The following is a 57,671-nucleotide window of genomic DNA, read 5'->3' as shown; positions in this document are numbered from 1 at the left end:
TAATCATATTCTTCATACTACTCCACCAATTCACAACAATCCCATTCACAGAAATCACAGGAATCACAAAATAAAAAAAAGAAAGTTAATAATAATCAGCAACATGTTAAAACTATGAATATATTCAAGATAATAACAATCAAATAAGAATAATTATAATAACTCATTAAAAATTTGGATAAATTTATATAATTTTATTTGAAATTAATATATGTAGTATTTTAATTTTTATTAATATTACTAAGTACTTTTATTAAAATAAAATGATGTGAAATTAATGAATAAAAATATATTAATTTTAAGTTTTATTCTGTTTTTTATTTTCATTTCTGGTGTTTCAGGCAGTGAAATTAATGAAACCCTTCAAAACACAGAAAACGAAAATATAAATTATAATTATAAAACTGAAATCAAAATTAATAATACAGATTACAATTTAAACCAAGACTTTCAAAAAGTTACAAATAATTTTATAAAGTCAACAAATAACACAAATTTAGTTTTTAAAGATATTTCAAATCAAAAGAATTTTATCATCAAAGATGAATGTTTTGATATAATTTTAAACAAAGATTTAAAAAATAATAGTAAATATGAATTATATTATGGGATAGATAAACTCACAAACAAATCATATTTAATTATTAATGAAGTTCAAAGTAACAACAATCAAGAAAATAGTGTTCTAAGTGGACACAATACTGCTTTTTTCTATAAAAATGGAAAATATTCAGTTCATTTAAAAGACACATATGGAAATCCATTAAATAACGAAAGAGTTATATTTAATATAAATGGAGTAGGTTATAGTCGTGTGACAGACAATAATGGATATGCTTACTTGAATATTAATTTACGGCCTGGAAATTATACTATCACAACATTATTTGCAGGAAACAGCCAATATAAATCATCTACAGCAACCAATAAAATATACATTATTTCCACTATTCAAAGCAACAATCTCATCAAATCATACAAAAATAATTCACAATTTAATGCTATGGTATTTGATGGAAATGGCAATCGTTTGAAAAACTCTGTTGTTACATTTAATATAAATGGAGTGCTTTACAACAGAACTAGTGATAAAACTGGTGTTGCACAAATAAATATTAATCTTGATCCTGGAAAATATATAATTACAGTTACAAATAATAATGACAAACTCTCAGAATCATATAATATCACAGTATTAAAACAGAATACTCTAATAAAATATGATAAATTTATTATCAATCGAAAAGGAGAATATTTCATAACAAAAGTAACTGACTCATCAGGAAAACCATTAACTAATTTTAATATAAATATTATTGCAAATGGCGTTTCATACAGCAGAACAACTGATACTCAAGGCATAGCAAAATTAAAAATTAATTTTAAAACTGGAAATTACAATATTTACTGTACATTCTCTGGAACATACCAATACAACAATTTTAATGGACCCACAAAAATTATAACCATGCTTCTATCATCCACAAAATTAAATGTAAACTTAAATACAAATAACATCATTTTCAGAGACAAAGGATACTCATTTAATGCCTTGCTAAAAGATAACAATGGTTTTCCAATGTCTGGAAAAACAGTCATATTCAAAATAAATGGCATTTCATATTCTAAAACAACTGATGAAAATGGAATTGCAAAACAAAACATAAATTTAAATCCTGGACAATACTCAATATCAACAACCTACTCAGGTTCAACATATTACAATTCAATTACAAAAAATAACATTATCAAAATGAACTTAACACCCAATATGGTTTATTCAGTAGATATTCCAATGTATTTTAATGTAAGTGGACTTGATTTTGTTTATCCCAATTATTCATTTAATTATGTTTCTAAAGCTGGAACAAATGGAATAATAAAAGTATATGAAACCCGTTTATTTGCAATTAAAACAACTGAAGAAGTATTTTATTTTAAATATGGGGCAAATAGTGATGTTTTATACAATAACAGTTATACTCAATTATCAAATGGAGATAATTATTTTATTTCAAAAGAAGGTCAAAAAACTAAAGTTAATAACAATTACATCCCCTCTAGCCAAGGAATATTGCTAAAAACTGAAAAAGATTTCGTTAGATTTTATTACTATGATACAATTAATGAAAACAATATAAACGAATTTAGTGCTATTTATTCAACAATTATTAATTCCAATTTTGATATCCAAAAAATAGATTTTGTTAAAAATTTTAATTCATGGGGAAATATTTTATACTCTAACTCTATTTTCAATGATGATGTTGGTCTTAGACTACAACTCAGCCAAGGAAAAACCATATGGAATGGAGCAAATATAGCACATATCACATATAAACAATTTTTAAATAATGACTTATCAAAATTAAAATATACCAATACAAATACAACATTAAAATATACTTATGACTATTCCTTAATTAATAAAAATCCCGATTTTGAATATATGAACACCATTTTCAAAATTAATAATGAGTTAATTGAAAAAACTGAAAAAATAAATACTGGAGTTTTAATTGATGCTCAAGCAGGATTCAACACAATACAAACATACACCATAACAGATAGAAAAACATCAAATGATGATATAAAATACTGGTTAAATAAAAATTACTCTCACGGACCTGAAAAAGCAATATATGGAACATTTTTAAATGGATTAATGACAATATATATGAGTGATAATCTAGCAAACGAAAAAGATAACTTTTACAACTTAACTTGGACACGAAACAAAAACACAGTGGTAATGTCTGGCATAATGAACGGAGGAATGAGTTATATCCATATCCCTAATCCAAGTATGAATATGATATTATCAAGTAACAATAATAAAAATATGAAAAATTTCAGATTCGAATGTTCAATAATGTTAAGTGACATAGAAAGCATGATTCTAAAACTAGCAGACAACATAACTATTCTTGGATCACTATCTTCCATAATCAACCATATTTGTAATGAAGAATGGTTCAGGGCTGAAAAAATAAATGATTCATTGCATTTAAAGTTTTTAAATTTTTCAGAAAAATTAATAATTAATCAAACAACAGGAATTGTTTCTACAACTATTGAAAATGAAGGGTTTTTATATAAAGGCGCATTATCAACAACATATTCTTATTGTTTCTGTGATGAATTAACAGACAACTTACTTAATAATATACATTCATTATTGTCATACATAACTGAACATACAATAACTGAAGTTACAAATCGATACAATGACTTTAAATCATTTTTTGGATTATCTGACAAACAATGTGGGAAACTTGCAGAAATAGGTGGTGGACTTTGTATTTCCATTTCAAAAATTGCTGCAGGTATAGCCATACCTTGCATACTTGCCCCACCTTTATGGCCTCTGGCAACTGTTCCAACAGTTATCGCAGTGAGTTTTGGTCTAATGGGTCTTGGTTTAAATTGTCTATCAACAGATACTCTCCGACATCCAACATGGGGTAATTTTAATAAAGCAGTGAAAAAAACTACCGCCAATTATTTATTTGAAATTGCAGAAGTTCCAGTTTATTAAGAAGGGTATTATATGAATAGATTTAATAAAATATTAGATGAGAATATGTTTTTTAGAAAATCATTTCTTAAAAAAGCAACATTTTGGATGTATATGTTATTTTTCATGGCAATATTCTTAATTTTTAAATGGCATTGGTTAACAGCATACTTTATGACAACCTATATTTCCTTAACAATTGGTCCATTGTTATTTTTCTATTATCAACGAGAAATTTATAAAAAACATGACTGGAGACAATATATAACCTTCTATCCAATAGAACGATTTATGACTTTATGTTTTACTCCATCAACATTAGGAGTATTTTTAATTGCATATTTATGTTGTTTCAATAAAATAAATGCTATTATTCTAGCAATTATTTTTGTTTTACCAATGCTGGGAATTGGCTTAAGACCAAATTGTTTCAATGACAAAAGCAGAAATAACAACTCATTAGGTTATAGGCCATTTATCTATCTTGGATTAAGTATGTTGCTATGTTATATTGGTTTTCCACAAGTAATTTTCGAACACAATATTATTAATAAAATCATATTATGTACAATAACTTGTTTAGGATTTTTAGCTTTAATTTTCCCAGATAAAGGAAGTAATTTATTAAGATTTAATAATAAAACAGAAAAAGGATTCATATTATATATTATATTAATATTTATTGTATTTTTCATCGTGTTCCATTTTACAAATTCAGGATTTTACTTAAAAATTTATTTAAACACATGGTGAATTAATATGAACAAAAATTTTAAAAATTACATTGCAATAGGAGCGCCATTTGTAATTTTTGTAGTACACAGCTTTTTAAACACTTATATATGGATTATTTTTTCAATAATTGGATTAATAATAACTTACAATTATTACAAACAATCAAAAGAAAACAAATACTTAAGATATGCTATGAAATTATATATTCTAAATTTTATTTTTATAATCATCAGATTACTAATTATATATTTAATGACTTAAAATAATAATAAAGAGGCAAATAATGACAAACCTATTTAATTTATTCAAATTAGATCCTAATAGAAAGTATTTTCCAAAAAAAGAAGATATTAAAAAAAGAGCAATTAAAAGTTATGGAATAATTCTATTCTTAGCAATAGCTACATCTAGTATCACATGGTTAGGATTTTTCTGTTTTCTTTTTTTTGTATTTGGAACATGCGGAGTATGGATTGTAGAGTATTACGGTGATGAATTAGATGAAAAATATGGATTATACAACTTCACTAATTTCAGAGGATTTTCTCTCCAAATTTATTCATTCATGCTCCTAGGAGCATCAACCACATCTTTATCTGTACTTATGATGTGTTTGTGTGCTGGAGCAAATATTATAAAATCCATTTTAATAGCAATAATATTTGCACTACCATTTTTAGGAATAGGACTTAAATTTAAAACATTTAACGATTCCAGTTTAGAAGAAAATGGAGAAATTGTCTATGAAGCTGGTTACGAACCAAATTACTATTTCCCAGTACTAGCTATCTGCTGCTATTTAGGATACACACAAGGACTCTACGAAACATCCCCAATAAACATAATAGGACTACTAATATCCACAACAGCCTGCTTCATATGGCTAATATACCCAAACAAAATCAACAAATACTTACCATTTGAAAATAGAAATAAAAAAGGAGAAATATTATACTTAGCAATAGCATTAATCATATTCTTCATACTACTCCACCAATTCACAACAATCCCATTCACAGAAATCACAGGAATCACAAAATAAAAAAGGAGAATTAAAAAATGAATACAAAACAAACAATAGCTATTATTATTCCAATAGCTATTTTTATTATTAAAAAATATATCAGTCTTTATATAACTATTCCAATTTTAATAGTTGGTTGTATTATAACATATTATTTATACACAAAATCTGATGAAGATAAGTACTTAAGAGGTGCTCTTTCACTGTACGGGTTAAATTTCTTCTTTATCCTACTTGGTATTGTGTTATATTATATGCTATAAAAAACTAATTTACTAAAAAAATTTTTATATATAAAATTAGATATTTTAAAATCATGTTTAAATTTACAAGTAATGAAGTGAGAGACTTAATAATTTCATTTTTTGTCATTTCACTTTCTTTTTCAATATTGTATACAGGTAGAGATTTCTCTGCAATGTACTTTATATTACCTATTGTGATGGTAGGTGTGGGTTTAGGGTTTATTTTGCATGAACTTGGACATAAATTCAGTGCTATGCATTTTGGTTACTGGTCTGAATATCAACTTTGGCCTATGGGTTTAATTATTGCTTTAGCTAGTTCTTTTTGTGGAATTGTATTTGCTGCTCCTGGAGCTGTTTATACTTATGCAAATTTTTTAGATGATAGAACTAATGGTATAATATCCATAGCTGGACCTATAGTCAATATTGTACTTGCTATAATATTCTTATTAATAGCTACTATAATTTACCCTCAAGCATTTTTCAATGAAACAATGAGAATTATATTCCTTGTTTGTTCACTTGGATTTACTATTAACAGTTATTTAGCTACATTTAACTTGATTCCTATTTGGAATTTAGATGGTAGTAAAGTACTTAGATGGAATGGATTAATTTGGGTTGTTACAATCGCTATTGCTGGAATTATGACTTATCTCGCTATGACTGTAGGTGTTGAAGGTATAATAAATATTTTAATAGGATAATAAACAATGGAAAATCAAGAAATAACATTTTTTAAAGGGACGCATAGAGTAATTCCCCCTTCAAAAACTATCAAAAAGAATGAACATAAAACTAAAATAGCTGGAATAACACGTATAACTGAAATAACTCATTTAGATAGAATTGGAATTCCTGTTTTTTCAGCTATTCGACCTACTGCTCAAGATGGTGGAATTAGTATATATGGAGGTAAAGGAATTACTTCTAATCATGCTAAAGCTTCAGCTATGATGGAAGGTTTTGAGAGATATTCTGCTGAAAAACAAGAATCAGACAAAACAATTATTGCAACATTAAATGAAATTAATGGTAATTATATTAATCCAAAATCTCTAAATTTACCAAGAGATTTTAGTGAAGATTTACTTGAGACAATGAATTTAGAATGGAGCATGTCAAAAGATTTAATCTCTGGAGAAGATTATTATATTCCATCTAATGCAATTTATCATCCTTATGTTCCTGAAAATAATGTTCAAGGTTTATTTAAAGGAAATACAAATGGTTTGGCTTCAGGAAATATTTTAGAAGAAGCTATATTACATGGAATCTTTGAAGTTATTGAAAGAGATGCATGGAGTATTTTTGAGCTTACTCATAAAAATTCAAAACAGATAGATCTTGAAAGTATTGATAATGACAATATAATCCAACTTCTCAATAAATACCATGAAAATGGTATTAATATTAAGTTAATGAACTTAACTGCAGATATTAATGTTCCAACAATTGCTGCATCTGCAGATGATACTGTCTTAAAAGATGCTGGATTATTATCTTTAGGTATTGGAACTCATCTTAATCCAGGAATAGCTATTTTACGTGCACTTACTGAAGTAGCTCAAAGTAGAGCAACACAAATCCAAGGTGCTCGTGAAGATACTGTAAGAGCTGATTTTGCACGTAAAGCAGGTTATGAGCGTATGAAACGTATCAATAACCATTATTTTGAAGATGAAACTGATAAACTATCATTTAGTGATATTGAAGATAAAAGTACCAATTCTATAAACCAAGATATTGAAATAGTAAAAGATGAATTAATAAAAAATGGATTGGATAAAATACTATATACTGATTTAACACGTCCAGAACTTGGAGTAAATGTAGTACGTGTTGTAATTCCAACAATGGAACTTTATTCATTAGATAATACTCGTGCTGGAGACCGTTGTTTAAAATTTTAGATTTTTATGGTTAAAATAATAATTTACACAGGATTATCTCTTTCCTTTGATGAAGCAAAAGAAATATTAGACTCTCATGGAGATGTTGAAGTTATTTATAAACGACCAATCAAACGTGGCGATATTGGTTTAGCTATTAAAGAACATCCCGACATTATTGGAATAATTGATGGCGTATTTCATCAAAATTCAGCTGTGGGACATAGAGAAATTCTAAAAGCAATTGATGAAGGAATAACCGTGATTGGAGCATCTAGTATGGGTGCTTTAAGAGCTTCTGAATTAGATACATTAGGTATGAAAGGAATTGGATATGTTTATGAACAATATGCTACAGGGAAAGTAACTTCTGATGATGATGTGGCAGTTATGTTAGATAGTGAAACTTTAGAACAGTTATCTGAGCCTTTAATTAATATGGAGTATACTTTTACAAAAGCTGTTGAAGAAAATATTATTACTTCAAAACAAAAAGAGGAATTACTTTCTATTGCTAAATCTACATTCTATCCAAAAAGAAATTATGCACAAACATTAAATAGTTCAAAATTAGATGATGATACAATAGATCAATTAATTACATTTATTCGTTTTTGCAAGGATATTAAAAAAGAAGATGCAAAATCTTTAATAAAATATATAACACATGTGATAGAATGAATTTAGATGAAAAAGTTAAAAAAGTAAAAAACATTCTTAAAAATCGTAAAGTTGCAATAGCGTTTTCTGGAGGTGCAGATAGTACATTACTTGCATATCTTGCATCTAAAGTTAGTGATAACCCAATAGCTATAACTATAGACAACCACATATTTCCTACAGGCTTTATCGAACACTGTACTAATGCAACTACTAAATTTGGAATTAAACACAAAGTTATTGACTTAGACTTCTATAAAAATGAAGAGTTACTCTCTAATAAATCCAACAGATGTTTTGTATGTAGAGATTTAATGTATGGAAATATTAAAAAATATGCTCTTGAAAATGATTATGAATCTGTTTTAGATGGAAATAACATAAGTGATTTAGTTTTAGATAGGCCAGGAATATTAATTACCTACAAAAATAATATTGAAAGTCCATTTATTAGTGCTAAATTAACATCAAAAGAAATTCACGAATATTTAAATAAACATAACATCCCATTTTCAAGATCAACAACATGTCTTGGAACTAGATTACCTACCAACACCAAAATGACTAAAGAAAATATTAATCAAATTCGAGTTAGTGAAGACTTAATTTATGAAAAAACAAAATGTGAAATTGTTAAAGTGAGAAACAATAATGGACTTGCCCTATGTGAAGTTGATGATTTAACCAAACTATTAAATCAAGATATGTTAAATCAGATAAACTATGAATTAAAAGAAATAGGATTTAAAAAAGTGGCTTTAAATTTATCACAAATCGATGATGATGAAACCATTACCTTGAACTACAAAGATGGTGGTTTTGAATATCAACTTCCATATACAATAAATATTGAAAATACTAAAAAACAACTAAAAGATAAAATAATTTCAAGTGATTATGAAAAAATAATTATTAAAAACCAAATAATCTATGAAAACGGATTAATAAAAGGTAACAATTTCAAATCAAAAGAAGAATGTCTAAATAAATTTATGGAATTATTACCCAATATAAGAAGAAATATATGAAAAAGTTATTTATTTTTCATTTCTTCATATTTTTTTAAAACTATATCCGGAGTTTCTATAGTTTTATCAAAGCTTTCACTAAATGTAAATGTTTTATCTTCAATATTTTCAGTGTTTTTAAAACCTTGAAGAATTAATTGCTTTCCATCAATTTTAAAATTCACATCATCAGCTTTAACTTCAATTAAATTAACTTCAATTTCAGATGCCTCTTCCAGTTTTGCATCAGCTTTAACTTCATATTTTAAAGTTAAATTTTTGTGAGGCATAAGCTCATTAATAGTTCTTTTTATAACAGATTCAAAAAGATCCAAAAATTTTACAACAGGAGGAAAATCATTAGCCCAATAATATGCAAGTACAGAATTTAAAACAATTTCATGTTCAACAAAATCATCTTTAAGTCTTGCTCTAACACCAATTGAACTCCCATCCATTATTTTTATCACTAAAATTGGATTAAGACCCATATCCACCACAATTATTCAATTAAAGCTTTGATTAAATCACTAGCCCTTACAAGACCAATCAATTCTCCTTCCACTCCAATGACTGGAATTTGTTCAATATTTAATGTTTTCATTTTTTTAGCACAATCCGCAGCTTTAGTTTTAGAATTAACTACTTCTACTTTATGAGTACCAACATCTTTAACCAGTTTGTCTGTGAACTTTAAACAATTTTTTTCAATATATAAAACAGAAGTACTATCCCAAGACCATTTATCTCCTTCAGTTCCTACTGTAGAACTATGTTCGCTACGTTCTGAGATAATTTCAGATTCCTCGATAAAATCTGTTTCAGTCAATATACCAACTAATTTAGCAGAATCATTTAAAGCTAAAACAGATTTAAGACCAAATTGTTTCATAGTCTCAAAAGCAACATTTAAAGGAGTTTTATACCAAGTTGTTGGAACATTAGTAATCATGAAATTTTCAACTGGATCATCACGTTCAAGTTTAATTAATGCATTAGCTACCAAATCAAAAGAAGTAATAATACCAACTAAATCACCATTATCATCAACAACAGGAACTCTCCTAACATTATTATCAATCATCTTTTTAGCTACTTCTACAACATCCTCATCAGGACTTGCTGTAACTAAATCAGTACTCATCAAAATAGCTATTTGTTCTTCATCAGGATTAACAATTAAATCTGAACGAGTTATTAATCCAACTAATTGTTTAGTATCACCTTTAACAACTGGAAGTACCGCTTTATCTTCTTTCCTCATTAAATCTAAAACTTTTTCACGGTTTCCAGGAACTGAAACACTAACAACATTTTTAGACATAGCTCTTTTTACTAACATGTTAAAACACCTTAAAATTGTTTATTAAAAATTAAAAAATAGGAAATGTTGAAAAATTAGTGAATAACTAATACTGCACATTTTGCAGCATTAACTACTTTTTCAGCAACACTACCCATTATAAATCTGTCAAATCCGGATTTACCAGAACTACCTATAACAATTAAATCAATATCTTCTTCTTTAGCTACTTCCAAAATAGTTTTAGCTGGTGAACCTTCTTTGATAATACTATGGAATGTAATATCTGATGTTTCCTCCATTTTTTCAAATTCTTTAACATTATCTTCAGAACGTTGTCTGAGTAATTGATTTAATTGGTACACTTCATCATCTAATGGAAGTCCATTAACAAAATTATTTTCAGTAACGCTTAGCGCATAAATATCAGCACCAGTGGTTTTAGCTAAAAATAATGCATGTTTTTCAGCTTTTTGAGCAAATTCTGACCCATCTGTTGGGACTAATATTTTTTTGTACATGTTTTCCATCTCCAATAATTTGACATATTGTTTATATCAAACATTATTAATGTGAGTATCTATATCCATAGTATATAATATATTTTTCGTTTCACAACGATTTATTATATTTAAGTAAGGATTCTTTGAATATCTTTTAGCTATAAACAATTTTGCATCTTGATTAACATCAATTACTGGCTTTTTAATGAATTTATTAATCTCAAAATTACAAATATTGGTAGTAGCCATTTTTAATAAATCTTTAGGGTTCAAATAATTCTTATAACAAACAGACATGATTTTTAAAGTGAACTCCAACTCCCTAAGTAAATTCGGCGAATTCAACATTAGATTATCACTACCTAACACTGGCTTAATTCCCATAGTAAGCATTTTATTTAAAGGAGCTACTCCCACATTCAAAGTTGCATTAGCTCTTGGACAAACAACAACATTAGAATCTTTAATTAATTTCAAATCATCATTTCTAGGATTAGTACAATGAACCAACTGATTAAAATTAGCGTCAACTCCTCTTTGAATTTCAGTTTTATTGAAATCATTTAAGGAATCATCTTGAAGATGCATTGATTCAGCTACATGAATTGAAGATATTTTTCCTGCTTTTTTACATTTTGAAGTTATTAATCTGGCAACTTCATCATTAATTTCTCCAAATCCACTTAAAGCTATACCATCAGCTAATTTTAAAAGTTTACGAATAGCTATTTTAACTTTTCTTAAATCTGGATCCTCCCCATAAAAACTATCATCACGACCAAGAATTATTGGAGTTACAGGTAAATTTTTAGAAGCTTTTTTTAAAAGTTCAACACCTTTAATTCCACCTTCCCTATAATCAATAAAATGTGTTGTTCCTGAATTATACATATACCACATGGATTTTTTCATAGCACTAATAATTTCTTCATCTTCAACATTAGATAATGCTTTATGTTTAACACCATTAGGAGGTTTAACCATTTCACCCAAAGATAAACCATAACCCTCATCTTTAATTATAGAATCACCAATATGAGTATGGCCATTTAAAAAAGTTGGGCAAACAATAGCCTTTGAAGCATCTATAATTCTACCTTCACAGACATCTTTAGCTATTTCTATAATTTTACCATCATCAATAACAATGTTTTCACGAACTGGAGTTAAATCTTGTCCTTTTAGTATGATACCATCTTTAATTGTTAACATTGACAAAAAATTTCTAATTTGTTTTATATATACATTATCATTAAAAGTAATGGAAAATTTTATAAAAACACAACTAAATATATTATTTAGGCGAGGACCATATTTCAATTAATATAAATACAACCTCAATTAACTTCAAAAAGAAATTAGAACACTTTTTTATACCTCCCGAATATGGTTCCTACGCCTTTTTCAAATTATAATGGATGGATTCATATCAATTCACAGGAAATCAGATATTTTTATAGAAATATTGTAAAATCTGGAGATATTTACAGAATAAAATATAACAATAAAGATTATGGTGAGTTTAAAAAATTATCTGATGCATTATATGAAAGAGACGCTCTTTTTTACTGTAATTTTGATTATGATTTACTTGTTGAATCTGATTTAGAAAATAAATATGAAAATATGAAACTGCCCCCATTTCCTGAAAAAAGACCTAAAGGAAGAATAAAAGGCAGTAAAATAAATAAAGACAAAAGAGAAGGAAAAATTCTCTTCGACCATAAAAAACATAAATTTTATGTTCAAAAAGAAGAGACTATTTTTGGATACTATCAAAGTATGACTGAAGCCTATTATTATAAAAAAAGATTAATAGACAATAACTGGGACATAAATACTTTAAAAACAAAACACACTTTAAAAATAAACATGAATAAAAAATTAGACTTGAATAAAGAATATCCTGTTAAATTAAATTATTGTCCTAAATGTAGGCGTAAATTAAAAAATAAAGAAAAAGAATGTCCATATTGTGGAATAGACATTAAAAATTATTTATATAATAAATAATCTTATTCTCCATCAATATGATCATTTAAAGATTTTACATTAATCTCATTATTTTGAACTGCTTCAATAGCATTTAAAGCAGCTCTAGCTCCAGATAATGTTGTAACATAAGGTATACCAAGTTCAATAGCTAAACGTCTAATAATATATCCGTCTTTAGCAGATTGTTTACCTTCAGATGTATTGATAATTAAATCAATTTCCTTATTTAAAATTGCATCCCTAATGTTTGGAGATCCTTGAGATACTTTTTTGATTTTATCAATGTCAACACCTTGTGCTGCATCAGCAGTTCCACTTGTTGCAACAAGATCAAATCCTAAATTAGCTGCTTTTTCAGCAATTGGACGGATTTTCTTTTTATCTTGTTCTTTTACACTAATAAATATTTTACCTGCTTTTGGTAAATCCATACCTGCAGCAAGTTGTGATTTATAAAATGCCATTCCAAAGCTATCATCAATACCAATACTTTCACCAGTAGATTTCATTTCAGGTCCAAGTACAGTATCAGACTCTGGGAGTTTTAAGAATGGGAAAACAGATTCTTTTACAGCAACATGATCAATTTTTATTTCTTTTGTTAAATTAAAGTCTTTTAATTTAGCTCCAGTCATAATCCAAGTAGCTACTTTAGCTAATGGCACTCCAATAGCTTTACTTACAAATGGAACAGTTCTACTTGCACGAGGATTAGCTTCAATAATATAAACCATTTCTTCATCAAGTTTAACAGCATATTGAATATTCATTAAACCTTTAACATTTAACTCTAAAGCCAATTTAGTACTGTATTCCCTTATAGTGTTAAGAATATGTTCTGGAATAGTTTGTGGTGGAATTACACAAGCTGAATCACCTGAATGAACACCTGCTTCTTCAATATGTTCCATGATTCCTGCAATAAATACTTCTTCACCATCACATAACACATCCACATCTAATTCAATAGCATCTTCTAAGAATTTATCTACTAAAATTGGATGCTCAGGTGAAACTTTCACAGCCTCTTTCATATACTCTTCAAGTTCTGTGTTATCATAAACAATTTCCATTGCTCTTCCACCAATAACATAAGATGGACGAACTAAAACTGGGAAAGTAATCCTTTCTGCAATTTCTTTAGCTTCTTCAAATGAATTAGCAGTTCCATATGGTGCTTGATGAATATGTAACTTATTTAATAATTGTGCAAATAATTCCCTGTCTTCAACACCATCAATACTTTCATATGGAGTTCCTAAAATTTTAACACCTGCATTAGCTAAAGGTACAGCTAAATTAATAGAAGTTTGACCACCAAATTGGACAATAACACCATCCGGTTTTTCCTGATTAATAATACCCATTACATCTTCAAAAGTAATTGGTTCAAAGAATAACTTATCAGAAATATCATAATCAGTACTTACAGTTTCAGGATTGTTGTTAATTAAAATAGTTTCAACACCTTCCTCTTTTAAAGCAAGTGAAGAATGAACACAACAATAATCAAATTCTATACCTTGACCTATCCTAATAGGACCTGCACCTAAAATAATAATCTTTTTCTTATTAAATGATTTGAGTTCATTACCTGAATCATAGGTACTGTAATAATATGGTGTTTTAGCTTCAAATTCTGCAGCACAAGTATCTACCATTTTATAGGATTGTTTTATATTAAATCTATTAAGTAAATTCCTAATATATTCTTCAGTTTGATTAGATAAATCTGCTAATCTTTTATTAGAACATCCAATTTGTTTAGCTTTCCTTAAAAAGTCCGCACCATTTAATTTTTCTTCAGTAACTTCATTTTCAAAGTTAACAATGTTTCTAATTTTATATAAGAAAAATTTATCAATGTTAGTTAATTTTTGAAGTTTATCTAAATCAATTCCATCTTTAATAGCTGAATATAATTGGAATAATCTCTCATCAGTTGGATTAGCTAAATCATCTTCAGTGTATTCAACATATTCAAATCCATCATGTCCCATGTCAAGTGATCTGATAGCTTTTTGAATTGCTTCTTCAAAAGTCCTACCAATAGCCATTACTTCACCAGTAGCTTTCATTTGAACTCCTATATGGCGATCAATTCCCCTAAACTTATCAAATGGCCATCTTGGTATTTTTACAACCACATAATCAATAGCTGGTTCAAAAGAAGCAGGTGTTTCTTTAGTAATATCATTTTTAATTTCATCTAAAGTCATTCCTAAAGCTATTTTAGAAGAAATTTTAGCTATAGGATAACCAGTTGCTTTAGATGCAAGTGCACTACTCCTACTTACTCTAGGATTTACTTCAATTACCTTATATTCTCCAGTTTCAGGATTAACTGCAAACTGAATATTACATCCTCCCTGAATACCTAATGCCCTAATAATTTTAATAGATGCATCTCTTAAAGCTTGAGAATCTTTATCATTTAAATTTTGAGCAGGAGCTACAACAACACTTTCACCTGTATGAATTCCCATAGGATCAATATTTTCCATATTACATACAATAATACAAGTGTCTTCTTTATCCCTCATTACTTCATATTCAAATTCTTTCCAACCTAAAACAGATTCATCTATAAGAACTTGATTGATAAAACTCATATCTAAACCATGAGTAGCTATTTCAATTAACTCTTCTTCATTATAAGCTACTCCACCACCAGTTCCACCTAAAGTAAAAGCAGGCCTTACAATTACTGGATAACCAATATCTTTCACTGCTTCCAAAGCTTCTTCAACACTTTCTACAGCATGACATTTTGGAATAGGTTCATTAAGTTTATCCATAAAATGGCCAAATAAATCACGATCTTCAACATCTTTAATTGTTTGAATATCAGAACCAAGAACTTTAATTCCATCAAGTAAACCTAAATCTCCAAGTCCAGTAGCTATATTTAATCCAGTTTGTCCACCCATAGTTGGTAAAATCGCATCTACATTTTCTTTTTTAATAATCTCATATACAATTTCTGGAGTTAATGGTTCAGTATAAACAGTATCTGCCATATCCATATCAGTTTGAATAGTAGCAGGATTACTGTTAACCAAGACAGTTTCAATTCCTTCTTCTCTTAATGATTTACATGCTTGTGAACCAGAATAATCAAATTCTGCAGCCTGACCAATTTGAATAGGTCCAGAACCAATTATTAATACTTTTTTAATATCCTTATCAATAGGCATTTTGTAATCCTCATTAATTTTATTTATAAAATGGTAATCTTAATATTCATCCATCATTTGACTAAATTTATCAAAAATATATCTTGTGTCGTTTGGACCAGGTCCTGCTTCAGGATGGTATTGAATACAGCGAACTGGCAATTCTTTATGTGCAAATCCTTCAGGAGTTCCATCATTAAGATTTATTTGAGTTAAAACTAAATCTGTATCATTAATAGATTCTTTATCAATAGTAAATCCATGATTTTGAGAAGTGATATAAACTTTACCAGTTTGTAAGTCTTTTACTGGTTGATTTGCTCCTCTGTGTCCAAATTTCATTTTATAAGACTTAGCTCCAAAAGACTTAGCTACTAACTGTTGACCCATACATATTCCAAAAATAGGCAACCTATTAGATAATTTTTGAACTGTACTAATAGTTTCATATACTCTGTCAGGATTTCCAGGACCTGAAGTAATCATTAACCCATCTGGAGAATAATCCAATATTGATTTATAATCTGTATCATATGGGAATAAAACAACTCCAATTCCACGTTTTAAGAAATTATTTATAATATTTTTCTTAACACCACAATCAATTAAAGCTACTTTTTTATTAGCATCTTCATTAAAAACTTTAATTTCCTTAGTAGATACCATTGGTACTACATCAATATCAATAATACTAGGTTGAGAACGTGCAAGCTCCACCAATTCATTATCAGAAATATCTTCAGTTGATATAGCTGCTTTCATTGATCCTTCTTCACGAATTTTTAGAGTTAAATCACGAGTGTCAATTCCACTAATCCCCGGTGTTTCAAATTCATTTAAAAAATCATCTAATGTTTTTTGTGATGAAAAATTAGAAACTTCTCTACAAACTTCCCTTACAACAAAACCCTCCGCCTGGATTCTGTCAGATTGATACCAGTCTTCACTCACCCCATAGTTTCCTTCTAAAGGATAAGTAGACATTAATATTTCTCCTTTAAAAGATGGATCAGTTAAAGATTCAGTGTAACCAACCATACCAGTTGAAAAAACAAGTTCTCCCACATTAGTAGTTTCATAACCGAAACCATCACCTTTTAAAACTGTACCATCTTCCAAAGCCAATTTAGCCATTTTTACCATTAAACCACCATTATAAAAAAATAATAATCATCTATCTTTAATAATTATGAATTTCATATATTATTAAATTTATCATTTCTTAGCCCAAAAAACTGCAAACATATAATACTTATAAGGAATTCCAATATATTGACATCCTGCATTTTTTAAACAATCTACTTGAAAATCGACAGAACTCGGTTTATCATAAGTCCTTCTAAGTTTAGCTTCCTCATAAGCTTCATCACTAATATCTCCCTTGTGTTCATCTAATTTAACTTTAAAATATTCCTCAACTTCAGGAAAAGGATTTAAAACTTGATCAGCATTAACAAAATTCCCACCATCATTTAATAAATCAACATATTTTTCAATTAATAATTTTTTATCATCACCAGTTAAATGATGAATAGAAAGTGATGAAATAACAATGTCAAATTTTGTATCAAATTCATGATTTAAATAATCATCACAAACAAAATAAACATTATCATTACCTTCAAAACGTTTTTTGGCTTCATTTAACATTTTATCTGCTAAATCTATAAGAGTAATTTCTGCATTTGGATATTTATTAAGTAAAAATTGAGATAAAATTCCAGTTCCAGCACCTAAATCTAAAACTTTTGGATTATCACCTTCAAAATCTATACAATCAATAGCAATCCCATAAAAATCATCAAAACATGGGATTAATGCTCTTCTTTCATCATCATATTCGCCAGCTTTTTGATTAAATTCATTTACAACAGACACGTTTTAATCCCCAATTAGTTTTAAAGAAAAATTTAAACTTCTACTTGAATGTGTTAATGCTCCTAAAGAAATTATATCAACACCTAATTTAGCATAATCTACAATGTTTTCATCAGTTATTCCTCCAGAAACTTCAATTAATGAATTATCACGAATATCTAATTTAATTAATTCATTTAACACTTTTTGAACATCTTCCGGACCCATGTTATCCAACATCACAATATCTGCTTTATTTTTGACACACTCTACAGCATCTTCCAAAGATTCTACTTCAATTTCAATTTTTTTAGAAAAACTAACATTTTTCTTAGCTTTTAAAAGTGCTTCAACAGGAGTTCCAACACTAGCAATATGATTATCCTTAATTAGAACCATATCATCAAGAGAAAATCTATGAGTATCAGCACCACCAATTCTTAATGCCTGTTTATCATATTTTCCAATAGCCGGCAATGTTTTACGAGTTCCTGCAATTATCACATCATAATCCTTTACTAAATTAACATGATAATTAGCACTAGTAGCTACACCACTCATTCTCATAAGTAAATTTAATACTGATCTCTCAAGCAACAATATTGTTCTTGCATCACCTTTTAAGCTTAATAATAAATCCTTTTTAACTATTTTATTCCCATCTTTTAAGTTAAAAAGTACTTGAATTCCCCTGGACTCAAATATTTCTTTAGCAATATTAATACCTGCTAAAATACCCTCATCTTTAGAAATAATATGAGCAGTTACAATTTTATTTTCATCAACGACTGCTTCAGAAGTAATATCTCCAAAACTTTCATCTTCACTAATCATGTACTCAATTATTTTATCCAAAAAATCACCAAAATTTTAAATTATATGTTGATATATATTTTTATTATAATATATAATAAGTGATTAAATGGAAATTACATTTTTAGGAACTTCTTCAGCAGTCCATACATATACTAGGAATCATCCAGGGATAATTTTAAAAGCTTTTGGTGAAGTTATGTTGTTTGACTGTGGAGAATCAATACAAAAACAATTAATTTATGCTAAAATAAGTCCCATGAAAATATCTAAAATTTTTATTAGTCATTACCATGGAGACCATATATTAGGTCTTCCTGGATTATTACAATCTTTAAATTTTAGAGGAAGAGAAAAACCTTTAAAGATATATGGTCCTAAAGGTCTTGAAAATGTTAAAAATGCAATTTATTCCTTAGGATTTTGTAAAATTGACTTTCCCATAGAGTTTATAGAAATTGAAAATGGAACAATTGTTGAAACTGAAGAATATATTATTAAATCTCAAAAAGTCAAACATAATGTAACTAATCTTGCATATTCCATAGAAGAAAAGAAAAAACCAAGATTTTTAAGAGAAAAAGCTATTGAACTTGGTGTTCCAGAAGGACCTCTTTTCGGAAAATTACATAACAATCAAGAAATTGAAGTGAATGGTCGAATTATACAACCAAACCAAGTTCTTGGAAAGCCTAGAAAAGGTGTTAAAATTACTTATTCCGGAGATTCTCGTCCTTGTGAAGAAATGATTGAATTTGCAAAAGATAGTGATTTATTGATTCATGAATCAACCTACATGTCTGAAGACCAGGATAAAGCTGTAGAAAATTTCCATTCAACATCACAAGAAGCAGCTACAATAGCTAAATACTCAAATAGTAAAAAATTAATATTAACCCACATTAGCCCAAGATATACTGATAGTGATCAGTTATTAAAAGAAGCTAAAGAAGTTTTTAAAAATGTTGAAATTGCAACTGATTTAATGACAATAGAAATTTTAAGTGCATAATATGAATATTTTAAGTATATTTGAAGACCCAATTTCAAAAATAATCTTTATTTTGGTAGTTATATTTCTAACAAGCATTATAGTAAGGCTTGTAGCGTATTTAATGAACAAAATAAAAAGATTCAAAAAAGATATTACTTTAATTTATCTAGTTAGAGATATTATAAATTACATCATCTATTTCATAGCATTAATGGAAATATTACAAATATTTGATATAAATCTAGCTGGAACATTATTAAGTTTAGGAATTGTAGGTATTGCCGTGAGTTTTGCTGCTAAAGACCTCATTTCTAATTTCTTTTCTGGAATATTATTAATAATGGGTAGAAGTGTTAAAGTTGGAGATACACTTGAAATCAAAGAAATGAAAGGAACAGTAGAAATAATACGTCTTCGATCAACAACTATAAAAGATGATAATGGAGTATTAAGCAATATTCCAAATTCTACATTAACTAATAACACATATCTACAATACAATCAAAAAGAAAGATATAGAATAGATTTAATTGTTGGAATCGGACTTGATATAGATATAGAAGATTTTAAAAACCATATTTTAAATTTTATAAACAAACAAGAAGGAGTACTTAAAAATCCCAAAGCTAAAATATTTTCAAAAGGCATAACTTTTGAAGAAACAACATTGAAAATATCTTTTTGGATAAAAGACTTTAATAAAAAAGAAGAATATAAATTAATTATTACTAATGAAGTTAGAAAATATGTTAATAGGTGAGAATGATGAATGAGTCTTTACAAGATGAAATTAAACAATTAAAAGAAGAAAAAAATGCAATAATTCTTGCACATAATTATCAACCAAAAGAAATTCAAGAAATAGCTGATTTCCTTGGAGATTCATTAGAATTATGTATGAAAGCTACTGAAATAGAAGATAAAGATTTAGTTATCTTTTGTGGAGTAGACTTCATGGCTGAAACTGCATATATTTTAAATCCAGATAAAAAAATCATAATCCCTGATTTAGAAGCAGAATGTCCTATGGCACATATGTTACCCGAAGAAGAATTATTGAAAGCAAAAGAAGAACATCCTGATGCTGGAGTAATTCTTTATGTGAATAGTATTGCGGAAGCTAAACAACATGCAGATACATTATGTACTTCAGCTAATGCATTGAAAGTTGCTCAAAGTTTACCTCAAGATAAAATACTCTTTGGACCAGATAATAATTTAGGAAACCATGTGGCTAAACAAATTTCCAAAGAAATCATTCCTGTTCCAAAAGGCGGACACTGTTATGTTCATAAATTATTCCACGTAGAAGATATTGAATTAAAAAGAAAAGAATATCCTAATGCTGAGATTCTTTGTCACCCTGAATGTAATATGGATGTTCAAGAAGCATGTGATAAAGTTCTTTCAACTGGCGGAATGTTAAAATATATTGCACAAAGTGATAAAGAAGAATTTGTAATTGGTACTGAAGTTGACATGATTACAAGGCTCGAAAGTGAAATTCCTGGTAAAAAATTATATCCATTACTTGAAGGAGCTATTTGTAACACTATGAAATTACATACATTAGAAAAAGTAAGAGATGCGCTTAAAAATGAAGCACCTCAAGTAACAGTACCACAAGAAGTAGCTGAAAAATCATTAAAAGCTACACAACACATGTTAAAAGTATCAAAATAGCTAGATAAAAACTAGCTACTTAAAATCTTTTTTTTACACCATATCTTCAAGAAAACTAGATAAAAATAAATTCATTTCTAATTCTTCTCTTAAAATAAAATCATCATTTTTAATCTTAGATTCATTGCTTTTAAATGGGAAAAATTCTTTTTCAAAAAGTGTTTTTAATATTAATTCTCCATCTTCAACATGTGTTTCATCTTCAAGATTATTATCAATGAAATTTAATTGCTTTTGAGACAATCCAGATATTTTATAAATAATAAAACCTTGTTTATCATTTAGACCATAATCTAAAATATTAACGTCCATAGCTAATCACCTGAACTGATTCATAAATTCAATTAATTCATTTTCAATTTTATCAAGTTCCCTAAATCCAATATGACCTAAATCAGAATCATAAATAATTAATTCAGAATCTTTAATTAAACTATGCATAGGAATTGCATCTAAATTTGGAGGAAAATATTGATCCTGATTTATACCAACTATCAAAACCTTAGATTTAATTTTATCCAATTTATCTTCAATATCATAATCTAAAGTTGCATCATTACAATATTTAACATCAAAAATATTATCAAACAAACCTTCATCACCAAATTCATCAAATTCTACATCTAACTGATTGTTTGGAATTTTATGAAGTGCTTCTTTTGAAATACCAAAACTATAAACTGCTTGAGTAGCTAATCTTAATGTTCTCAATAAAGATTTAGTATTTTTTCCAGAATTATAATCTTCATCAGTTACAATAATTTCATCAACAAGTTTAGATAAAATATAATTGCGTCCTGCTACTTTACATCCACTTACACCAGAAATAATAAAGTCAGCATACTCCGGATAGAGTGTCGCACACATTAATGCTACAAATCCACCCATTGAATTTCCAATAATCCCTTTAACATGAAATATGTCAAATTTATCTTTTAAAAATTTATTTTGAAAATTAACCATATCTTCAACAGTATATCTTGGAAACGAATTATTTAATTTAGTTGTAGATGGGCTACAAGACCCTGGAGCACCTAATTCAGAAAGCGAAATAATAAAGAATTCATTCTTATCAAAAGGTCCTCCAGCATATGTTAAAGGACATAATTTATTAACTGAAGCATAATTTCCTAAAGAACCATGACAATATATGATTGCATTATTAATAATGCCATTTTCATCATATTTAGGAGTTCCAAACGTCATATATTCCACTACAACATCATTTAAAACTTCACCATTTTGAAATTCAAATGAATCCATGATATATTCTTCACGTTTTGAAATAAAATAATCATCCAAATCCATGATAAATATTTTCCACAATAAAATATTTAAACTAAACTACAGTAATCTTATTTTAATGAAATATAAAATATTAGAAACCCCAACTAGTGAAGATGCATATGATTTAATAAATGAGGCATTACGAAAAAAAGCTACAATTACAATATATGCATGTTGTAAAGTCAATTATGAAGGAAGGGCATTGAGTGAACTAAATTGGGGAGAGCGTATAATCTTAATAAAACCTGACGGATCCTTTTTAATACATCAAGAAAAAAAAGTAGAACCTGTAAACTGGCAACCTCCAAAATCAAGAACTAGAAGTTATCTTCAAGACAATAACTTGATTTTAGAAAGTCACAGAAGAACACCTAAAGAATTATTAACCGTGAAAATTAAAAAAATACAATACATAACCTATGCCAATATAGAGGACTTTGAAGAGCTTGAACAAGCAGGTTATGAAAAAGACATGGGCGACATGATTATGGAAAAACCTCATATGATTGAAGAAGGATTTAAACCAACAGCAAGAGAATATAGTGTCGAACATGGATTTATAGATATTTTAGGAAAAGATAAAGATAATAATTTAATGATTTTGGAATTGAAAGCACGAAAAGCTGGAGTAAGTGCAGTTAAACAATTAAAAAGATATTTGGATGATTTTGAAGATAATGACAATGATTATCTAAAAGAATGTCTTGTTCAAAAAAAGAAAATTCGCGGTTTACTTGTAGCACCATCACTTAAAGAAGATGCTAAAGAATTAATAGAACAAGAAAACATTGAATTTATAGCAGTAGACCCTCCAAAAGAATTAAAAAGAGATAAAAAAGTAACTCTCGATGCTTTTTAACTTAAAGATTTTTCAATTCTTTTTAATTCATCAACATAATATTTTTTAGTATGTAAATTAGCAGGAATTGAATTTGTTACATGACATTCTTTTTCTAATTTAAAAATAAGATAATCTTCATTATCCAAACTAATAGAACCATCATCACTTAATAATTCTAAATTATCCAATTCTTCAAGAATGTTTTCATATTCTTTTTGTTCTAATGCAACAACGTCTTCCAAATCCATTTCCTGAACTTTAGGATTTAACTGTAAAGCAATAGCTACAAAACCATTTACAGTTTTATTACCAATATCAAATTCAGATTTTCTAATTTCATCCATACTTAACTTAATATGATGAACAGTAGCATTAGTAACTGGAACTTCTCTAGACAAACCAATTTGGTTTATTTCATAATGATTTTTCCATGTGCCAACTTTATAAATTGCATAATTTATATTATCAAATTTTATAATTTCAGGTTCTGCCATACTATCACACCATTTAATATTTATCCATCATCATTTAAAAAACATTTAGTTTTAAATATTATAATAAATAAAAATTAAATTTAATGGAGGTCAAGCTGTGAAAAAATGTCCCGAATGTGGAAATCCTAGTTACGATGGTGCACCTGCATGTGGGAACTGTGGATATAAATTTCCAAAAATAAAACCCTCAGCTCCTAAAAAAGAAATATTTGATAAAGCTCCTGAAAAAAAGAAAAAACAGTTTAGCGACGAAGAAAGTACAATTGAAATCATAAAAGAAAATAGAATCCTTATCGGAGCAATTATACTTATTACAATAATCGTTATCTGTGGAATTATCATTACAGGACCAAATAATAACAACCAAAATACGCAAAATGGTGAAATGGTCAAATTTTCTGAAGCAGGATTTTCATTTAGTCACCCAAGTAATTGGAAGGAAGTAAATGGAACTGACAGCGATCATGAAGGGTCAGTTTTCTTTAAAAATGAAAATAATACAACCATACAATATTATAATGTTTCTAATGATTCCACATCATTAAAAGATATAACTCAAGACAGAATTAGTCATGCTCAAGAAACAGGCGATTATATAGATACCGTTCAAACAATAACATTAGATGGCAGAAATGCTTCAGATGTGATTTTAGAACAATCAAATGGAAATTACACCCGATATGTATCTATGTTTAGTAATGGAGAATTATATGTATTTAAAATAACCGCAGGGTCATTAAATGCTGTTAATTCCAGTGACATCAATGCTGTTCTTGAAACTGCAGATATTGCATAAGTATGAATTTTTCTCATACTTTTTTCTATTTTTTAAGTGTTTATTATGAAAATTAAAATTGCACTATGCCAGACCAATGTAGTTGACAATAAACAGAAAAATATTGAAAATGCTACAACAATGATTTTAAAAGCAGCACAACAAGGTGCTGATTTTATTGTACTTCCAGAAATGTTTAATTGCCCTTATTCCAATGAAAAATTCATAGAATACTGTGAAGAAGAAACAAATAGTTTTACACTATCCAAAATAGCTAAATTAGCTAATGAAAACAATATTTACATTTTAGCAGGATCAATTCCTGAAAAAGAAGACTTGAAAATATTCAATACTAGTTATTTATTTGATAAAACTGGAAATATAATTGCAAAACATAGAAAAATGCATTTATTTGATATTGATGTAAAAGGAAAAATCTATTTTAAAGAATCAGACACCTTAAGTTCAGGTAATAAAGTTACAATAGCTAAAACAGACTTTGGAAAAATAGGTATTGGAATTTGTTATGATATTCGTTTTCCAGAATTAGCTAGGATAATGGCAGAACAAGGAGCGCAAATATTATTTTATCCAGGAGCATTCAATATGACTACAGGTCCTGCCCATTGGGAACTTACATTTAAATCTAGAGCTTTAGATAACCAAGTTTATTGTGTTGGAGTTGCACCGGCATTAAATAAAGATGCCAACTATCACAGTTATGCTCATTCAATTATTACAAACCCATGGGGAGAAATAATTACTCAATTAGATGAAAAAGAAAATATGAAAATAGTTGAAATAGATTTAAATGAAATAAAAAAAATAAGAGAAGAACTTCCTCTTTTAAAAAATAAAAGAAATGATTTATATAAAATTAATTTAATTTAGCTAATCTTTTCTCAAACCAATCTTCTTTTCCTGGTTTTTTCTTAGATAAAACCTCAATAGCTTTATTTAAAATTCTAATTTCATTTTCTAAATCATTGTTTTTTCTATAAAGAATACACAATCTTTTATAAGGAGCATCTTTTGGTTGTTCCTCAGTTACATATTGCTCATATTCCTTAATAGCTTTTTGAACATTGGTTTTTTCCATTTCCTTAATTGTACTCATTGGTTTTACTTTTGATAATGTTTGACCTGATGCTTTTGCTTTTTTAGCTTTTTCAGCTTTCTTAAGAGCTTTATTACATGATTTTTTAAAATTTTTATCTTTTTCTTTACGTCTTGCATCCTTAATTAAATCAATAGATTCATCAGAAGCCAAATCACCTAAAGCATAAATAGTAGCTAAACGAACACCCCAATCTTCATCTTCAAGACCTTTAGCAATTGTATACAATTCATCATGAGCTTGAAGTTCTCCTAAAGCTCTAATAGCTGTTTTTCTTACTCCAAAATCATCATCCTCAACAGCACTTGCAAAATAAGGAATGACTTTTTCATCTTTAGTTTCTTTAAGAGCAAATGTTAAAAAACGTTTATTTTTGCCTGTTTCACTCTCAAATCTTTCAATCAATTTATCCCTAGCAACTTCACCCATATTTCCCAAAATTTCAGCTGCTTTAAATCTTATTTGTGCATTTTCATCAGTAGTTGCTTCAATCAATGGATCAATAGCTTCAGTATCACTTACCCCAATTAAAGCAGTTATAGCATCTTTTCTTATATTTACATCATCACTTGAGAGATTATTAATAGCTTCTTTCAAAATTAAATCAGACATTTTACATCTCCTAAAAGTTTAAAAATCATATTAATAATAAATTAGTCTTAGTAAATATATAATCTTTAAGATAAAAAGTTGGGTAAACATGATAACTGAGCAAACAAAAAGTTATTCAAAAAAACAAATATATAAAACATTACATCCCTGGGTTAGACAATGGTTTGATGAAACATTCGAAGATTTCACACCAGCTCAAAAAAAATCAATTGTTGAAATTCATAAAATGAATAATATTTTAGTTTCATCACCAACAGGATCTGGAAAAACATTAACTGCTTTTTTATCAATCCTTAGTGAGTTAACTACACTTTCTCAAAAAGATAAACTGGAAGATAAAGTTTATTGTATCTACATTTCACCATTAAAAGCTTTAGATAATGATATTGAAAAAAATCTAGAAGAACCTCTTAAAGGTATTGAAAAAATAGCTGGTAAAGATTTAGGAATTAAAAAAGCTGTTAGAACTGGAGATACAACACAATATCAAAGACAAAAAATGCTTAAAAAACCACCCCACATTTTAATTACAACTCCCGAGACATTATCTATCTTACTTGTAGCTCCAAAGTTTAGAGAAAAATTAAGTAATGTAAAATATGTTATAATTGATGAAATACATTCATTAGCAGAAAATAAACGTGGTGTTCATTTAAGCTTATCTCTTGAACGTTTACAACATTTAATTGGACAATATACAAGAATTGGTCTTTCAGCTACTGTTAGTCCGCTTAATGAAGTAGCTAAATTTCTTGTAGGCTATGAGTACGGAGTTGAAAGAAATTGTAAAATTGTCGCTATAAATTATCTTAAAGACTTGGATATGAAGGTACTTTGTCCAGTGAGTGACATAATGATCGCTGATAGCGAAGACACACGTCTTGGAACCTATAACTTATTAGATGATTTAATACAGGAACATAAAACAACATTAGTTTTTACAAATACTAGAAGTGGAACTGAACGTTTCGTTTACAATCTTAAAAAAATGTTTCCAAAAAATTACAATGATTCTAATATAATGGCCCATCACTCTTCACTTTCAAAAGAAGTTCGTTTAGAAACTGAAAATAAACTAAAAGAAGGTAAACTTAAAGTTGTAATTTCATCAACATCTTTAGAATTAGGAATAGATATTGGATATGTTGATTTAGTAGTTCTTATTAATTCTCCAAAATCTGTTTCAAGAGCTCTTCAAAGAATTGGAAGAAGTGGGCACAAATTAAATGAAAAATCCAAAGGAAGACTTATTGTAACAAATCGTGACGACTTAGTAGAATGTTCTGTTCTATTAAAAGATGCTAAAGAAGGCAAAATTGATAAAATTAAAATTCCTAAAAATTGTTTAGATGTTTTAGCCCAACATATTTATGGAATGAGTATTGAAAACCCCTGGGATATTGATTATGCATATGACGTGATTAAAAAAAGTTATTGTTATAAAGACCTAACTAGAGACGATTATGAAGATGTTTTAAGTTATATGGCTGGAGAATACAGTGAACTTGAAGAAAGATATGTTTATGCTAAAATTTGGATTGATTATAAAGAGAATACTTTTGGTAAAAGAGGAAAATTAGCTAGAGTTTTATATTCAACAAATATTGGAACAATTCCAGATAGTTCAGGAGTTTTAGTTAAATGTGATGGAGAAACCGTTGGGAAAATAGAAGAAAACTTTATGGAAAGATTAAAAAAAGGAGACACATTTGTTTTAGGTGGAAGAACATACCGTTTTAATTACGGGAAAGGAATGACAATAAATGTTTCACCAGCTAACGGACCTCCAACAATACCTTCCTGGTTTTCACAACAATTACCATTATCTTTTGATTTGGCTATGGATATTCAAAGATTTAGAGCACACATAGATACTAAATTTAGATATGGTAAAAATAAAAAAGAAATCATGGAGTTTATCTATGATTATTTATATGTAGATGATTTTGCAGCTAATTCAATTTATGAATATTTTGTAGAACAATATACATATGCTAAAATACCAAGTAATCAAAGATTATTAATTGAATATTATAAAGGATTTGGTGATAGGCGCTTTGTAATATTCCATAGTTTATTTGGAAGAAAAGTAAATGATGCACTTTCCAGAGCAGTAGCATATATTGTTGCAAAACAGTACAATACAAATGTAACAATATCCATCTCAGATAATGGATTTTATTTAAGTTCAGATGGGAAACTTGGAGGTTTAGAAGCATTTAAACAGTTAACACCCCAAAACTTTAAAAATATATTAATCCAATCATTAAACAAAACTGAAACATTAGCCAGTAGATTTAGACACTGTGCAGGCAGATCTCTAATGACTCTTAGACGTTACAAAGGAGAATCAAAATCAGTTGGCAGGCAACAAGTAAGAGGAAAAATATTGCTTAAATTTGTTCAAGAAATGGATAATGATTTTTCCATTCTTAAAGAAGCTAGACGAGAAGCATTAGAAGATTATATGGATGTTAACAATGCACTTAAAGTTATTGAATGGATAGCTAATGATGAAATGGAAATTAAAACCATAAACACAGTTATCCCAACACCATTTGCATTTAATCTAGTTTCACAAGGATATTTGGATGTATTAAATCAAAACGATAAAGCAGAATTTACAAAAAGAATGCATAAAGCCATTTTAGAACAAATAAAAGATAAATTAAAAGAAAGCAATTTATAGAAGTGTGGTAAAATGAAAACATTAATCATATACTATTCAAGAACACAAATTACTGAAAAAATAGCTAAAACTATTCAAAAAGATTTAAACTGTGATATTGAAGAAATAACCTCAGGAGAAAAATATCATGGAGTAATTGGATATATAAAAGGAGGATTTGATGCAAGTGCAAATAGAGTTTGTGAAATAAATAAACCAACAAAAAACCCTGAAGATTATGATTTAGTCATAATTGGAACTCCAGTTTGGGCCTCCACTATGGCAACACCAATATACAGTTACTTAAAAAAATACAACGACAAAATTAAAAATTTAGCTAGTTTTTGTACCTGTGGCGGTAGTGGATATACTAAAACATTAAACAAGATATCCAAAATTACCAATAAAAATCCAATAGCCACTATGTACTTAACAAAAGAAGACATAGAAAACCCTAAAGAAAAAATAAATAACTTTGAAAACAAAATTAAAAATAGGTGATAAAAATGACTAAATGGGGACCAGTATTTCTTGGTTTTATTTTAGCAGTAATAGTAAAATCCTTTTTTGCACATTATGAATTCATAGGATTACTTATTGTTGGATTTATAGTAGGTTATCTATGTAATGATGGGCCAATGAGTGGAATATGGAATGCTGCAGTAGCAGGTGCATTCGGAACCATAGTTACTGCAATATTATTTATCATAGCAACTACTTTTGGTGGAGCATTATTCGGAATTTTTGGAGGCATAGTCGGATTTACATTATCTGGAATTACAACCGTATTCATAGTTTTAGGATACTTAATCTATTATGCAATAGTCATGGGCATTGCAGGTGGTATCGGAGGAATAATTGCATCTAAAAAATAAGGAGAAAAAAATATGGATTTTAAAAATTTAATTGACTGGAAATCATTTATAATTGGGACTGCATTTACTGCATTTATCTGCATTATCTCAGCACAATACCAATTAGATTGGTTATATGCTTTTGCAGCTATTGGTTTGCTTTATGTAGGATATAAATCTAAAAATATGATTTATGGAGCTATTTTAGGCGCCATATCTTCAACACCATTATTTGTACTTGCAGAATATGGTGTTTTCGGACCTCTTTCAGAAAGTTCCATTAGCCCAGAAATAACTATGATTATTACACTTATTGTAGTTCTCATTGTTGGTGCATTAGTTGGATTTGTTGGAGCATATACTTATAAAAATAGACAAAAAGCTATTGCTTTAAAAGAACAACAAGCAAAAATAGGTAAAAATAAAACTAAAGCTAAAAAAAATAAAGGAAAAAAATAACTTTAAGTTATTACTTTTTCCAATTCTTCTTTTTCAATTGCATGTTTAATTTCAAGTGCAATTCTTCTACCCATACTCATAGGTTCTCCATAAGTCAAATAACTGTAAGGTGAACCTCCCATGAAAGCATTAGTTCCACCATCAACTCTAGCACTTATTTCAAAACAGATTACTTCTAAATTATCGTTCACTAATGTTTGCATACAAAATGGACCATTTAATCCAGGAGCAACAAGTTTTTTAGCACTATCCACTAATTTATCAGCCATTTCGAATACTTGAGGAAGTAAAGACTCCCTAATAACTGCAGGATGATTACCAGTAACAACATAAGACGGACTTAAATCAATGTCTAATTGATCTTTTGCAGGCATTCTTACAAAACCATCAATACTTGATTCATATCTAGTATCCATCCCTAATAATTCAACTTTATCTTCTAAAGCAGAGTAAAAATAATGTATACAATAATTACAACCTGAAACATATTCTTCAATGTGTGCATTAGCTACATCTTCATCTTCCAACCATCCACGTGCTTTCATGGCATCTATTTTTTTATTGAATTCCTCAGGGGATGATGCTACAAAATAGCCTCTCCCACCTCTCGCACCTGGAAATTTAACCATTACTGGACGGTCAATTTCTGAAGGATCATCATATTTATAAGGTATTCTTACTCCACCTTCAACAAGAAGGGTTCTTTCCTTATCTCTTTCTGCTTCCCATCTTAAAATATCCCTATTTCCAAACATAGGCACATTAAATTTATCTTCAACATTTTCAAGACCTGCATAAGCAACAAAGGAACCATGAGGAACAACTATTGCATTCATATCTCTAAGTTTTTGTTGAACATCATCATTTACAATATCCTTAAATTTATCAACGATAATATATTCATCTGCAACCCCAAAACGTTTATATGGTACTTCTCTTCCTTTTTCACAAACAATAGCTGTTCTAAAACCTTCTTCTTTTGCACCTTGTAAAATATGCAATGAAGTATGGCTTCCAAGAGTAGCTATTGTTATATTATTTTTATCATATTTATCCAATATTTTAAAAATATATTCAGACTTAACTTCGCCCATTTTTCATATCTCCTCAAAAGTGATGTATAATAATATGTAATTAGTAGATTATAACTCTTTTTGTTTTTTTAAAAAAAAATGAACAAAATAAATTATATTAAAACAAATAATTAACAAAAAATCAATTAAAAGTTAAAAACAAAGATTAAAAAGGATAAGCAATAAAATAATAAAATAATAATTTTTAAATTATGGGATGAACTTTATGCTAATAGGATTAATATCAGACACACATATTCCAGATAGAGCTAAACAAATTCCAAAAAAGGTAATAGATACTTTTAAGGATGTTGATTTAATATTGCATGCTGGAGATTTAACATCACTAGAAGTTATTGATGAATTAGAAAAAATAGCTCCAACTATAGCCATTCAAGGAAATATGGATAGAGTTGCTGGAATAAAATTACCTAATGCAAAAGTTATCGAAATTGAAGGATTGAAAATTGGAATTGCACATGGAGAAGTATATCCTAGAGCAGACACTCAACAATTACTTTATCTAGCAAAACAATTAGATGTTGACATTTTAATTACAGGTCATTCTCATCAACCACAAATCGAACAAATCGAAGATGTTCTATTATTAAATCCTGGAAGCCCAGTTGTTCCAAGACTTGCAGACAGAACTGTGATGTTACTTGAAATTAATAATAAGGATGTTGATGTAGAAGTTGTTAAAATTGGAAATCCTATATGTAGTGCACTAGATTTAAATAAATTTAAAGGAGAATGAAAAATGGGTAGTCGTTGGCAAATGGAAAAAAAACATGATCCATATTATAAAAAAGCTAAAAAAGAAGAATATCGTTCACGAGCATCTTACAAAATCAAACAATTAGATAAAAAATTTAAACTTATCAAAGAAGGAGATACTGTTGTTGACCTTGGAGCTGCTCCTGGTGGCTGGTCACAAGTTGCTTTAGAAAAAGTTGGAGAAGAAGGTCTTGTAATTGGAGTGGATTTAAACAGAATAAAACCATTTCCTGAAGAAAATTTCTATGGAATTAGAGGAGATTTTACAACAACCGAAATCCAAGAAAAAGTTATGAATTTAATTGGTGGTAAAGCTAAAATAGTAATTTCTGATGCATCACCATCACTTTGTGGAATTAAAAATATTGATCAATTAAGATCAATTGATTTAACAAATACAGTTATTGGAATAGCAGATAATATTTTAGAACCTAAAGGAAATCTAGTTATGAAAGTATTTCAAGGTCCAGAATATAAAGATATGTTAACTCGACTTAAAAAGAAATACAGGCAAGTTAAAACAACAAAACCACCATCTTCCCGTAAAAAAAGTTCTGAAATGTATGTTGTAGGATTAGGGTTTAAACCTAGAAAAAATAAAAAAAATAAAGATTAAAGATTATTATATGCTACAGTAGCATTTTGTAATTTTTCTTTAGCGAAATCTATTCTACTATCTACTTCATTTGATGATTTACCAGAATCAAGAGCACTTTGAACGTTTTGAATAGCTGAATCTGCTCTTGTCAATTCTAATTTTGCATCATTATATTTTTGAATTTGTGATGCATCACCATTATCATAATATAATGATTTTACACTGTTAAATTGCGATTCCAAATCACTATATGAAGATTTTAATTGAGCAAGTTCATCATACTGATTACCTGAAGAAATTTCATTAGTAATTCCTGATGAAACCATGCTAAATCCAACATATGCAACTACAACAATTGTGGAAATAATCATTATAATTCCAACAACAGAAATTAGCATAGAAGTAGATTTAAACAAACTTAATCTGGATTTTCTCATACTATCCCTATTTTATTAAATAAAAAACATGCAAATATTTAATTTAAACAGTTTAATAATAGTTTAATTGTTATTAGTATATAATATTTTACTTATCAAATGGACAATACAATATTTTTTTAAGGTATGAAACATTAATAATATTTTGATGAATGCTAGTACAAAATCACGAACATCTGTTGCAAAATTTGAGGAATTTTTCTCCACATCATATAAAGATGATGTGTTTGAAATCCTTGAAAAATACCCTGATGAACGATCACTTACTGTAGATTACAATGATTTAGAAATGTTTGATCCAGATTTAGCAGATTTATTAATTGAAAAACCTGAAGAAGTTATTGAAGCATCAAAAAGTGCAATAAAAAATATTGACCCATTAGTAAAAGATGCTGATCTTAACATACGTTTTGAAAACCTTTCTAATGTAATCCCATTAAAAACACTTTTAAGTAAATATATTGGAACATTTGTCGCTGCAGATGGGATTGTAAGAAAAACAGATGAAATAAGACCTAGAATTGAAACTGGTGTCTTTGAGTGTAGAGGTTGTATGAGATTACATGAAGTCGAGCAACGTTCCGATAGCAGAATTATAGAACCTTCTTTATGTAGTGAATGTGGCGGAAGATCATTTAGATTATTGCAAGAAGAATCAAAATATGTAGACACCCAAACTGCAAGAATGCAAGAACCTTTAGAAAATTTATCTGGAGGAACTGAACCTAAACAAATGTTAATGGTTTTAGAAGATGATTTAGTAGATCAATTAAATCCTGGAGATAAAGTAAGGATTACTGGAACTTTAAAAACATTTAGAGAAGAACGCAGTGGTAAATTTAAAAATTATATTTATGTGAATCATATTGAACCATTAGAACAAGAATTTGAAGAATTGCAACTTACTGAAGAAGATGAAGCCAAAATCATAGAACTTTCTAAAGACCCAAATATTTATGAGAAAATCATCAAATCAACAGCTCCTTCAATTAGAGGATATAGAGATGTGAAAGAAGCTATTGCTCTACAATTATTTGGAGGTGCTGCAAAAGAGCTTGAAGATGAAACTAGATTAAGAGGAGATATCCATATTTTAATCGTAGGGGATCCTGGTATCGGTAAATCCCAAATGCTTAAATATGTTTCAAAATTAGCTCCAAGAAGTATTTATACAAGTGGTAAAGGTACTACTGGAGCAGGGTTAACTGCAGCAGCAGTTAGAGATGAATTAGGTGGATGGTCCCTTGAAGCAGGTGCATTAGTACTTGGAGATCAAGGAAATGTTTGTGTTGACGAATTGGATAAAATGAGATCAGAAGATCGTTCAGCACTTCACGAAGCATTAGAACAACAAACTGTAAGTATTGCTAAAGCCGGAATCATGGCTACATTAAATTCAAGATGTTCAGTTCTTGCAGCTGCAAACCCCAAATTTGGAAGATTTGACAGATTCAAAATACTTGCAGAACAAATTGATTTACCTTCCCCAATCTTATCTCGTTTCGATTTAATATTTGTTGTGGAAGATAAACCAAGTATAAAAGGAGATTCAGAACTCGCACAGCATATTCTTCAAATACACCAAGAAAATACTGTGAATTATGAAATCGAACCTGAATTACTTAGAAAATATATTGCATATGCTCGTAAAAATGTAAATCCAAAACTTACTGATGAAGCAAATATGGTTTTAAAAGAGTTTTATGTAAGTACAAGAAACAGTTCTGGAGATGAAGAATCACCAGTTCCAATTACTGCAAGGCAATTAGAAGCAATTATCCGTTTAGCTGAAGCTAGTGCAAAAATAAGACTTAAAGATACTGTAGATAAAGAAGATGCTCAAAAAGCTGTAAGATTACAATTAGCTTGTCTTAAAGAAGTCGGTGTAGATCCTGAAACTGGAGAAATAGATATTGACAAAGTAGAAGGAAGAACACCAAAATCAGATAGGGACAAATTACAAAGAATCACTTCTGAAATTGAATTACTTGAAGAAGAATATGCTGGACAAGCTCCAATAAATGTTTTAATATCTAATATGAGTGACAAATATGATATTAGTGAAGAAAAAGTAGAGGAAATGATTAGAAACTTAAAACACAAAGGAGTAATCTACGAACCAACAAATGGTTATCTTAAAAAAGCATAACCTACTTCTTTATTTTTTTATCAAATAAGATAACTTAATAAATGATTAAAATCAAAATTAATATATTATATTTATACTAATTTTACGGAGTGATAATATGGAAGAATATGAGAAATTATTAAATAGAGCAATAGACCAATTACCTCCTGAAGTATTTGAACACAAAAGATTTAAAATTCCTAAAGCTTATTCAGATATACAAGGTAACAGAACTTTTATAAAAAACTTTAAAGATGTTGCTGAAGACTTAAACAGAGACCCACAACATGTATTAAAATTTTTATTAAGAGAATTAGGTACTGCAGGTAACTTAGAAGGTTCAAGAGCTATTTTACAAGGTAAATTTACACATTACTTAATTAACGAAAGATTAGAAGATTATGTGGAAAAATATGTTATTTGCCACGAATGTAATAGGCCAGATACCAAAATTATTAGAGAAGATAGGATTTTCATATTAAAATGTGCAGCATGTGGTGCTAAAGCTCCATTAAAACCATTATAAATCCTATTAACTTATTTTTTTGATGATTTTTATGTTTTGTGTAGAATGTGGAAGTACAGATAAAAAAATGGTTGGAGATATTTGTATTGACTGTTTTTTAAAAGATTTCCAAATGGTGAACATTCCAGAGAATATTAAAGTAGAAATTTGTAGCCATTGTAATAGTAGAATTGAAGAAGGAAAATGGACAGACTCTTTTTTACCAGAAGATGAAATAATTTATCGTGCTTTAGAACGAAACATCGAAATCAATGATCTTGTTGAAAATGAAATCATAAACCTTGAAATTGATCAAGTAAAAGGAACAATAGCTAACTGTTATGTAGAAGTTCTTGGAGAAGTTTATGGAACCCAACTTGATGAAACTCATGATACTTCTGTAAGAATAATGAAAACAGTTTGTCCAACATGCAGTAAACTTCAAGCAGGATATTATGAATCTGTTGTTCAATTTAGAGCTGACAATAGAGAAATAAAATCTGAGGAATATGCTAAAGCTGATGAAGTTGTAAAAAGAACTTTGAATAAACAAAGTAAAACAGATAAATTAGCTTATTGTCCTCAAATAGCTAAATTAAAAGAAGGATATGATTATTATATAGGCTCTTTAAAATCTGGAAGAAAAGTAGCTGATAGCTTAAAAGAAGAATTTGGAGGAATTATTAAAGAATCTCCAAGACTTATCAGTGAAGATAAATCTACTGGAAAAGGTCTTTATAGAATATGGATTTCAATTAGGATTCCTGAATTTGAAATAGATGATTTTATCAAATATGATGATAAAATACTGCAAGTAAAAGATATTGATAAAAATAGAGTTGTTGGAATAAATATTAAAGACCATAAAAGACATACAATACCTTTAAAAGAAAGTGAGGACATAACACTTCTTAAAAAATCAGATGAAATTGAAACAACAACAATCATTTCAAAATCACCAACTAACATCCAAATTTTAGATCCTGCAGATTATTCTGCTGTCGATTTAGATATGCAAGATGAATTTAAAGATTCAAATATTGGTGACGAAATTAAACTTATTAAAATTAACAATTATATGTATTTACTTAAGTGATTAACATGAGCATTGAAGAAAAAATTCAATTAATTGAAGAAGGAACATTGGAAGTTATAGATACTGAAGAATTAAAAGAAGTTCTTAAAAAAGAACAACCTATAGCTTATACTGGATATGAACCTTCTGGTAAAATCCATTTAGGTCATGCAGTAACCGTGCAAAAACTTAAAACATTACAGAAATTAGGTTTTAAAATTAAAATACTTCTCGCAGACTACCATGCTTTTTTAAATGGTAAAGGAACTGTTGAAGAAATTGCTGAAACTGCACAGTACAATATGAAATGCTTCAAAGCTTTAGGTTTAGATGAAACTACTGAATTTGTATTTGGTTCAAGCTTCCAATTAAGTGAAGATTACACATCTAAAGTTTACAAATTAGCAACTATGACTACTTTAAAAAGAGCTAGGAGAAGTATGGATCAAGTAAGTCGTCATGACGATAATCCAAAAGTAGCTAGTGTAATTTATCCAATTATGCAAACTGTTGATATGGCTGCATTAGATGTTGATATTGCTCTTGGTGGAATGGAACAAAGAAAAATTCAAATGCTTGCTCGTGAAAACTTAGAAAAAATTGGAGAAAAAGTTCCAGTTTGTATTCATACTCCATTATTACATGGTCTTGATGGCGATGCAAAAATGTCTTCAAGTAAAGGAAATTTCATAGCTGTTGATGATTCAGTAGAAGAAATTACTCAAAAAATCAAGAAAAGCTACTGCCCACAAGGTGAAGTTGAAGGCAATCCAATGATTGAAATAGCAGAAACATTTGTATACCCAAATCAGAAAACTTTACTTATTAAAAGACCTGAAAAGTTCGGAGGAGACATTGAACTTACTCATGATCAATTAATCACTGATTTCTCAAATGGAGATTTACATCCAATGGACTTAAAAAATGGGATTAAAGATTTCTTAATTGAACATTTTGCTCCTGTAAGAGAATACATGGAGGAATAAATAATGGAAGAAAAACAAGAATTTGAAATGGGTTTACCAAATGGTGTAGGGGAACAAATGCTTGCTCATGCTATTGAAAAATTTGATATAAAATTAGAACATACAGAATTTGGACCTAAACTCATCGGAGCTTATGAAGAACTTGAAAAAACTAAAGCTTTTTTATATGAAGCTATTGAAAAAAGATTAAACCAATTAGAAGGTAAAGAGTAAATTTTACCTCCTAATTAAATTTAAATTAATAAAATTTAAATAAAATTTTATTTTAAAAACCATCAACAAAACCAAGAAATTGATAAAACACTTATTTTTCATTTAAAATTAAAATAAAATTATTTTATAAACTATTTTTAGTAAAAATTAATTAAAAAGAAAATATATTCGATTTAAAGTAATTATTTAATATATTTCTTAAAATTAAATCCATATACAAAATAAAAATAAAAAATCAAGACAATTAATTTATATACTTTTAATGATTATTATTAACCATTTGAGGTGATACTATGAAAAGGTATACTAAAATGGAGTATGAAAATCCTGATGAAATGGTATTTGGATTTTCAAAATATCCTGTTAAAACTAAAAAAGGACTAAAAATAGGAGCAGGTTATGTTAATCCAATAATTAAAGTTGCTCCAAAAGAAGGGACTGAAAATTCAAAAGAAAGCATGGTATCAGAATGTAGAAATATTGCAATAAGTGCTTGTCAAAGGGCAGTGAATATTGGATTACCCTCCTTTATTTTAGAACAAGAACATATTGCTCAACAAACAGCACATCCAGACTGGGCAGGAGCATGTACTCAAGCACAAGTTGAAATTCTTGAAAAATTTCAAGATGAATATGGAATTAAAACTGCACTTAAAGCTACTCCTGCAGATATTAGAGATGAATCAAAAGAGCAAGACTACAGAAGTTCACTCCAATATCAACAGATTATGGAAAGTATCGAAGAATGTTGTGAAAATGGAGCTTCCATAATCTGTATTGAAACTACTGGTGGAAAATCTGTTTCAGACTACGGTATTTCAAGAGGAGACCCAAGAGCATTACTATTTGGAATTGGTGTCTTAGGTAGTATTGATATGGAATTTATGTGGAATGAAATAGTAAACATCTGTAATAAACATAATGTAATCCCAGGAGGAGACACAAACTGTTCCCAATCAAATACAGCAATGTTTTTAGCTGGAGGATTATTAGATAAAGATTGTTCACATACATTAGCAGCAATAGCCAGAGCTATCGGTGCTGGAAATAGTTTAGTTGCTGTGGAATGTGGTGCAAAAGGACCTCTTAAAGATTGTGGTTATGAAAATCCTATTGTAAAAGCTATTAGTGGAGTCCCAATTGCAACAGAAGGAAAAAATGCTGTTTGTGCTCATTCTGATTTAATGGGAAATTTAATTGCAGGAATAACTGATTGTTGGAGTAATGAATCTGTATACCACCGAGAGGAAATGGGAGGAACTACTCCAGAGGTTTGGTTGCAGGCAACAGGATTTGAAGCTGCTTTAATGAATACTGCTATTGAAACTGAAAATGAAAAAACATTAAGAGATTTATATACTTTAGCAGATAAATATCGGGACCCTCAGGCATTAATCCTCGCATATGATAATGCATATAGAATTGGTGAAGCTATTGTAGAATATAGTGATGATCCTTACCAAAGAAGTATAGCTGGAGCTCTTGAAGCAGGTAAAATCATAACTGAAGCAGTTGAAGATAAAAAAATACAATTAACCAGATTTGAACAAGATAGTCTTGATGGTGCTATGAAAATATATAACAAATTAGGAGACGATTCATCTAAATTCATCAAACAATCATCAAAAAGATATGGTCGTAAGGTAGAGGACTTTGATCCTAAAAATTATGAATTATAATAAGAAGGGATTAAAATGACTTACAAAGATTTAGAAGATAAAATAAATCAACAGAACATAGCTATACGATACAATATAGTTATTGAAGGTGCTGCTATAAAACCTGAAGAATATCCTGAAGTTAAAGAAAATTTACCAACTGAAGAACCATTTAAATCTATAGCTTTAGGAGTGCTTTATGAAGATAAAGGAAAAGTTCTAAATGATGTTAAAGAATCATTAAACCAAGGAATATCTCCTTTAGATATTATAAACAAAGGACTTATGAAAGGTATTGATGCAGTGAGTTTACTTTATACAAATGGAGTTTATTTCCTACCAGATTTAATGCTTGCTGGAGATGCAATGATGGAAAGTGTAAAAGAATGTGAGAAAGTTCTTGGACACAAAAGTGAAACAAAAGGAACGGTTGTCTGTTTTGTTGCTGAAGGTGACCCTCATGACATAGGTAAAAACTTAATCTTAATGTTTTTAAGAGCTGCAGGATATGAAGCTATTGATTTAGGAAGAGATGTGCCTGCAGATAAAGTCGTCGAAGCAGTTAAAAAATATCACCCATTATTTATGACTGGTACCGCTCTTATGACCACTACAATGACAGCATTTCCAAAAGTTGTAGATGCCCTTGAAAAAGAAGGATTAGAAGTACCAGCAATAGGATGTGGTGGTGGAGCTGTAAGAAAAGATTATGTTGAAAGTATGCCTATGACAGTATACGGAGTAGAAGCTTACCACACTCCAAAACTAGCAGATGCAATATTAAAAAACCATAAAACATGGGAAGATTTAAGAAAAGAATATAGTGAAATCGTTGGAGAATTTGTGCCAGAGTATTCAAATTAGATAATATGGTAAATCATTATGCAATAGCTATAGATATTGGAACTAGTGGAATCAGAGCCCAAAGTTATGATTTAACCACCAAAGAAACAATATCTACAGCTATAACATTAAGACATCCTTTGCCAGGAGCCAATGTAGTTGATCATCTTCATTTTGCATTGAATATTAGTCGTGAAACTGCTCATCATATTCTTATATCAACAATAAATAAGATTATAGATAATTTAGATATAAATTTAAATGAAGTAGAAAGATTATCAGTTTGTGGAAATCCTATACAATTATCATTATTTAATAATATTGAAATAAGAGACTTAGCTTTTTGGGGAGACAATGCTTTAAAAGAAAAAAACATAATTCCCCCATCTAGAAAATCTAAAATATTAAATCCAAAAATATTAGGATTAAATATTAACAAAAATGCCAAAGTTTACATTCCCCCAGCTATTAAACATGAAATCGGAGCAGACGCATTGGCTATGCTTTATAAATCTAAAGCATTGGAAAAAAAGGAATATTCCATTATAATAGACTTTGGAACAAATGCAGAAATGGCATTGATTATAGATGAAGAAATTTACACAGCATCAGCGGCTGCAGGACCTGCTATTGAAGGACAGAATATTAAAAAAGGCAAATTAGCTTCTCCTGGAGCAATCTGTGATATTAACAAAGAAGAAACATACTGGAGGATGAAAGTTCTTAATGATAAATTAATAATCACAAACGGAGATTTAATAAACCCCGATAATGGAGAAATCATTGAAAAATCAGATATTAAAGCAAATGGAATTACTGGAACCGGAGTAATAGCTGCATTTAGTTTAGGTTTAGAAGATGAACTTATTAAAGATGGTAAAATTAAAAATACCATCTATTTACAAGATGATGTCTATTTAAACCAAGATGACATTTCAAATATCGGGAAAGCATTAGGTGCTTTTAGAGCAGGACAATTAACACTTTCGGAAAGTGCAGATATTCTTATAGACGAGATAGAAAATGTATATATGGCTGGTGCTTCTGGATTTTATGTTGATGCTGAAAAATCATTAAATATAGGTCAAATTCCACCTTGTCCTAGTCATGTTTATCAAATTGGAAATACTTCACTAGCTATGGCTAAAGATATTGTATTAAATCCAGAATTATTAAATACTTTGCAGAAATTAGCTGATAAACTTGAAAATAATCATGTAATGCTTGCAACTTCTAAGATATTTGAGAAAATATACTCATTAGAACTAGCTATTTACGATCAAGGAATGCCTTTTTGGATGTATAATCAATGGTTACAAAAATATGATATTCAAGAAGTTCCAAATATTAAGACACAACCTGAAATAACAAAATTACATCAACAAGATATAGGAGATTTAGGAAAAAATAATTTAAAAACAATTGATATTCAAAATACATTAACAACTAATTTTAACAAGTGCATTTATTGTATGGCCTGTGTGAATAATTGCCCAGAAAATGCATTGTCTCTTGAGAAAAAGGAATTTAAGTTAAGAACTGATTTATGTTCAGGACTTGGTTGTTTGAGATGTGTTCAAAATTGTAAAGAAAATGCATTTAAATATGAAAAATTTTACAAAGAAATGGTGATAATATGAATTTAAAAGAAAATCTTGAAAATGCTCTTTTAGGTGAAAATGTTGAAATTAAACCTGTTATAAGTGTAACACAAGCTGGAATTATTGAAGCTATGAATAAGACAAATACTTCATGGCCGAAAGCACATGAAAATCCAAAACAAATGGCCACATTAGGAAGTTCACTTCATGAATTAGCTGGTCTTGAATGTGCAAGAATACCTTTTGGACTTACAGTAGAAGCACAATCAATGGGCGCTCAAGTAAATCTTGGAAATAATGAAAGAACACCAGAAGTAACTGGAAGTCCTTTTGAAGTAGCAGATGACATTGAAGCACCAGAGGATTTTTTAGAAAATGGACGTATTCCAGTAGTACTTGAAGCTATTGATATTTTAAAAGAAAAATATGATAATCTCCCAATAATTGTTGGAATTACTGGACCATTTACATTAACTGGTCATTTACTTGGAATTGAGAATGTTGTGAGATATATGAAAACTGATCCTGATGAAATAGAAATAGCTATGGAAAATTGTCTTGATGCAAGTATTGATTATATTGAAGCAATTCAAGAACATGAAGCTGATATTATCTGTGTAAATGAACCTACTGCTTCACCAGAATTAATTGACCCCCTACAATTTAAATCTCTAATTAAACCTAATTTAGAAGATATTGCAGATGCTATTGACACGCCAAAAGTACTGCATATTTGTGGTTCCACACAACCAATAATAAGTGACATGGCATCTGTTGGTTTTGATGGTATAAGTGTAGAAGAAGCAGTAGATATTCCTGAAGCTAAAAAAAGTATAGAAAATAACTGCGTCATTATAGGAAATATTTCAACATCAAAAACATTATTAAGTGGAACTCCACAAGACATAAATCAAGAAGTTAAAAAAGTATTAGATGAAGATATCGATATTATAGCTCCAAGTTGTGGATTAGCTCCAAATACGCCACTAGCTAATGTTAAAGAACTTGTAAATGCTAGAAATGAATATTTTAATATTTAAATATTAAATGAAACAATAATTGTAGCTATTGAAGAATCATCACCATAATTATATTTATTTTTTAAATATTCATCAGAACTTGTTGATGGACTTGATGAAACAACATCATTTAAATCAAAAGCATCCAGTTCTGGAAATGGCACTGGTGGTAAAACAAAATATTCATTACCTTTTTCCAAGTTATAATTATGTAATACATCTTTAAAAATTATAAAATCATCACTTAAAAACATGACATCTTCATCATTTTTATATTTCTCTTTATCTTCAACAGTGAATATATCATGACCTAAAATTTCACCATCAAAAGTTAATAAAACTGTAGGTGTTGGCGGAATCCTAAAACATCCCTTTTTAAAAATTACAAAACAAAAATCTCTTTTAAAACATTCCTGTACACCTTCATTAAAAACCGGAACTAATTCTTTAGAACGTTTTGATTCCCTATTAATTATCTGCAAAACATCATCATTAGAAAGTTGTTTTACATCTAAAACACCTTCCAATCCATTCATCACACTTATTGCCTTGTTTAATACATCAGACATATTTTCACCTAATACAATCAGGACATATACCCATATAAGGAGCTACAGCTTTTTTAATATCAATTGATACTTTATTTAATCCATTTGTTGCATCAATTACTGCATGATTAAAATCGCCAACAAGCTCCAGATAATTAGTTCTTACCTCCTTTAAAAATTCTTCATTTTCAAATACATCATCTTTAGAACAACGATTTACAGAAGTTTTAACATCCATATCCAAAAGTAAAACCAAATCAGGTTCTTTTGCATATTTATTAATTTGTTTAATCCATTCTACAGGTTTTTGATAAGCCAAACTAGAAATAAAAGAACGATCACTTAAAATAACCTTAGAATCATCATTAAGTTTATCCATAATAAGCATCCTATCTGCAGCAAATAATAATCCCAATGCTTTTTGAACTTTATCCGTTGTTGCATCACTTCTTTGTAACATTTCCCTAATTAACTTCCCAACTTCTGAATCTGTTGGTTCCACCACTTTTTCAACATCAAAACCATTTTCTGTTAACCAATATTTTAACAAATTAATTTGAGTTGATTTACCTGCACCATCAATTCCTTCAAAAACAATATACATAATTTTTAATTTGAATTAAAGTATATTAAACTTTAACTATTTTTTTTCATTAATCAAGACTGTAAAATTTTATAGAATAATTTGATTTTTAATTTTTTTACAATTGAAAATTCAATTCAGTAAAATTCTTCTAAACATTATTTAATTTAAATTTTAAGAGTTTAAAAATAGCAAAATACTTTAATAAATGAGAAAATACATTATTTATACTCTTAAATCAAACAAATATATAATTATAAACTTTATACAACTTAATTTTTGTGAGTTCTCTGAAGAAAAAATGAATTCTAAAAAAAAATTATTTCAAAAAACCAAATAAACTATTAAAAATTGAAAAATACAAATGACAAACAATCATAAAAATAATCTGCTTTCATGTATTAATCCCACTTGTTCAGTTTGTAGAACTTACAAGACCCTAAAAAATGCACAATAATATAAAACAAATAAAATTTAAATAGACAAAACACTGAATTAAACACTAGATAACATCATGATGCAATACTCAATGTTTCAGTCTTAGAACATAATGTATATCGTGAAATACAAAAATACAAAAAATTATTAAATATCCTACAGAAAATTAACCCATTGTTTATTTAGCAAGAAACCCATACAACATCCATACAACGAGAAATATTGAAAAACATGAACAATATATAAAAATACTATAAACAAATCAACAGAAAAATAAAGAAATAAACAAAATATTAACCATTATACTACCAATTGTAAAACTAGACAAATAAATAATCATGTGAAATTTTACACAAACCCATTAAACAAAAAGCAAGAAAAACTATCCCATAAAACACATATTTCACATAAAAATAACCTATAAAAAACCCAAATTATAAAAAATATGATTTTATTAAATAATTATATGTTTAAAAAAAATGCTGAAATTAATATAAAACTCAATTCTAAAATATTATTTATTTTAGTGCTCTTTTTAGGTTCATTATTTAGAATATATCTCCAAATTAATACCCCAATTTGGTTTTTTATTAATTCACCAGTTGATGACTTATTAATGTTAAATTATTCCAATCTTTCTTACCATTTCACACATTGGACAATTTATTCATTAGTAAAAACCATGTCTTATCCTTTGTTTTTATTTTTTGTAAATATTTCAGGCATACCATACAGATTATGGATGTCATTAATTTGGATAACCTCTGGACTGTTAATAACATATGGATGTTACAAATTTCTAACTAAAAATAAATTAGCACTTCTTCTTGTGTTTTTATTTATTTTATTTTTACCTGTTGGTTTTGATTCTGATTGCGGTGGTAGAATTTATAGAAATGCAATAATAACTCCTTTCACAATAATATTTTTAGCAACACTATTTATATTCTTAAATCAATTATTATATAAAATAGAAACTAAACAAACATTATTTTGGGCAATAATTCTTGGATTAATTTTAACTTTTAATTTTTATATTAAAGAAGATGGTATCCTACTGCTACCAATATTTTTAATAAGTATTTTAAGCATTTTAACTTTTAAAATTTTAGATAATTTAAACATGAAAAAAGAATTAATAAAAAGTATAATCCTTTGTTTAATCCCAATAGTTATTTTTGGAGCTCTTACAGTAGGATATGAGGAAACTAATAACCACTATTTTGGAATAAGTGAAATAAATACTAGAAATGGTGGAGAAATAGGTGAATTTTGGGAAAATCTTCTTAAAATTGATGATCCAAATAAAACAACAAAAATTTGGGTTCCTCCAACAACAATTGAAAAAGCATATCATGCATCACCCACACTACAAAGCAGACCTGATTTACTAAATAATTGGACCCATTCTAGTTGGGCATCTGGTGACATGTATAAAACACCAATTGAAGGCGATTTAGTTGCATGGAGTTTAAGAGAATCCCTTCAAGATGTTGGATTATTTGATAATGAAAAAACAGCAGACAACTTTTTTTCAAAGGTAAACAGTGAATTAAATGATGCTTTTGAAAATGGAAAATTGAATAAATCTTCAAAAATTTTCATAACTAGCTCTGCAAATGGAAAAAATTCAACTGAAATCAATGAAATGATCCCCTACATCATCTCTGGATTTAAAACTTGCATGTTTTATAACACGATTGAAATTTATGACGAACCTATTCATGATTCTTCTCAAATAATAAACAACAAAGATACTAAAGTTGTATCATCTACACTAAATGACGATATTAATAAACCTAAAAATGAATTAGTTATTGGATTAGAAAAACTAAATATTGCAATATATCAAGTTATTTCCTATTTATTAGTGGCATTATCAGCCATAGGATTTATTACAATGTTTATACATCAAATAAAAAATAAATTAAAAGATAGAAAATTTAATCTTTTATTAGGACTCCAATTCTTAACTTTGGGAACATTTATAGTTCAAATCATAGCTATTGCCTGGTTTTGTTCATGGATGATAATTGATAATTCAATGAAGTTTTATACTGTATCTTGCCAAGGTTTCTTTGTATTTTTTGAAGTAATATCTATTTCTAGTTTACTTTTAATTTTAAAAGAAAACTATAAAAGAAAATAATAAATATCAATGACAAATAAGTTACAACTCTAATAAAACAGCAACCACATTATTTTAAAATTTATTTATACAACAAAAAACATAATTTTAAATGATTAAATCTTTAGGGTGTAATAAAAAAATGGTTTTATCAGAATTATTAGCTCCAGCTGGATCTTATGATGTGCTTGTAATTGCAGTTAATGCAGGTGCAGATGCTGTTTATATAGCTGGACAACAATATGGTGCAAGAGCATTTGCTAAAAACTTTTCATTAGAAGAAATAGAAAAAGCTGTTGAATACGCTCATTTAAATGGAGTTAAAGTCCATGTTACTGTAAATACATTAATAAACAATTTCGAAATATCTGATGTGATAAATTATCTATTCAAATTATATCAAATAGGTATAGATGCAGTTATTGTTCAGGACTTTGGAATTTGTTGGCTTTTAAAAACATTAATTCCAGATTTAGAAGTTCACGGATCAACTCAAATGGCATTAAGCAATTATAGTTCCATTAAATGGGCTGCTAAAAATAATATTAAAAGAGTTGTTCTTCCACGTGAAATTAATGTTAAAGAAATATCTAAAACACATGAACAATTGAAAAAAGATAATATCAACATGGAAATTGAAGTATTTGGACATGGAGCATTATGTTATTGTGTTTCAGGAAATTGTTACATGTCCTCATACAATAGTGGTCGTAGTGGAAACAGAGGCGCATGTGCACAACCATGTAGAAGAGAATACCGTTTAAAATACAGAGGATATAATATTGGAAATGGTTATCTCTTATCAACACATGATTTAGCTACCTACTCTAATTTAGATGCTATTTCAAATGCTGGAGTAACTTCTTTAAAACTAGAAGGACGTATGAAATCTGGAGATTATATTGGAACAATTGTAGATAGCTACAGAAACATTTTAGATGGAAACACAGGAGATTATGGTAAAAATCTACACTTAGTATTTAACAGAAAATTTACAAACGGATATGTAATGGGAGATAAACCTGGTGAAGTAATGGGAAGAGGCAGTTCTGGTCATGAAGGTTTGTACATTGGAGATATTGTAAAAATAGATGGAACTGAAGTTACAATTGAAATTAAAAACGAAGAAAATTACATTACATTAGAAAAAGGTGACGGAATAGCTTTTAAATACAATGGTAAAATTAAAGGAATATATTTAGAAGATATTGTTAAACAAAATGAAAATGAAATTGTAATTAATACTACCCGTTTAGTTAAAGAAGGAACTCAGGTATTTATTAGTTTTTCTAAATCAATTCATGAAAACCTTAAAAAATTCCAGAAAGAAGTTATTAAAAACCATGTCCCTCTTTCATTAACTTTAAGTTGGAATGAAGATTTAACTGGATTTGTTAATGTTGAATATTATTTAGATGATGAATTAATTAATTTTAGACATAAATCTATTGGCAAATTTGAAAAAGCTAAAAATAAACCAATTACAAAAGAAAAAATTAAAAAACAATTGTCAAAAACTGGAGGCACTCCATTTTTCATTAACGAAATTAAATTTCATAATATGCCAGACAATCTATTTATTCCAATTAGTGAGCTTAATCAGATTAGAAGAGAAGTTTTAAGTCAAGCACAGGAATTATTATTAAATCATTATACACCTACTAAAAAATCAGTGAAAGCTACAAGAAAGAAATTAAATAAATTTTATGAAGATTATGAATCTTTCAATAATACTACTGAAAAGAAAACCCCTAAAATATCTTTATTTATTGATAATTTAGACCAGTTGAAAGTAGTTTCAGGATTTGACCTTAAACGAGTTTATTTCGATGGAAATTGTTTATACAATAATCCAAAAGATTATTTTGAAAATATTCCAAAACTTTTAGAAGAAGCAACACTCATGGCGCCAGATACTGAAATTGTTTGGGTATTGTCATCATTTATTAGTGAAAAAGAAGCTGTCAAATGTAATGAAATAGTTAAAGAACTTGAATCAAAAGGAATAATCATTTCAGTTATGGGCGATTTCCCAGGTATGAGCGAAATATTCAATTGCCCAATTTATGGAAATCATAATTTAAATGTTTGGAATTCATTTACAGTTAAAGATCTTAAAGAAGCAGGATTTAATGGATTGATATTATCTTCAGAACTTTCAGGTAACGAAATCAAACAGTTAATCTCAAAAAATGATACGGCAGACATTGATTTAGAAATGATTGTAAACGGGAATTTAGAAGTTATTGTAAGTAAAGATGATTTTAGTAATTTAAATGATGGTAAAGACTTTATAATCCACAATAATTCAGATTATGCAATTTTAGAAGATAAAAAAAGGAAAAAATTCAAATATAAAGTATTATTCGATTATAATAAACAAAGCCACATTATAAACAAAGACTGTTTATGTTTAATTGAAGAAATGAATGAAATTAAAAAATTAGGTCTTGATTGTGTAATTTTAGATTGCAGATATTCTAATGAAAAATATACTACAAACATATTATCAATTTATAATGATTCTCTAAAAGATAGGGATGATGAAGAATTGTCTAAATACAAATATCAAATAATGGACTTTTCACAATCATATATTAATAAAGGAAATTATATTGAAGGCCGATTACACGAGGATAAACATGAAAATTCCTGAATTACTTGCACCAGTAGGTTCTATGGAGCATTTAAAAGTAGCTATTAATGCTGGAGCTAGTTCCATATATTTATCTGGAAAAAAATATGGTGCACGAAAATTTGCTAAAAACTTTACTTTAAATGAAATAAATGAAGCAGTAAACACTGCCCACTTACATAATGTTAAAGTTTATGTGACTGTAAATACACTAATTAAAGAAGATGAGCTTCCAGATGTTATGAACTATCTATCTACATTATATTCAATAGGTGTGGATGCTGTTTTAGTTCAAGATTTAGGGTTAATTGAATTAATAAATAAATATTTACCCAACTTAAAAGTTCATGCATCAACACAAATAACTGCGGAAAATCAATTGAAATTAAACTATCTTGAAAATAAAGGAATAAAAAGAATAGTTTTGCCTCGTGAGATGAGAAAAGATGAAATTAAAAATCTAAAAACAAGTATGGAACTTGAAATATTTGTCCATGGTGCCTTATGTTATTCTTACTCAGGCCAATGTTTAATGAGTAGTTTTAAAGGAGGCAGAAGTGGAAACCGTGGAAGCTGTGCACAACCATGTCGCCAAAAATACAGAATATCTTGCTTGAACAGTGAAGATTATTATTTATCTCCACAGGATTTATCCTTATACAACTATTTAAAAGAAATTGCCGAATTAAACATAAGTTGTATTAAAATAGAAGGCCGAATGAGAAACAAAGAATACTTAGCTATTGTAGTAAGTAATTATAGAAAAGCCCTAAATAAGTTAAAAAGTAATAAAACTACAAAAAGTGAAGAAATAAACCTTGTATTTAATAGAGGATTATGTGATGGACAATTTAACTATTCCTCATCAAGAAGCATTCGTTCAGGACATATTGGTTTAAAATTAGGGGAAGTTTACAATAGCGAAAATAATCAAATAGTTATTAAATTAAATGATAATATAAAAACCATTCCTCAAAAAGGTGATGGATTATTATTAATAAAAGGAAAAAATGACTATGGCTTAGAAATTTCACAAAATCCTCTTTTAACAACACTAAAACATTATAAAAAAGGTAGAAATAAAGAGATTAAAGATATTAATAGAAAAGATAGAATTCTAATTATTAAAAAAGTAAAACAAAATAAAAAACATGATTTTAATTTAAATGAATCTAACGTATACCTCACTAAAAGAAATCAATTAACTGCAAAAGTTAAAGAGATTGAAAATAAAGGTGAAAGTTTCATTAAATCTAAATTATTGCTTACATTTTCTATTAAAAACAAATATCCTAATTTAAAAGGCAGATTAACTCTTGCAAATAAAAAGGAAATCGAATGTGAAGTTAAAGGAAAGGTCCCATTTGAAAAACCTCTTAAAAGAAGTGTTGACACTAAAACTATAAAAAAACAACTATTAAAAGTTGATAAATATCCCTACGAAATCATAGGAATTAACATTAATTATGACGGGACTTTATTCATCCCATTAAGTGAAATTAACAAAATTAGAAGAGATCTTTTCAAAAAATTAGAAAATAAAGTTTATTCTATATATTCCCATGAAAAAATAAAAATGTCTCTTAAGAAAAATCAAAACAAACATTTAAAAACAGATGAATATTCATTATCTTATTATACAAATAATTTAGATGATTTAAATAGAATAAATAATGTTAATAGAGTTTATTTAGAAATACCTCCTGAAAATCCTGAAATAATCCAAAATAAAGAAACATATAACATCAATTACATGGTGACTTTTTTACAAAAAGCTATTGACATGTCAAGAGGCAAAGATTTTAAATTAATTTGGAAATGGCCTGACATTGCACATGACAATCTAATAAAAGCATTGAATAAAGTAAAGGGAATTCTAACTAAATTGCATTATGAAATTGAAATAATGAATCCTGATTTTACAGGTGAATATGGGTCTTATTCAATGAACATAACCAATAATGAAACAATAAATAGTTTAAAAGATTACAAAATACTTACATTATCTCCAGAATTAAAAAAAGAAGATTTGAAAAATATAATGGACAATTGTAGAGACAATTCCAAATTAGAAATTATTGTTCAAGGATCAATAGAATTAATGAAAACTAGAAACAGATTATTCACCAAAAAAGAAACAAAAAAACTAAAAAATAATCTAAATAATGTTTTTTTAATGGATAATAAAAATAACAAGTATCCAATTCATAAAAGTTTATCCAATGAAGAGCTTATAATTTCCAATAGTGAGGATGTATCTCTTTTAAATGATATTGATTATTTAAAATCAATAGATTTAGTTAATTTTGCTATTGATGGACGTTGGAAAGATAAAAACTATTTGAATATGATAGAAAAATATGCTGAAGCTATTTACAAATAATAATCAAATACTTTCCAAATGCTCTTGGAAATTTTGAATATATATTTAAATAAATATGTATAAAAAAAAGGGGTTTGGTTAAAATGCAAGGAGAGACATTAACATTGCAAAACATAAAAGGTATTGGAGATAAAATCTCTGAAAAAATATTAAATAGTGTTGGAGGACAAGAAAATCTTCAAGAAATAGTTGAAAATGTAGATATTGAAAAAATAGCAAATATTGATGGAATAAGTCAAAGAAAAGCTATTGAAATAATGAATCAACTATTAAACAATCCAACTTATGAATTTATTAAAAGCGATAGAGCTATGGAACTTTATGAAGATATCATAAACAAAATATTAGCCTATTCAAACACTACATATTCAAAAAATAGAATCTTATTACTTTCTCCTTCAAAAGATATGGGAAAAATAGAAAAACAAATAAATTTTGTAATGGATGCTAAAAAGCTAGTTTCACAACTTCCAATAATTAAATTAAGAGGTTTGATGAAAAATTTAAAAGAAGTTGAAGAACCAAAACCACAATATGATGGTAGTAAAGTTATTTTAGTAGAACGTGAAGAGGATAATTCTTACCTCACAGATTTAGGATTAAACCAATATTATCCAATAATTACAGCTAATGATTCCCCATTACTCCAAGAAGAATTGTTAAACTATGATCTTATTTTCTATGTATATTCTCAAGCAATTTTGGATTTTGAAGGAATGCCCAATTTAGTAATGATAAACATAGATGAAAATGACTATGAAATAGTTCCTGAAAAGATAATAAACTTTTTTACACAAAACCAAGATTTATTTAATAGAGTTTATGAAATTCAAAAAATTAGAGGTAAAAAAACAATTCTTGGAGAAATTATCCCAATTATAGATGAACTTAATGTTATTGATAAAAGAGAAGTAGATATTGACGAATTAGTAAATTCTTTAAAGAAAGATATGGATGAAGAATTAGAAAATGCTATACAAAATGTTGATCTTGAAGGAAATGAAATTTTAAACTTATTAAATAAGAACTTACCTCCAAAGATTAATAAAATATTTGACGAAATTATAAATGAAAGGAAGAAAATTCTCAAAGAAAAAACAGGATTTGATTTTGATCCATACCTTCGAAAGTATCCGATTGAAATTGATGACAATGAAATCGAAAGAATAAAATTAGAACAATCTTCCAAAAAAGAAAACGATATTTTTGATGTTAAAAAAAGTGCAGCTATAGAATTAAATTCTATAAAAGAACAGGCTATTAAAGAAGTTCAAGATGTAATTAAATTTGACTATGAATTTACATTAGGTAGTTTTGCATACGAATATGATTTAAATGCCCCTACATTTTGCGATGAAATAAACTTAAAAGACGCATTGCACTTAGAATTATCTCTTAAAAAAGATAATGAAAATGTGCAAACAATAAATTATAAACTTACAAATGATGAAAATATAGCATTGCTCACCGGAGCAAACAGTGGAGGTAAAACAACACTTCTTGAAACATTAACTCAAATTTCAATAATGGCTCAAATGGGGCTCCCAGTAAGTGCTAAAGAAGCAAAAATCAAATTATTTGATGAAATATATCATTTTTCAAAGAAACGATCACTTGATGCTGGTGCTTTTGAATCATTTTTAAATGTATTTATACCAATTGTTACAACAAACAGTGAAAAATTAGTATTACTTGATGAACTTGAAGGAATAACAGAATTAGAAGCTGCTGTTAAAATCATTTCAACATTTATAGATATGATTAAAGAATCAAATTCATATGGAATAATTGTAACACATATGGCTCGTGAATTAATGAATTATACTGATATAAGAGTAGATGGTATTGAAGCAAAAGGATTAGATGAAAATTATAATTTAATTGTTGATAGAACTCCGAAAATGAATTTCCTTGCAAAAAGTACTCCTGAACTTATCTTAAAAAGAATCTATGAAAAATCCGATGATAATCTAAAACAGGTATATGCAAGAATTTTAGAAAAATTCTAAGATATTAATTTAAATAGAAGTTTTAACAATTACACAAATATGAAAATAATTTCTAACACAAAAAATGATTCTATAAAAAGAATAGAAGAAATATATAAAGTTCTTAAAAAAAATGATTTTGGTTATCTTATTGAAGAAAACACTTCTTTTAAGAACTTTCCTTTTTTAAAAGATACTAAAAGAGGAAAATATAATGAATTACCAGATGAATCTATCCCTAAAAGAATAAAAAATGTGTTAGAAGAATTAGGTCCTACTTATATTAAATTAGGTCAAATGTTAAGTACAAGACCAGATTTAATTGGGATAGATATAGCAAAGGAGTTAGAATCTTTAAGAGATAATACTCCCACCACACCATTTAGCGAAATAAAAAAAGTTATTGAAAAAGAACTCAAAAAACCAATAACTGAAATTTATAAAGAAATTGATGAAAATCCATTAGGTTCTGCTTCAATTGGACAAGTTCATAAAGGAGTATTACTTGAAAACAATGAAGAAGTAGCTATTAAAGTTCAAAAACCAGGTGTTCGTGAAACTATTGAATCTGATTTAAAAATTATGAAATTTTTATCTGAAAAAATAGGAAAATACATACATCAAACTAAAATTTATAATATTCCAGGGATTTTAAATGAATTTGAACGTTCAATATTTAAAGAAATTGATTATACTGAAGAATTAATCAATATGAAAAATTTAGCACATAATTTTAAAGGAATTCATTACATCCATATACCTAAACCATATCCAGAATATTGTACTCAGAAAATCATCACAATGGAACTTATAAAAGGAAAAGAAGTAGCTACAATAATGAATCATGAATGCCCACAATATAATAAAAAATTAATTGCTAAACGAGGAGTAAAATCCTATTTTAAACAAATTATGATTGATGGATTTTTCCATGCAGATCCTCATCCTGGAAACATGATGATAATAGACAATGATGTTTTATGTTACATTGATGAAGGAATGATGGGGATTTTAGATGATGATTTTAGAGAAGAACTTGCAGAGTTAATATTATTGCTATTAAGCAGAAATGTAGACAATATTATCAACCAGCTAATTTACATGGACATATTAACACCTGCACAAAACACTCCTGAATTAAAAGCCGATGTAAATGACATAATGAACAAATATTATGGTGCTGATTTAAAAGACATGCATGGTGGAATACAACAACTTTTACAAATAATGATCAAACATAACATTCAATTACCAAAAGAATTTGTAATGATTGGACGTGGAATGACATTGATTGAAGACACAGGAATGAAACTAGACCCAAACTTTAATGCTGTAACTGAACTAAAAAAATTATCTAAAAAAATAATAATCCAAAAATACAGTCCAAACAGATTAGCAAAAGTAAGTTCTAATTATATGCTACAAATGGAACACTTAGCTAAAGATTTACCGATGACCATAAATAACATGCTTTTAAAGCTTGAAGAAGGTAATTTAAGTGTAAAACTTAAACATGAATCAATCAGCGAAATCATGAACCAGCTATCAATTTCACTTATATTATCTGCATTAATTATAGGATCATCCTTAGCTATTATGTCAGACAAAGGGCCTAAAATATTTGATGTTTCAATATTGGGATTAATAGGCTTTGTATTCAGCGCAGCTTTAGGAATCTATCTAGTAATCCAATTTATGTTAAAAGAAAAATAAAGTGCAATTAAAAAAAATATTTATTAATTAACTCATAACCAATAAAGAAATACATAAATTAAAATGATTTTATCAAAATTAAAACCTTTGAAACTGTGACCATGTGGAAAAAACACAAAAAGGACAGCAAAAAAAGTTAAAAAGTCTTAAAAAAATTTAATTAATAAAATAAAATTATATAAAATCTGTTGCCATTATCTACTATACAAAATATTTACTGCATTTAATTACTATATTCACTAATTCCAGTGAGTTTTTCAATATCGTAATAACTCCAATATTTGTTTCCCCAATGGAAATATATGTCCTTTCTTTTCTTGAAAATTCTAAATGGAACATTAGTATTGTCATAAATATGGACAATATCACAAATTTTAACTAATTCTGGAATCAAATCCAATGCCTTGTAATATCTTGATTTGATTTTTTCTTTGGGAACACCATGACCACCCATAGATTCCCTCATGCTTACCGAGCAATATTAATTTTATAATCTGATGTTAAAACATATATGCATCTTAAAAAATATCCATTTTCTTTAGCTTTTTTAAGCAATTTAAGATTCCTATCAGTAGAGAGCACTGTTTCAAATGTGAAATCTTCACCATTTTCAATCATTTCTTCCCTAAGCTCTTCAGCCTTCACAGCAGCTTCCAAATCACTGCATAAACTTGACCTTTTAATATCGTCAGCATTAATGTAAACACCAATAATTCTGGCCATACGAGTTATAGTAGTTTTCCCACTGCCGTTTGGACCTGCAAAAATGATGATTTCAGGAAGCTTATTCTTCTTCGACATAAACTCTCCTTCCATCAGGATATTCTAGATATGCACATTTATTTTCATCATCATAGCCTGCAATAGGAAGTCCTTTAACTTTACAAATCTCTTGATCAATTCTAATAGATTCTTTAAATCTTTCAGTTAGCTCTTCATCAGAAATACCGCAAGTTGAATCCAATTCATTTCCTTCAGACAAAATAATTCCTCCCTATTCTTTTGTAATTAAATAATAATATTTTTGAATCTTATAATTTAATAAATTTTCCAAAGTGCGACAATATGAAAAAACATGAAAGAATTGGTTCAGAATAGTTAAAAAAAACTTAAAAATATCAACAAAGAAATAATCATCATGTTTTTTTGAAATATATGCATTATATTCCTATTCAGTTGCTGAAACATCATCTTTATAGATATTACCATAATGTTGACCTATCAATCCTATGTAAATATCAGATTCTTCAACTGCACCAATAAATACTTCATCTGAAGGGACTAATTTTGAACTATTCTCTTCAAAAACAAACAAATCAATAGTTTCATTAAAAAAAGAATCTTTTTTAATTCATCATAAAGGAATTTTCTTTCATCTATAATTAATTAATGTATTTGATGATTAAGATTAATCTAAAACAAAGGAAAATAAATATTAAATCTTAATAAACTCCAAAAATCGTTGTAAAATTTTGTTGCCCGTATACTAACTCTCTTGAATCATCGGTAGAATACCCTTCCCTCCTCGAGTAACCCTCGAAACGGGCAGCCTATCTAATGCTGGGTTTCTTCTAATCATAGACAGTATCAACTTTCCTCATAGAAGGACCGAAGGCATCAGTCATAAAATGATACAGCAATATTAATTATGTTTTAAATAATATTTAACTATTTCTTAATTCATCAAATAAACACATGAAAAATTAAGAAATAACTAAAATAATTAAAATAAGTAAATTATAATATAATAGGCTTGCAGCGAAATGAAATTCCCATAGAAATACCATAGTACACAAACAAAACACAAAAGGACTTCACTACTGGGATC

At 28.1% G+C, this 57,671-nt stretch carries 56 protein-coding genes (1 of these 56 running past the window's edge); 36 read left to right on the top strand and 20 right to left on the bottom strand.

The window, feature by feature from the left end; translation table 11 throughout:
• The 9 genes from Q0984_RS06035 to larE form a co-directional block, all read left to right on the top strand.
• Positions 1-74, top strand: partial view of a hypothetical protein gene (locus Q0984_RS06035; protein ID WP_299525089.1) — the 3' end only. Its footprint begins 679 nt before the window's first position; 74 of the gene's 753 nt are visible here — the last part of the coding sequence; its start codon lies off the left edge, out of view; its stop codon occupies positions 72-74.
• 203 nt (positions 75-277) lie between these two features.
• Entirely contained in the window at positions 278-3,538 is a 3,261-nt protein-coding gene (locus Q0984_RS06030) for a hypothetical protein (protein WP_299525086.1), read from the top strand.
• A gap of 12 nt (positions 3,539-3,550) precedes the next feature.
• Positions 3,551-4,270, top strand: a complete 720-nt coding sequence (locus Q0984_RS06025) for a hypothetical protein (protein ID WP_299525083.1) — start codon at positions 3,551-3,553, stop codon at positions 4,268-4,270.
• Positions 4,271-4,535: 265 nt separating this feature from the next.
• Positions 4,536-5,294 (top strand): hypothetical protein, encoded by a 759-nt coding sequence (locus Q0984_RS06020; protein WP_299525080.1) that lies wholly within the window; start codon positions 4,536-4,538, stop codon positions 5,292-5,294.
• A 17-nt stretch (positions 5,295-5,311) separates the two neighbouring features.
• Positions 5,312-5,539 carry a hypothetical protein gene (locus tag Q0984_RS06015; protein ID WP_299525077.1) on the top strand — a complete coding sequence of 76 codons (228 nt, stop codon included), beginning with the start codon at positions 5,312-5,314 and terminating at the stop codon, positions 5,537-5,539.
• Between the two features lie 53 nt (positions 5,540-5,592).
• Positions 5,593-6,231, top strand: a complete 639-nt coding sequence (locus tag Q0984_RS06010; RefSeq protein ID WP_299525075.1) for a site-2 protease family protein — start codon at positions 5,593-5,595, stop codon at positions 6,229-6,231.
• 6 nt (positions 6,232-6,237) lie between these two features.
• Positions 6,238-7,437 (top strand): YcaO-related McrA-glycine thioamidation protein, encoded by a 1,200-nt coding sequence (locus Q0984_RS06005; RefSeq protein ID WP_299525072.1) that lies wholly within the window; start codon positions 6,238-6,240, stop codon positions 7,435-7,437.
• Positions 7,438-7,443: 6 nt separating this feature from the next.
• Positions 7,444-8,097: a TfuA-related McrA-glycine thioamidation protein gene (locus tag Q0984_RS06000; RefSeq protein WP_299525070.1), complete on the top strand. Its 654-nt coding sequence runs from the start codon at positions 7,444-7,446 to the stop codon at positions 8,095-8,097.
• Positions 8,094-9,104: an ATP-dependent sacrificial sulfur transferase LarE gene (gene larE, locus Q0984_RS05995; protein WP_299525067.1), complete on the top strand. Its 1,011-nt coding sequence runs from the start codon at positions 8,094-8,096 to the stop codon at positions 9,102-9,104. The genes Q0984_RS06000 and larE overlap by 4 nt, the downstream gene beginning before the upstream one ends.
• Before the next feature lie 5 nt (positions 9,105-9,109).
• On the opposite strand, the gene Q0984_RS05990 is transcribed toward larE, so the two are convergent.
• The 4 genes from Q0984_RS05990 to Q0984_RS05975 are packed head-to-tail and all read right to left on the bottom strand — an operon-like array spanning position 9,110 to position 12,101.
• Positions 9,110-9,574 (bottom strand): hypothetical protein, encoded by a 465-nt coding sequence (locus Q0984_RS05990; protein WP_299525065.1) that lies wholly within the window; start codon positions 9,572-9,574, stop codon positions 9,110-9,112.
• An 11-nt stretch (positions 9,575-9,585) separates the two neighbouring features.
• Positions 9,586-10,425 (bottom strand): CBS domain-containing protein, encoded by an 840-nt coding sequence (locus Q0984_RS05985; protein ID WP_299525062.1) that lies wholly within the window; start codon positions 10,423-10,425, stop codon positions 9,586-9,588.
• A gap of 56 nt (positions 10,426-10,481) precedes the next feature.
• On the bottom strand, positions 10,482-10,907 hold the full coding sequence (locus Q0984_RS05980; RefSeq protein ID WP_299525059.1) for a universal stress protein: 426 nt from the start codon (positions 10,905-10,907) through the stop codon (positions 10,482-10,484).
• Between the two features lie 36 nt (positions 10,908-10,943).
• Entirely contained in the window at positions 10,944-12,101 is a 1,158-nt protein-coding gene (locus Q0984_RS05975) for an amidohydrolase family protein (protein ID WP_299525056.1), read from the bottom strand.
• A gap of 174 nt (positions 12,102-12,275) precedes the next feature.
• On the opposite strand from Q0984_RS05975, the gene Q0984_RS05970 reads away from it, so the two are divergent.
• Positions 12,276-12,902 (top strand): zinc ribbon domain-containing protein, encoded by a 627-nt coding sequence (locus Q0984_RS05970; protein WP_299525051.1) that lies wholly within the window; start codon positions 12,276-12,278, stop codon positions 12,900-12,902.
• Between the two features lie 2 nt (positions 12,903-12,904).
• On the opposite strand, the gene carB is transcribed toward Q0984_RS05970, so the two are convergent.
• The 4 genes from carB to nadC form a co-directional block, all read right to left on the bottom strand.
• Positions 12,905-16,081 carry a carbamoyl-phosphate synthase large subunit gene (carB, locus tag Q0984_RS05965; RefSeq protein WP_299525048.1) on the bottom strand — a complete coding sequence of 1,059 codons (3,177 nt, stop codon included), beginning with the start codon at positions 16,079-16,081 and terminating at the stop codon, positions 12,905-12,907.
• Between the two features lie 39 nt (positions 16,082-16,120).
• Positions 16,121-17,203: a glutamine-hydrolyzing carbamoyl-phosphate synthase small subunit gene (gene carA / locus Q0984_RS05960; protein ID WP_299525045.1), complete on the bottom strand. Its 1,083-nt coding sequence runs from the start codon at positions 17,201-17,203 to the stop codon at positions 16,121-16,123.
• Positions 17,204-17,275: 72 nt separating this feature from the next.
• A complete protein-coding gene (locus Q0984_RS05955) occupies positions 17,276-17,938 on the bottom strand; it encodes a class I SAM-dependent methyltransferase (protein ID WP_299525042.1) in 663 nt (220 codons plus the stop codon).
• 3 nt (positions 17,939-17,941) lie between these two features.
• The gene (gene nadC / locus Q0984_RS05950) at positions 17,942-18,772 is read right to left on the bottom strand and encodes a carboxylating nicotinate-nucleotide diphosphorylase (RefSeq protein ID WP_299525039.1); all 831 of its coding nucleotides are present in this window, start codon (positions 18,770-18,772) and stop codon (positions 17,942-17,944) included.
• 67 nt (positions 18,773-18,839) lie between these two features.
• Between nadC and rnz the strand changes: the two genes are divergently transcribed.
• Genes rnz through nadA form a run of 3 tightly spaced genes read left to right on the top strand, consistent with a single transcriptional unit; the run spans position 18,840 to position 21,407 of the window.
• Positions 18,840-19,742 carry a ribonuclease Z gene (rnz, locus tag Q0984_RS05945; RefSeq protein WP_299525036.1) on the top strand — a complete coding sequence of 301 codons (903 nt, stop codon included), beginning with the start codon at positions 18,840-18,842 and terminating at the stop codon, positions 19,740-19,742.
• Position 19,743: 1 nt separating this feature from the next.
• Entirely contained in the window at positions 19,744-20,484 is a 741-nt protein-coding gene (locus Q0984_RS05940) for a mechanosensitive ion channel family protein (RefSeq protein WP_299525403.1), read from the top strand.
• 5 nt (positions 20,485-20,489) lie between these two features.
• Positions 20,490-21,407: a quinolinate synthase NadA gene (gene nadA / locus Q0984_RS05935; RefSeq protein ID WP_299525033.1), complete on the top strand. Its 918-nt coding sequence runs from the start codon at positions 20,490-20,492 to the stop codon at positions 21,405-21,407.
• 33 nt (positions 21,408-21,440) lie between these two features.
• Here the strand turns inward: nadA and Q0984_RS05930 are convergent, their stop codons facing one another.
• Positions 21,441-21,719, bottom strand: a complete 279-nt coding sequence (locus Q0984_RS05930) for a DUF5750 family protein (protein WP_299525030.1) — start codon at positions 21,717-21,719, stop codon at positions 21,441-21,443.
• Between the two features lie 6 nt (positions 21,720-21,725).
• Positions 21,726-22,715: an alpha/beta fold hydrolase gene (locus tag Q0984_RS05925; protein ID WP_299525027.1), complete on the bottom strand. Its 990-nt coding sequence runs from the start codon at positions 22,713-22,715 to the stop codon at positions 21,726-21,728.
• A gap of 55 nt (positions 22,716-22,770) precedes the next feature.
• Between Q0984_RS05925 and nucS the strand changes: the two genes are divergently transcribed.
• Positions 22,771-23,553 carry an endonuclease NucS gene (nucS, locus tag Q0984_RS05920; RefSeq protein WP_299525024.1) on the top strand — a complete coding sequence of 261 codons (783 nt, stop codon included), beginning with the start codon at positions 22,771-22,773 and terminating at the stop codon, positions 23,551-23,553.
• On the opposite strand, the gene Q0984_RS05915 is transcribed toward nucS, so the two are convergent.
• A complete protein-coding gene (locus tag Q0984_RS05915) occupies positions 23,550-24,029 on the bottom strand; it encodes a hypothetical protein (RefSeq protein ID WP_299525021.1) in 480 nt (159 codons plus the stop codon). The genes nucS and Q0984_RS05915 overlap by 4 nt on opposite strands.
• A 97-nt stretch (positions 24,030-24,126) precedes the next feature.
• Between Q0984_RS05915 and Q0984_RS05910 the strand changes: the two genes are divergently transcribed.
• Together Q0984_RS05910 and Q0984_RS05905 are read left to right on the top strand one after the other, a co-directional pair.
• A complete protein-coding gene (locus Q0984_RS05910; protein WP_299525019.1) occupies positions 24,127-24,825 on the top strand; it encodes a zinc ribbon domain-containing protein in 699 nt (232 codons plus the stop codon).
• A gap of 45 nt (positions 24,826-24,870) precedes the next feature.
• On the top strand, positions 24,871-25,695 hold the full coding sequence (locus Q0984_RS05905; protein ID WP_299525017.1) for a carbon-nitrogen hydrolase family protein: 825 nt from the start codon (positions 24,871-24,873) through the stop codon (positions 25,693-25,695).
• On the opposite strand, the gene Q0984_RS05900 is transcribed toward Q0984_RS05905, so the two are convergent.
• A complete protein-coding gene (locus tag Q0984_RS05900; protein WP_299525014.1) occupies positions 25,682-26,533 on the bottom strand; it encodes a HEAT repeat domain-containing protein in 852 nt (283 codons plus the stop codon). The genes Q0984_RS05905 and Q0984_RS05900 overlap by 14 nt on opposite strands.
• Before the next feature lie 88 nt (positions 26,534-26,621).
• Between Q0984_RS05900 and Q0984_RS05895 the strand changes: the two genes are divergently transcribed.
• Genes Q0984_RS05895 through Q0984_RS05880 form a run of 4 tightly spaced genes read left to right on the top strand, consistent with a single transcriptional unit; the run spans position 26,622 to position 30,514 of the window.
• Positions 26,622-29,222, top strand: a complete 2,601-nt coding sequence (locus Q0984_RS05895; RefSeq protein WP_299525011.1) for an ATP-dependent helicase — start codon at positions 26,622-26,624, stop codon at positions 29,220-29,222.
• 12 nt (positions 29,223-29,234) lie between these two features.
• A complete protein-coding gene (locus tag Q0984_RS05890; protein WP_299525008.1) occupies positions 29,235-29,702 on the top strand; it encodes a flavodoxin in 468 nt (155 codons plus the stop codon).
• A 5-nt stretch (positions 29,703-29,707) separates the two neighbouring features.
• Positions 29,708-30,076 (top strand): DUF5518 domain-containing protein, encoded by a 369-nt coding sequence (locus Q0984_RS05885; RefSeq protein WP_299525005.1) that lies wholly within the window; start codon positions 29,708-29,710, stop codon positions 30,074-30,076.
• A 12-nt stretch (positions 30,077-30,088) separates the two neighbouring features.
• On the top strand, positions 30,089-30,514 hold the full coding sequence (locus Q0984_RS05880; protein ID WP_299525002.1) for a hypothetical protein: 426 nt from the start codon (positions 30,089-30,091) through the stop codon (positions 30,512-30,514).
• A gap of 2 nt (positions 30,515-30,516) precedes the next feature.
• Here the strand turns inward: Q0984_RS05880 and Q0984_RS05875 are convergent, their stop codons facing one another.
• Positions 30,517-31,608 (bottom strand): formate--phosphoribosylaminoimidazolecarboxamide ligase, encoded by a 1,092-nt coding sequence (locus Q0984_RS05875; protein ID WP_299524998.1) that lies wholly within the window; start codon positions 31,606-31,608, stop codon positions 30,517-30,519.
• A gap of 196 nt (positions 31,609-31,804) precedes the next feature.
• On the opposite strand from Q0984_RS05875, the gene Q0984_RS05870 reads away from it, so the two are divergent.
• Together Q0984_RS05870 and Q0984_RS05865 are read left to right on the top strand one after the other, a co-directional pair.
• Positions 31,805-32,344, top strand: coding sequence for a metallophosphoesterase (locus Q0984_RS05870; protein ID WP_299524995.1), 540 nt, complete (start codon positions 31,805-31,807; stop codon positions 32,342-32,344).
• A gap of 3 nt (positions 32,345-32,347) precedes the next feature.
• Positions 32,348-32,980, top strand: a complete 633-nt coding sequence (locus Q0984_RS05865; protein ID WP_299524992.1) for an RlmE family RNA methyltransferase — start codon at positions 32,348-32,350, stop codon at positions 32,978-32,980.
• Here Q0984_RS05865 and Q0984_RS05860 read toward each other — a convergent pair.
• A complete protein-coding gene (locus tag Q0984_RS05860; RefSeq protein ID WP_299524989.1) occupies positions 32,977-33,399 on the bottom strand; it encodes a hypothetical protein in 423 nt (140 codons plus the stop codon). The genes Q0984_RS05865 and Q0984_RS05860 overlap by 4 nt on opposite strands.
• A gap of 148 nt (positions 33,400-33,547) precedes the next feature.
• Between Q0984_RS05860 and Q0984_RS05855 the strand changes: the two genes are divergently transcribed.
• The 9 genes from Q0984_RS05855 (at position 33,548) to mtaA (ending at position 43,448) form a co-directional block, all read left to right on the top strand.
• The gene (locus Q0984_RS05855) at positions 33,548-35,548 is read left to right on the top strand and encodes a minichromosome maintenance protein MCM (RefSeq protein ID WP_299524986.1); all 2,001 of its coding nucleotides are present in this window, start codon (positions 33,548-33,550) and stop codon (positions 35,546-35,548) included.
• A 97-nt stretch (positions 35,549-35,645) separates the two neighbouring features.
• A complete protein-coding gene (locus Q0984_RS05850) occupies positions 35,646-36,053 on the top strand; it encodes a translation initiation factor IF-2 subunit beta (protein ID WP_299524983.1) in 408 nt (135 codons plus the stop codon).
• A gap of 22 nt (positions 36,054-36,075) precedes the next feature.
• A complete protein-coding gene (locus Q0984_RS05845; protein ID WP_299524980.1) occupies positions 36,076-37,128 on the top strand; it encodes a 60S ribosomal export protein NMD3 in 1,053 nt (350 codons plus the stop codon).
• 5 nt (positions 37,129-37,133) lie between these two features.
• Complete coding sequence (locus Q0984_RS05840; RefSeq protein ID WP_299524977.1) at positions 37,134-38,093, top strand: tyrosine--tRNA ligase; 960 nt, start codon at positions 37,134-37,136, stop codon at positions 38,091-38,093.
• 3 nt (positions 38,094-38,096) lie between these two features.
• Positions 38,097-38,306, top strand: coding sequence for a hypothetical protein (locus tag Q0984_RS05835; protein WP_299524974.1), 210 nt, complete (start codon positions 38,097-38,099; stop codon positions 38,304-38,306).
• A gap of 293 nt (positions 38,307-38,599) precedes the next feature.
• Positions 38,600-39,985, top strand: a complete 1,386-nt coding sequence (gene mtaB / locus Q0984_RS05830) for a methanol--corrinoid protein co-methyltransferase MtaB (RefSeq protein ID WP_299524971.1) — start codon at positions 38,600-38,602, stop codon at positions 39,983-39,985.
• 15 nt (positions 39,986-40,000) lie between these two features.
• Positions 40,001-40,828: a methanol--corrinoid protein MtaC gene (gene mtaC / locus Q0984_RS05825; protein WP_299524968.1), complete on the top strand. Its 828-nt coding sequence runs from the start codon at positions 40,001-40,003 to the stop codon at positions 40,826-40,828.
• A gap of 5 nt (positions 40,829-40,833) precedes the next feature.
• Positions 40,834-42,447 carry a methylamine methyltransferase corrinoid protein reductive activase gene (locus Q0984_RS05820; protein ID WP_299524965.1) on the top strand — a complete coding sequence of 538 codons (1,614 nt, stop codon included), beginning with the start codon at positions 40,834-40,836 and terminating at the stop codon, positions 42,445-42,447.
• Positions 42,444-43,448, top strand: a complete 1,005-nt coding sequence (mtaA, locus tag Q0984_RS05815) for a methylcobamide:CoM methyltransferase MtaA (protein ID WP_299524962.1) — start codon at positions 42,444-42,446, stop codon at positions 43,446-43,448. Before Q0984_RS05820 ends, mtaA begins: the two co-directional genes overlap by 4 nt.
• Here the strand turns inward: mtaA and Q0984_RS05810 are convergent.
• Both Q0984_RS05810 and tmk read right to left on the bottom strand, forming a co-directional pair.
• Positions 43,445-43,996 carry a hypothetical protein gene (locus Q0984_RS05810; RefSeq protein WP_299524959.1) on the bottom strand — a complete coding sequence of 184 codons (552 nt, stop codon included), beginning with the start codon at positions 43,994-43,996 and terminating at the stop codon, positions 43,445-43,447. The genes mtaA and Q0984_RS05810 overlap by 4 nt on opposite strands.
• Before the next feature lie 4 nt (positions 43,997-44,000).
• Positions 44,001-44,579, bottom strand: a complete 579-nt coding sequence (gene tmk, locus Q0984_RS05805) for a dTMP kinase (RefSeq protein WP_299524956.1) — start codon at positions 44,577-44,579, stop codon at positions 44,001-44,003.
• Between the two features lie 1,033 nt (positions 44,580-45,612).
• On the opposite strand from tmk, the gene Q0984_RS05800 reads away from it, so the two are divergent.
• The 5 genes from Q0984_RS05800 (at position 45,613) to Q0984_RS05780 (ending at position 55,843) form a co-directional block, all read left to right on the top strand.
• The gene (locus Q0984_RS05800) at positions 45,613-47,145 is read left to right on the top strand and encodes a hypothetical protein (RefSeq protein WP_299524953.1); all 1,533 of its coding nucleotides are present in this window, start codon (positions 45,613-45,615) and stop codon (positions 47,143-47,145) included.
• 121 nt (positions 47,146-47,266) lie between these two features.
• On the top strand, positions 47,267-49,780 hold the full coding sequence (locus tag Q0984_RS05795) for a U32 family peptidase (RefSeq protein WP_299524950.1): 2,514 nt from the start codon (positions 47,267-47,269) through the stop codon (positions 49,778-49,780).
• A complete protein-coding gene (locus tag Q0984_RS05790) occupies positions 49,767-52,142 on the top strand; it encodes a U32 family peptidase (protein WP_299524947.1) in 2,376 nt (791 codons plus the stop codon). The genes Q0984_RS05795 and Q0984_RS05790 overlap by 14 nt, the downstream gene beginning before the upstream one ends.
• Positions 52,143-52,225: 83 nt before the next feature.
• A complete protein-coding gene (locus Q0984_RS05785) occupies positions 52,226-54,151 on the top strand; it encodes a helix-hairpin-helix domain-containing protein (protein ID WP_299524944.1) in 1,926 nt (641 codons plus the stop codon).
• A gap of 39 nt (positions 54,152-54,190) precedes the next feature.
• On the top strand, positions 54,191-55,843 hold the full coding sequence (locus tag Q0984_RS05780) for an AarF/ABC1/UbiB kinase family protein (protein WP_299524941.1): 1,653 nt from the start codon (positions 54,191-54,193) through the stop codon (positions 55,841-55,843).
• Between the two features lie 223 nt (positions 55,844-56,066).
• Here Q0984_RS05780 and Q0984_RS05775 read toward each other — a convergent pair whose 3' ends face one another.
• From Q0984_RS05775 to Q0984_RS05760, 4 genes are all read right to left on the bottom strand, one after another.
• On the bottom strand, positions 56,067-56,309 hold the full coding sequence (locus tag Q0984_RS05775; RefSeq protein ID WP_299524938.1) for a hypothetical protein: 243 nt from the start codon (positions 56,307-56,309) through the stop codon (positions 56,067-56,069).
• Between the two features lie 2 nt (positions 56,310-56,311).
• A complete protein-coding gene (locus tag Q0984_RS05770; RefSeq protein ID WP_299524935.1) occupies positions 56,312-56,644 on the bottom strand; it encodes a zeta toxin family protein in 333 nt (110 codons plus the stop codon).
• Positions 56,628-56,825, bottom strand: coding sequence for a hypothetical protein (locus Q0984_RS05765; protein ID WP_299524932.1), 198 nt, complete (start codon positions 56,823-56,825; stop codon positions 56,628-56,630). The genes Q0984_RS05770 and Q0984_RS05765 overlap by 17 nt, the downstream gene beginning before the upstream one ends.
• 186 nt (positions 56,826-57,011) lie before the next feature.
• A complete protein-coding gene (locus Q0984_RS05760; protein WP_365907117.1) occupies positions 57,012-57,158 on the bottom strand; it encodes a DUF4062 domain-containing protein in 147 nt (48 codons plus the stop codon).
• Positions 57,159-57,671: the final 513 nt, after the last annotated feature.

The organism is uncultured Methanobrevibacter sp. (assembly GCF_934746965.1).
In the GTDB taxonomy this organism is placed as follows: Archaea; Methanobacteriota; Methanobacteria; order Methanobacteriales; family Methanobacteriaceae; genus Methanocatella.
The sequence above is the reverse complement of the archived record's forward strand: the minus strand, read 5'-3'. Positions and strand labels throughout refer to the sequence as shown.

Bases quoted from the DNA above. Each gene is read 5' to 3' on its own strand.
- carA (WP_299525045.1), bottom strand. From the start codon at position 17,203: ATGGTAAAAATGGCTAAATTGGCTTTGGAAGATGGTACAGTTTTAAAA.
- Q0984_RS05975 (WP_299525056.1), bottom strand. From the start codon at position 12,101: ATGTTAACAATTAAAGATGGTATCATACTAAAAGGACAAGATTTAACT.
- Q0984_RS05855 (WP_299524986.1), top strand. From the start codon at position 33,548: ATGAATGCTAGTACAAAATCACGAACATCTGTTGCAAAATTTGAGGAA.
- Q0984_RS05880 (WP_299525002.1), top strand. From the start codon at position 30,089: ATGGATTTTAAAAATTTAATTGACTGGAAATCATTTATAATTGGGACT.
- Q0984_RS05785 (WP_299524944.1), top strand. From the start codon at position 52,226: ATGCAAGGAGAGACATTAACATTGCAAAACATAAAAGGTATTGGAGAT.
- rnz (WP_299525036.1), top strand. From the start codon at position 18,840: ATGGAAATTACATTTTTAGGAACTTCTTCAGCAGTCCATACATATACT.
- Q0984_RS05990 (WP_299525065.1), bottom strand. From the start codon at position 9,574: ATGGGTCTTAATCCAATTTTAGTGATAAAAATAATGGATGGGAGTTCA.
- Q0984_RS05800 (WP_299524953.1), top strand. From the start codon at position 45,613: ATGTTAAATTATTCCAATCTTTCTTACCATTTCACACATTGGACAATT.
- Q0984_RS06005 (WP_299525072.1), top strand. From the start codon at position 6,238: ATGGAAAATCAAGAAATAACATTTTTTAAAGGGACGCATAGAGTAATT.
- tmk (WP_299524956.1), bottom strand. From the start codon at position 44,579: ATGTATATTGTTTTTGAAGGAATTGATGGTGCAGGTAAATCAACTCAA.
- Q0984_RS05775 (WP_299524938.1), bottom strand. From the start codon at position 56,309: ATGAGGGAATCTATGGGTGGTCATGGTGTTCCCAAAGAAAAAATCAAA.
- Q0984_RS05925 (WP_299525027.1), bottom strand. From the start codon at position 22,715: ATGGATTTGGATGATTATTTTATTTCAAAACGTGAAGAATATATCATG.
- Q0984_RS05820 (WP_299524965.1), top strand. From the start codon at position 40,834: ATGGTAAATCATTATGCAATAGCTATAGATATTGGAACTAGTGGAATC.
- Q0984_RS05940 (WP_299525403.1), top strand. From the start codon at position 19,744: ATGAATATTTTAAGTATATTTGAAGACCCAATTTCAAAAATAATCTTT.
- Q0984_RS06010 (WP_299525075.1), top strand. From the start codon at position 5,593: ATGTTTAAATTTACAAGTAATGAAGTGAGAGACTTAATAATTTCATTT.
- Q0984_RS06030 (WP_299525086.1), top strand. From the start codon at position 278: ATGAATAAAAATATATTAATTTTAAGTTTTATTCTGTTTTTTATTTTC.
- Q0984_RS05970 (WP_299525051.1), top strand. From the start codon at position 12,276: ATGGTTCCTACGCCTTTTTCAAATTATAATGGATGGATTCATATCAAT.
- Q0984_RS05875 (WP_299524998.1), bottom strand. From the start codon at position 31,608: ATGGGCGAAGTTAAGTCTGAATATATTTTTAAAATATTGGATAAATAT.
- Q0984_RS05930 (WP_299525030.1), bottom strand. From the start codon at position 21,719: ATGGACGTTAATATTTTAGATTATGGTCTAAATGATAAACAAGGTTTT.
- Q0984_RS05770 (WP_299524935.1), bottom strand. From the start codon at position 56,644: ATGTCGAAGAAGAATAAGCTTCCTGAAATCATCATTTTTGCAGGTCCA.
- Q0984_RS05835 (WP_299524974.1), top strand. From the start codon at position 38,097: ATGGAAGAAAAACAAGAATTTGAAATGGGTTTACCAAATGGTGTAGGG.
- Q0984_RS05895 (WP_299525011.1), top strand. From the start codon at position 26,622: ATGATAACTGAGCAAACAAAAAGTTATTCAAAAAAACAAATATATAAA.
- mtaB (WP_299524971.1), top strand. From the start codon at position 38,600: ATGAAAAGGTATACTAAAATGGAGTATGAAAATCCTGATGAAATGGTA.
- nadA (WP_299525033.1), top strand. From the start codon at position 20,490: ATGAATGAGTCTTTACAAGATGAAATTAAACAATTAAAAGAAGAAAAA.
- larE (WP_299525067.1), top strand. From the start codon at position 8,094: ATGAATTTAGATGAAAAAGTTAAAAAAGTAAAAAACATTCTTAAAAAT.
- Q0984_RS06025 (WP_299525083.1), top strand. From the start codon at position 3,551: ATGAATAGATTTAATAAAATATTAGATGAGAATATGTTTTTTAGAAAA.
- Q0984_RS06000 (WP_299525070.1), top strand. From the start codon at position 7,444: ATGGTTAAAATAATAATTTACACAGGATTATCTCTTTCCTTTGATGAA.
- Q0984_RS06015 (WP_299525077.1), top strand. From the start codon at position 5,312: ATGAATACAAAACAAACAATAGCTATTATTATTCCAATAGCTATTTTT.
- Q0984_RS05985 (WP_299525062.1), bottom strand. From the start codon at position 10,425: ATGTTAGTAAAAAGAGCTATGTCTAAAAATGTTGTTAGTGTTTCAGTT.
- Q0984_RS05915 (WP_299525021.1), bottom strand. From the start codon at position 24,029: ATGGCAGAACCTGAAATTATAAAATTTGATAATATAAATTATGCAATT.
- Q0984_RS05865 (WP_299524992.1), top strand. From the start codon at position 32,348: ATGGGTAGTCGTTGGCAAATGGAAAAAAAACATGATCCATATTATAAA.
- Q0984_RS05900 (WP_299525014.1), bottom strand. From the start codon at position 26,533: ATGTCTGATTTAATTTTGAAAGAAGCTATTAATAATCTCTCAAGTGAT.
- carB (WP_299525048.1), bottom strand. From the start codon at position 16,081: ATGCCTATTGATAAGGATATTAAAAAAGTATTAATAATTGGTTCTGGA.
- Q0984_RS05905 (WP_299525017.1), top strand. From the start codon at position 24,871: ATGAAAATTAAAATTGCACTATGCCAGACCAATGTAGTTGACAATAAA.
- Q0984_RS05810 (WP_299524959.1), bottom strand. From the start codon at position 43,996: ATGTCTGATGTATTAAACAAGGCAATAAGTGTGATGAATGGATTGGAA.
- nucS (WP_299525024.1), top strand. From the start codon at position 22,771: ATGAAATATAAAATATTAGAAACCCCAACTAGTGAAGATGCATATGAT.
- mtaA (WP_299524962.1), top strand. From the start codon at position 42,444: ATGAATTTAAAAGAAAATCTTGAAAATGCTCTTTTAGGTGAAAATGTT.
- Q0984_RS06020 (WP_299525080.1), top strand. From the start codon at position 4,536: ATGACAAACCTATTTAATTTATTCAAATTAGATCCTAATAGAAAGTAT.
- Q0984_RS05840 (WP_299524977.1), top strand. From the start codon at position 37,134: ATGAGCATTGAAGAAAAAATTCAATTAATTGAAGAAGGAACATTGGAA.
- Q0984_RS05860 (WP_299524989.1), bottom strand. From the start codon at position 33,399: ATGAGAAAATCCAGATTAAGTTTGTTTAAATCTACTTCTATGCTAATT.
- Q0984_RS05890 (WP_299525008.1), top strand. From the start codon at position 29,235: ATGAAAACATTAATCATATACTATTCAAGAACACAAATTACTGAAAAA.
- Q0984_RS05850 (WP_299524983.1), top strand. From the start codon at position 35,646: ATGGAAGAATATGAGAAATTATTAAATAGAGCAATAGACCAATTACCT.
- mtaC (WP_299524968.1), top strand. From the start codon at position 40,001: ATGACTTACAAAGATTTAGAAGATAAAATAAATCAACAGAACATAGCT.
- Q0984_RS05980 (WP_299525059.1), bottom strand. From the start codon at position 10,907: ATGTACAAAAAAATATTAGTCCCAACAGATGGGTCAGAATTTGCTCAA.
- Q0984_RS05885 (WP_299525005.1), top strand. From the start codon at position 29,708: ATGACTAAATGGGGACCAGTATTTCTTGGTTTTATTTTAGCAGTAATA.
- Q0984_RS05780 (WP_299524941.1), top strand. From the start codon at position 54,191: ATGAAAATAATTTCTAACACAAAAAATGATTCTATAAAAAGAATAGAA.
- Q0984_RS05795 (WP_299524950.1), top strand. From the start codon at position 47,267: ATGGTTTTATCAGAATTATTAGCTCCAGCTGGATCTTATGATGTGCTT.
- Q0984_RS05790 (WP_299524947.1), top strand. From the start codon at position 49,767: ATGAAAATTCCTGAATTACTTGCACCAGTAGGTTCTATGGAGCATTTA.
- Q0984_RS05845 (WP_299524980.1), top strand. From the start codon at position 36,076: ATGATTTTTATGTTTTGTGTAGAATGTGGAAGTACAGATAAAAAAATG.
- Q0984_RS05870 (WP_299524995.1), top strand. From the start codon at position 31,805: ATGAACTTTATGCTAATAGGATTAATATCAGACACACATATTCCAGAT.